Annotated in this window: 50 protein-coding genes and 1 pseudogene; 36 read left to right on the top strand and 15 right to left on the bottom strand. The window is 61.0% G+C overall.

Annotated features, from left to right (window positions below):
* The 4 genes from pepQ to rph all read right to left on the bottom strand — a co-directional run.
* Positions 1-890: Xaa-Pro dipeptidase (gene pepQ, locus OUZ52_RS05885; RefSeq protein ID WP_266157420.1), on the bottom strand; the 890-nt coding region annotated here is incomplete at its 3' end.
* Positions 891-992: 102 nt separating this feature from the next.
* The gene (hemW, locus tag OUZ52_RS05880; RefSeq protein ID WP_266157418.1) at positions 993-2,159 is read right to left on the bottom strand and encodes a radical SAM family heme chaperone HemW; all 1,167 of its coding nucleotides are present in this window, start codon (positions 2,157-2,159) and stop codon (positions 993-995) included.
* On the bottom strand, positions 2,156-2,755 hold the full coding sequence (gene rdgB, locus OUZ52_RS05875) for an RdgB/HAM1 family non-canonical purine NTP pyrophosphatase (RefSeq protein ID WP_266157417.1): 600 nt from the start codon (positions 2,753-2,755) through the stop codon (positions 2,156-2,158). Before rdgB ends, hemW begins: the two co-directional genes overlap by 4 nt.
* A 3-nt stretch (positions 2,756-2,758) precedes the next feature.
* Positions 2,759-3,490, bottom strand: coding sequence for a ribonuclease PH (gene rph, locus OUZ52_RS05870; protein WP_266157416.1), 732 nt, complete (start codon positions 3,488-3,490; stop codon positions 2,759-2,761).
* A gap of 157 nt (positions 3,491-3,647) precedes the next feature.
* On the opposite strand from rph, the gene OUZ52_RS05865 reads away from it, so the two are divergent.
* Together OUZ52_RS05865 and gmk are read left to right on the top strand one after the other, a co-directional pair.
* Positions 3,648-4,511: a YicC/YloC family endoribonuclease gene (locus OUZ52_RS05865; RefSeq protein WP_266157415.1), complete on the top strand. Its 864-nt coding sequence runs from the start codon at positions 3,648-3,650 to the stop codon at positions 4,509-4,511.
* Positions 4,508-5,143 (top strand): guanylate kinase, encoded by a 636-nt coding sequence (gmk, locus tag OUZ52_RS05860; RefSeq protein ID WP_266157414.1) that lies wholly within the window; start codon positions 4,508-4,510, stop codon positions 5,141-5,143. Before OUZ52_RS05865 ends, gmk begins: the two co-directional genes overlap by 4 nt.
* A gap of 62 nt (positions 5,144-5,205) precedes the next feature.
* On the opposite strand, the gene OUZ52_RS05855 is transcribed toward gmk, so the two are convergent.
* Positions 5,206-5,958 (bottom strand): AAA family ATPase, encoded by a 753-nt coding sequence (locus OUZ52_RS05855; RefSeq protein ID WP_266157413.1) that lies wholly within the window; start codon positions 5,956-5,958, stop codon positions 5,206-5,208.
* 122 nt (positions 5,959-6,080) lie between these two features.
* Between OUZ52_RS05855 and OUZ52_RS05850 the strand changes: the two genes are divergently transcribed.
* The 5 genes from OUZ52_RS05850 to OUZ52_RS05830 all read left to right on the top strand — a co-directional run bounded on the left by OUZ52_RS05850 (position 6,081) and on the right by OUZ52_RS05830 (position 9,704).
* Positions 6,081-6,917, top strand: coding sequence for an ABC transporter ATP-binding protein (locus OUZ52_RS05850; protein ID WP_266157412.1), 837 nt, complete (start codon positions 6,081-6,083; stop codon positions 6,915-6,917).
* Entirely contained in the window at positions 6,914-7,687 is a 774-nt protein-coding gene (gene mlaE / locus OUZ52_RS05845; protein ID WP_266157411.1) for a lipid asymmetry maintenance ABC transporter permease subunit MlaE, read from the top strand. The genes OUZ52_RS05850 and mlaE overlap by 4 nt, the downstream gene beginning before the upstream one ends.
* 100 nt (positions 7,688-7,787) lie before the next feature.
* Positions 7,788-8,660, top strand: coding sequence for an outer membrane lipid asymmetry maintenance protein MlaD (gene mlaD, locus OUZ52_RS05840; protein ID WP_266157410.1), 873 nt, complete (start codon positions 7,788-7,790; stop codon positions 8,658-8,660).
* Positions 8,661-8,733: 73 nt separating this feature from the next.
* Complete coding sequence (locus OUZ52_RS05835; protein WP_266157409.1) at positions 8,734-9,408, top strand: MlaC/ttg2D family ABC transporter substrate-binding protein; 675 nt, start codon at positions 8,734-8,736, stop codon at positions 9,406-9,408.
* A 5-nt stretch (positions 9,409-9,413) separates the two neighbouring features.
* The gene (locus OUZ52_RS05830) at positions 9,414-9,704 is read left to right on the top strand and encodes an STAS domain-containing protein (protein WP_266157408.1); all 291 of its coding nucleotides are present in this window, start codon (positions 9,414-9,416) and stop codon (positions 9,702-9,704) included.
* Between the two features lie 67 nt (positions 9,705-9,771).
* On the opposite strand, the gene OUZ52_RS05825 is transcribed toward OUZ52_RS05830, so the two are convergent.
* On the bottom strand, positions 9,772-10,560 hold the full coding sequence (locus OUZ52_RS05825) for an MlaA family lipoprotein (protein WP_266157423.1): 789 nt from the start codon (positions 10,558-10,560) through the stop codon (positions 9,772-9,774).
* A 276-nt stretch (positions 10,561-10,836) separates the two neighbouring features.
* Here OUZ52_RS05825 and rpoZ point away from each other — a divergent pair, with 276 nt between their 5' ends.
* The 7 genes and pseudogenes from rpoZ (at position 10,837) to OUZ52_RS05790 (ending at position 19,209) form a co-directional block, all read left to right on the top strand.
* The gene (gene rpoZ / locus OUZ52_RS05820) at positions 10,837-11,127 is read left to right on the top strand and encodes a DNA-directed RNA polymerase subunit omega (protein ID WP_266157407.1); all 291 of its coding nucleotides are present in this window, start codon (positions 10,837-10,839) and stop codon (positions 11,125-11,127) included.
* A gap of 157 nt (positions 11,128-11,284) precedes the next feature.
* Complete coding sequence (locus OUZ52_RS05815; protein ID WP_266157405.1) at positions 11,285-13,450, top strand: RelA/SpoT family protein; 2,166 nt, start codon at positions 11,285-11,287, stop codon at positions 13,448-13,450.
* A 201-nt stretch (positions 13,451-13,651) separates the two neighbouring features.
* Positions 13,652-14,035: a RidA family protein gene (locus OUZ52_RS05810; protein ID WP_266157404.1), complete on the top strand. Its 384-nt coding sequence runs from the start codon at positions 13,652-13,654 to the stop codon at positions 14,033-14,035.
* 97 nt (positions 14,036-14,132) lie between these two features.
* Positions 14,133-16,188 (top strand): annotated as a pseudogene (gene recG, locus OUZ52_RS05805) (ATP-dependent DNA helicase RecG).
* 97 nt (positions 16,189-16,285) lie between these two features.
* Complete coding sequence (locus tag OUZ52_RS05800; RefSeq protein ID WP_266157403.1) at positions 16,286-17,221, top strand: nucleoside hydrolase; 936 nt, start codon at positions 16,286-16,288, stop codon at positions 17,219-17,221.
* A gap of 163 nt (positions 17,222-17,384) precedes the next feature.
* Positions 17,385-17,636 carry a type B 50S ribosomal protein L31 gene (locus OUZ52_RS05795; RefSeq protein ID WP_114845150.1) on the top strand — a complete coding sequence of 84 codons (252 nt, stop codon included), beginning with the start codon at positions 17,385-17,387 and terminating at the stop codon, positions 17,634-17,636.
* A 277-nt stretch (positions 17,637-17,913) separates the two neighbouring features.
* Positions 17,914-19,209, top strand: coding sequence for a citrate synthase (locus OUZ52_RS05790; protein ID WP_266157401.1), 1,296 nt, complete (start codon positions 17,914-17,916; stop codon positions 19,207-19,209).
* A 62-nt stretch (positions 19,210-19,271) separates the two neighbouring features.
* Here OUZ52_RS05790 and OUZ52_RS05785 read toward each other — a convergent pair whose 3' ends face one another.
* Together OUZ52_RS05785 and OUZ52_RS05780 are read right to left on the bottom strand one after the other, a co-directional pair.
* Positions 19,272-19,958 carry a hypothetical protein gene (locus tag OUZ52_RS05785; RefSeq protein WP_266157400.1) on the bottom strand — a complete coding sequence of 229 codons (687 nt, stop codon included), beginning with the start codon at positions 19,956-19,958 and terminating at the stop codon, positions 19,272-19,274.
* Between the two features lie 238 nt (positions 19,959-20,196).
* Positions 20,197-22,719: a penicillin-binding protein 1A gene (locus tag OUZ52_RS05780; RefSeq protein WP_266157398.1), complete on the bottom strand. Its 2,523-nt coding sequence runs from the start codon at positions 22,717-22,719 to the stop codon at positions 20,197-20,199.
* Positions 22,720-23,038: 319 nt separating this feature from the next.
* Here OUZ52_RS05780 and OUZ52_RS05775 point away from each other — a divergent pair, with 319 nt between their 5' ends.
* The 11 genes from OUZ52_RS05775 (at position 23,039) to OUZ52_RS05725 (ending at position 35,613) form a co-directional block, all read left to right on the top strand.
* On the top strand, positions 23,039-24,097 hold the full coding sequence (locus OUZ52_RS05775) for a pilus assembly protein PilM (RefSeq protein WP_266157397.1): 1,059 nt from the start codon (positions 23,039-23,041) through the stop codon (positions 24,095-24,097).
* Positions 24,097-24,804: a PilN domain-containing protein gene (locus OUZ52_RS05770; RefSeq protein ID WP_266157396.1), complete on the top strand. Its 708-nt coding sequence runs from the start codon at positions 24,097-24,099 to the stop codon at positions 24,802-24,804. Before OUZ52_RS05775 ends, OUZ52_RS05770 begins: the two co-directional genes overlap by 1 nt.
* Positions 24,798-25,499, top strand: a complete 702-nt coding sequence (locus OUZ52_RS05765) for a type IV pilus inner membrane component PilO (RefSeq protein WP_425493798.1) — start codon at positions 24,798-24,800, stop codon at positions 25,497-25,499. The genes OUZ52_RS05770 and OUZ52_RS05765 overlap by 7 nt, the downstream gene beginning before the upstream one ends.
* Positions 25,496-26,050 (top strand): pilus assembly protein PilP, encoded by a 555-nt coding sequence (locus OUZ52_RS05760; RefSeq protein WP_266157393.1) that lies wholly within the window; start codon positions 25,496-25,498, stop codon positions 26,048-26,050. Before OUZ52_RS05765 ends, OUZ52_RS05760 begins: the two co-directional genes overlap by 4 nt.
* A 55-nt stretch (positions 26,051-26,105) precedes the next feature.
* Positions 26,106-28,280 carry a type IV pilus secretin PilQ gene (locus OUZ52_RS05755; RefSeq protein ID WP_266157392.1) on the top strand — a complete coding sequence of 725 codons (2,175 nt, stop codon included), beginning with the start codon at positions 26,106-26,108 and terminating at the stop codon, positions 28,278-28,280.
* Positions 28,281-28,425: 145 nt separating this feature from the next.
* Positions 28,426-29,421, top strand: coding sequence for an AAA family ATPase (locus tag OUZ52_RS05750; protein WP_266157391.1), 996 nt, complete (start codon positions 28,426-28,428; stop codon positions 29,419-29,421).
* Between the two features lie 38 nt (positions 29,422-29,459).
* Positions 29,460-30,386, top strand: coding sequence for a DUF58 domain-containing protein (locus OUZ52_RS05745; RefSeq protein WP_266157390.1), 927 nt, complete (start codon positions 29,460-29,462; stop codon positions 30,384-30,386).
* Positions 30,383-30,940, top strand: coding sequence for a DUF4381 domain-containing protein (locus OUZ52_RS05740; protein WP_266157389.1), 558 nt, complete (start codon positions 30,383-30,385; stop codon positions 30,938-30,940). Before OUZ52_RS05745 ends, OUZ52_RS05740 begins: the two co-directional genes overlap by 4 nt.
* A complete protein-coding gene (locus OUZ52_RS05735) occupies positions 30,933-31,958 on the top strand; it encodes a VWA domain-containing protein (RefSeq protein ID WP_266157388.1) in 1,026 nt (341 codons plus the stop codon). Before OUZ52_RS05740 ends, OUZ52_RS05735 begins: the two co-directional genes overlap by 8 nt.
* Positions 31,955-33,907 (top strand): VWA domain-containing protein, encoded by a 1,953-nt coding sequence (locus OUZ52_RS05730; RefSeq protein WP_266157387.1) that lies wholly within the window; start codon positions 31,955-31,957, stop codon positions 33,905-33,907. The genes OUZ52_RS05735 and OUZ52_RS05730 overlap by 4 nt, the downstream gene beginning before the upstream one ends.
* On the top strand, positions 33,907-35,613 hold the full coding sequence (locus tag OUZ52_RS05725; RefSeq protein WP_266157422.1) for a BatD family protein: 1,707 nt from the start codon (positions 33,907-33,909) through the stop codon (positions 35,611-35,613). The genes OUZ52_RS05730 and OUZ52_RS05725 overlap by 1 nt, the downstream gene beginning before the upstream one ends.
* Positions 35,614-35,669: 56 nt before the next feature.
* Here OUZ52_RS05725 and OUZ52_RS05720 read toward each other — a convergent pair whose 3' ends face one another.
* Positions 35,670-36,200 carry an O-acetyl-ADP-ribose deacetylase gene (locus OUZ52_RS05720; protein WP_266157385.1) on the bottom strand — a complete coding sequence of 177 codons (531 nt, stop codon included), beginning with the start codon at positions 36,198-36,200 and terminating at the stop codon, positions 35,670-35,672.
* Positions 36,201-36,462: 262 nt separating this feature from the next.
* Between OUZ52_RS05720 and OUZ52_RS05715 the strand changes: the two genes are divergently transcribed.
* The 3 genes from OUZ52_RS05715 (at position 36,463) to OUZ52_RS05705 (ending at position 41,646) form a co-directional block, all read left to right on the top strand.
* Entirely contained in the window at positions 36,463-36,921 is a 459-nt protein-coding gene (locus OUZ52_RS05715) for a MarR family winged helix-turn-helix transcriptional regulator (RefSeq protein WP_266157384.1), read from the top strand.
* A 376-nt stretch (positions 36,922-37,297) separates the two neighbouring features.
* Positions 37,298-38,431, top strand: a complete 1,134-nt coding sequence (locus OUZ52_RS05710; RefSeq protein ID WP_323135318.1) for an efflux RND transporter periplasmic adaptor subunit — start codon at positions 37,298-37,300, stop codon at positions 38,429-38,431.
* 113 nt (positions 38,432-38,544) lie between these two features.
* Positions 38,545-41,646, top strand: coding sequence for an efflux RND transporter permease subunit (locus tag OUZ52_RS05705; RefSeq protein WP_266157383.1), 3,102 nt, complete (start codon positions 38,545-38,547; stop codon positions 41,644-41,646).
* A 125-nt stretch (positions 41,647-41,771) separates the two neighbouring features.
* On the opposite strand, the gene OUZ52_RS05700 is transcribed toward OUZ52_RS05705, so the two are convergent.
* The 4 genes from OUZ52_RS05700 to OUZ52_RS05685 all read right to left on the bottom strand — a co-directional run bounded on the left by OUZ52_RS05700 (position 41,772) and on the right by OUZ52_RS05685 (position 45,255).
* Entirely contained in the window at positions 41,772-43,223 is a 1,452-nt protein-coding gene (locus OUZ52_RS05700; protein WP_266157381.1) for a M20/M25/M40 family metallo-hydrolase, read from the bottom strand.
* 205 nt (positions 43,224-43,428) lie between these two features.
* Entirely contained in the window at positions 43,429-43,839 is a 411-nt protein-coding gene (gene mscL / locus OUZ52_RS05695; RefSeq protein ID WP_266157380.1) for a large-conductance mechanosensitive channel protein MscL, read from the bottom strand.
* Between the two features lie 120 nt (positions 43,840-43,959).
* On the bottom strand, positions 43,960-44,646 hold the full coding sequence (locus tag OUZ52_RS05690) for a fumarylacetoacetate hydrolase family protein (RefSeq protein WP_266157379.1): 687 nt from the start codon (positions 44,644-44,646) through the stop codon (positions 43,960-43,962).
* 75 nt (positions 44,647-44,721) lie between these two features.
* On the bottom strand, positions 44,722-45,255 hold the full coding sequence (locus tag OUZ52_RS05685) for a hypothetical protein (protein ID WP_266157378.1): 534 nt from the start codon (positions 45,253-45,255) through the stop codon (positions 44,722-44,724).
* Between the two features lie 293 nt (positions 45,256-45,548).
* On the opposite strand from OUZ52_RS05685, the gene OUZ52_RS05680 reads away from it, so the two are divergent.
* The 6 genes from OUZ52_RS05680 (at position 45,549) to OUZ52_RS05655 (ending at position 51,175) form a co-directional block, all read left to right on the top strand.
* The gene (locus OUZ52_RS05680; RefSeq protein WP_266157377.1) at positions 45,549-46,787 is read left to right on the top strand and encodes an efflux RND transporter periplasmic adaptor subunit; all 1,239 of its coding nucleotides are present in this window, start codon (positions 45,549-45,551) and stop codon (positions 46,785-46,787) included.
* Positions 46,788-46,872: 85 nt separating this feature from the next.
* Positions 46,873-47,559 carry an ABC transporter ATP-binding protein gene (locus OUZ52_RS05675; protein ID WP_266157375.1) on the top strand — a complete coding sequence of 229 codons (687 nt, stop codon included), beginning with the start codon at positions 46,873-46,875 and terminating at the stop codon, positions 47,557-47,559.
* Between the two features lie 28 nt (positions 47,560-47,587).
* Positions 47,588-48,748, top strand: a complete 1,161-nt coding sequence (locus OUZ52_RS05670; RefSeq protein ID WP_266157374.1) for an ABC transporter permease — start codon at positions 47,588-47,590, stop codon at positions 48,746-48,748.
* A 12-nt stretch (positions 48,749-48,760) separates the two neighbouring features.
* A complete protein-coding gene (locus tag OUZ52_RS05665; RefSeq protein ID WP_266157373.1) occupies positions 48,761-50,077 on the top strand; it encodes an ABC transporter permease in 1,317 nt (438 codons plus the stop codon).
* A gap of 74 nt (positions 50,078-50,151) precedes the next feature.
* Complete coding sequence (locus tag OUZ52_RS05660) at positions 50,152-50,847, top strand: MarR family winged helix-turn-helix transcriptional regulator (RefSeq protein ID WP_266157372.1); 696 nt, start codon at positions 50,152-50,154, stop codon at positions 50,845-50,847.
* Positions 50,848-50,923: 76 nt separating this feature from the next.
* On the top strand, positions 50,924-51,175 hold the full coding sequence (locus OUZ52_RS05655) for a hypothetical protein (RefSeq protein WP_266157371.1): 252 nt from the start codon (positions 50,924-50,926) through the stop codon (positions 51,173-51,175).
* Between the two features lie 57 nt (positions 51,176-51,232).
* Here OUZ52_RS05655 and OUZ52_RS05650 read toward each other — a convergent pair whose 3' ends face one another.
* Positions 51,233-52,660 carry a short-chain fatty acid transporter gene (locus OUZ52_RS05650; RefSeq protein WP_266157370.1) on the bottom strand — a complete coding sequence of 476 codons (1,428 nt, stop codon included), beginning with the start codon at positions 52,658-52,660 and terminating at the stop codon, positions 51,233-51,235.
* A 135-nt stretch (positions 52,661-52,795) separates the two neighbouring features.
* Here OUZ52_RS05650 and OUZ52_RS05645 point away from each other — a divergent pair, with 135 nt between their 5' ends.
* Positions 52,796-52,975 carry a hypothetical protein gene (locus tag OUZ52_RS05645; RefSeq protein ID WP_266157368.1) on the top strand — a complete coding sequence of 60 codons (180 nt, stop codon included), beginning with the start codon at positions 52,796-52,798 and terminating at the stop codon, positions 52,973-52,975.
* Between the two features lie 308 nt (positions 52,976-53,283).
* Here OUZ52_RS05645 and OUZ52_RS05640 read toward each other — a convergent pair whose 3' ends face one another.
* Positions 53,284-54,081: a universal stress protein gene (locus OUZ52_RS05640; RefSeq protein WP_266157366.1), complete on the bottom strand. Its 798-nt coding sequence runs from the start codon at positions 54,079-54,081 to the stop codon at positions 53,284-53,286.
* Positions 54,082-54,502: 421 nt separating this feature from the next.
* Between OUZ52_RS05640 and trhA the strand changes: the two genes are divergently transcribed.
* Positions 54,503-55,171 carry a PAQR family membrane homeostasis protein TrhA gene (gene trhA / locus OUZ52_RS05635; protein WP_266157365.1) on the top strand — a complete coding sequence of 223 codons (669 nt, stop codon included), beginning with the start codon at positions 54,503-54,505 and terminating at the stop codon, positions 55,169-55,171.
* The last annotated feature ends 140 nt before the right edge of the window (positions 55,172-55,311 follow it).

Below are 55,311 nucleotides of genomic sequence, written 5' to 3'. Positions count from 1 at the left end.
TGAATGTGCAATGCGGGGTAGCTCTGGCCGGGGCGAACCATCGCCACGAAATCCTGCTGCGCCGAATCGACGCTGTCGATCAGCGCCTGGAATTCGCCGTGCCCGGCAGCAGCATAGGTACGCGTGATGTCACTGGCATAGCCCGCGGCATTGGCGCCGGCATCGATCAGGAACGAGCGGCTTTGCGCTGGCGGCTTGCGATCGAAATTCGTGTAGTGCAGCACCGCACCGTGCTCGTTGAGGCCGACGATGCTTGCATAAGGCAGCTCGGCGTCGATAGCGCCAGCAGCGGCCAGGTAAGCCTGATGAATGCCCAGCTCGCTCGCCCCGGCGCGGAAGGTCTGCTCGGCCGCATGGTGCGCGCGGGTGCCAATGCGGCTGGCTTCACGCATCAACTCCAACTCGTAAGGCGTCTTGTATGAGCGATGCCAGTGCAGGTAATCGAGTACGGGCTGTGGATTATTGGCCTCGGCGCCTGCCAGCGAGGGCTGCTCAGGGGCGATCACTGCCCGTCGGCTCGTCGCGGCAGGCAGGTGAGCGACAGCATCGGCCGCGTTGCGCACGATAGTGATGTCGAAATGCTCCACCCAGTAGCCATGCGGTGCTTCGGGCACCACATGCCAGTAATCGCGTGGCTGCAGAAAGATCAGCTTGGGTTTCGCGCCGGGCGAATAGACGATCCAGCTGCCGGGGGTATCGGTCAACGGCAGCCAGTGACGAAAGTGCGGGCTGGCCACAAAGGGGTAGTCTTGATCATCGAGAAATTTACGCAGCGGCATGCCGGCTGCGATCACCAGATAATCGTAACCGCCAAGCGCGAGAGCCTTGTCTGCGCGCTCGCGCAAGGTGGCCAGATGCTGGGGATAGAGCGGGGCAAGCCGAACGGTCATGGCATTTCCTGATGGTGCGCGAAGCCGCACATGATCGCGCGGCGCGCGTGCCGCTGCCAGTGCGCGGGCACAGGTGAGTCCTCTGGCAGTCGGTGGCGAGTATTAGTCGAGGAAGCTGGAGATCACATCGTTGAGAAAGCGCTGCCCCAGCGTGGTGGTGCGCAGTTGCTGTACCTCATCGGTCAGCCAGCCGCGCTGGCGGGCGCTGGCAAGCCCGCTGGCAATACGTTCGATGGGCAGCCCGGTGCGTTCGCTGAAGTCGCTCATTGGCACCCCGTCGACCAGGCGCAAGGCATTGAGCATGTATTCAAAGGGCAATTCGTCTGCCGTTACCAGGTTATCGCCGCCGATCCGGCCAGGGCCGCTGGACGCTTCCAGGTAGGCGCGTGGATGGCGGGTTTTCCAGCGACGATGTATGGCGCCAAGCGCTGTGTCGGTGACTTTGCCATGGGCTCCGGCGCCAATGCCGAGATAGTCGCCAAAACGCCAGTAATTGAGGTTGTGAACGCAGCGTCGATCTGGTCGCGCGTAGGCCGAGATTTCGTACTGGCCATAACCTGCCGCCGCCAGCCGCTCTTCGCAGCGCTCCTGCATCGCCCATGCATGGTCGTCGTCAGGCAACGGCGGTGGATTGGCGGCAAAAGCGGTGTTCGGCTCCAGCGTGAGCTGATAGTGCGAGATATGCGTTGGCTGTAAGGCCACCGCGCGCTCGACGTCGTGCAGGGCGCCATCCAATGATTGCCGGGGCAGGGCATACATCAAATCGAGGTTGATGTTGGTGTAGCCGGCATCTTGTGCCGATTTGACCGCCGCTTCAGCCTCGCTGGCCGAATGAATGCGGCCCAGGCGCTTGAGCTTATCGTCATCGAAGCTCTGGATGCCAAAGGACAACCGGTTAACTCCGGCGGCGAGATAGCCGTCAAAGCGGCCGTGTTCGACGGTGCCGGGGTTGGTCTCCAGGGTGACTTCGGCATCGTCGGCCAGAGGCAGGCGGTTGCGTACGCCATCGAGGAAGCGATCGATCAGTTCCGGCGCAAACAAGCTAGGCGTGCCGCCGCCAAAGAAAATGCTCAGCACCGGGCGCGCACTGAGCGCGGGGCCGAAGTCGGCAAGATCGGCATCCAGATCGGCCAGCAAGTGATCGATATAGGCGGCGTACGGCGGTGGTTCGCTACGCAAGCCATGCGAATTGAAATCGCAGTAAGGGCACTTTTTCACGCACCACGGCATGTGCACGTAAAGCGACAGCGGTGGCGCGAACAGGCTCATCCGCGCACTTCGGCAATGCGTTCGTGTAGCAAGGCCAGCGCCTGCCCGCGATGGCTTAGCCGATTCTTCAGTTGCGGATCGAGTTCGGCGGCACTGCCGGTTTGGCCTTGCGGGAGAAACAGCGGATCGTAGCCGAAGCCGCCGTGACCGCGTGCCTCATCGAGGACATGACCGTACCAGCGGCCTTCGGCAATCACCGGGGCGGGGTCGTTCGCATGCCGTAGCAGCACCAGCGCGCAGATAAAGAACGCGCCGCGTTGTTCGGCCGGTACGCCGCTCAGTTCGCGCAACAGCTTGGCGTTATTCGCGGCGCTGTCGCCGTGGCCGCCGCTATAACGCGCGGAGTACAGGCCGGGGGCGCCGTGCAGATGGTCGACGCACAGGCCGGAGTCGTCGGCGAGTGCGGGCAAGCCGGTGACCTGCGCTGCATGACGCGCCTTGAGCAGCGCGTTCTCGACAAAGGTAAGGCCGGTTTCCTCGATGTCCTCCACCCCCAGGCTGGCCTGGGTGATGACGTCGAAGCCACTGTCGGCAAACAGCGTATTGAATTCTGCGAGTTTGCCTGGGTTGCTACTGGCTAGAACAATACGTGACATAGATCAACTCATGCCCAGCGCTGCGTGCTGTGCGGCGACCAGCTCGCTGATGCCTTTTTCGGCGAGACCGAGCAAGGCGTTCATTTCATCGCGGCGGAACGGGTGGCCCTCGGCGGTGCCCTGTACTTCGATAAAGCCGCCACCGTCGTTCATGACGACATTCATGTCGGTATCGCAGTTGGCGTCTTCGGCATAGTCGAGGTCAAGCACCGGCACGCCTTGGTAAATACCGACCGAAACCGCTGCGATAGCCCCGAAAATCGGGTTGCGCTTGAGATTCTCGCGCTTCATCAGCAGGCTGACCGCGTCGACCAGGGCCACATAGGCGCCGGTGATCGCGGCAGTACGGGTGCCGCCATCGGCCTGGATGACGTCGCAATCGAGGGTGATAACGCGCTCGCCCAGCGCCTGGCGGTCCACGCAGGCGCGCAGGCTGCGGCCGATCAGACGCTGGATTTCCATGGTGCGGCCACCCTGGCCGCCGCGGGCGGCTTCGCGCTGGGTGCGGCTGCTGGTGGCGCGCGGCAACATGCCGTATTCGGCGGTGACCCAGCCCTCGCCTTTGCCGCGCAGCCACGGTGGCACGCGGTCTTCGATGCTGGCCGTGCAGAGCACGCGGGTGTCACCAAAGCTGACCAGGACCGAGCCTTCGGCGTGGCGGGTGTAGTGACGTTCAATCGTGACAGGGCGCAGTTGGTCGCAGGCGCGACCGCTGGGGCGGGTAACGGAATTCATGATGGGTGCGGCCTGGATTGGGCAAGGCGGGTCGGAGAGTTTACCATTGCTGACTTTTCCGCCGGTCGTTAGTTGGTCCGGCGACTACCCGTTCGAGCGTTATCGGTTCAGCCGTTACCGATCTAGCAATCACTGATCACTTGCAAGCAGGCCCCCCATGATCCGCAGCATGACTGCCTATGCCTCCGCCGAGCTCCTCGGCCCCGCCGGTACGCTGAGTTGCGAGTTGCGCACGGTCAATCACCGCTACCTGGAGCTGAGCCCGCGGTTGCCGGACGATTTGCGTAATTTTGAATCGGCCTTGCGTGAGCGCATTGCGGCCAAGCTGTCCCGGGGCAAGCTGGACCTGACCGTGCGCTTGCGGGCCAACGAATCACGCAGCGAGTCACTGCAAATCAATCAAGCATTGCTGTCGCGGTTGGCGGAGCTGAATCTCGATATGAGTGCGCGCTTTTCCGGGCTCCAGGTCGAATTCACCGATTTGCTGCGTTTCCCTGGTGTGATGCAGCAAGCCGAAGTGGATCAGGATGAGCTGCAGGCTGCGCTGTTCGACGTGCTCGACCGCGCACTCGATGCCTTGACCGCCACCCGTGAGCGTGAGGGTGCCAAGCTCGCCGACCTGCTCAAGGAACGGCTGGACGGTATCGAGCGGGTGGTTACCGAGGTGCGTGGCTGGATGCCGGAAATTCGCGCCGCGTTGCGTGCCCGACTGGAAGGGCGGCTGGCCGACCTTAAGCAGCCCGCCGATCCGGGCCGCCTGGAGCAGGAGCTGGTGCTGCAGATCACCCGCACCGATGTCGACGAAGAGCTGGACCGGCTCAGCACGCATATTGCCGAGGCGCGTCGCGTACTCGGTCTGAAAGAGCCGGTAGGCCGCCGTCTCGACTTCTTGATGCAAGAATTCAATCGAGAAGCGAATACGCTGGGCTCCAAATCGGTCGATGCACGCAGCACCAATGCGGCGGTGGAGCTGAAAGTGCTGATTGAGCAGATGCGCGAACAGGTGCAAAACATCGAATGAGTGCGCCGCGCTTACCAGCCCAAGAGGGCACCCTGTTTATCGTTGCCGCCCCTTCGGGTGCCGGCAAGTCGACCTTGGTCAATGCCTTGCTCGAATGCGAGCCGGCGATTTCGCTGTCGGTATCGCACACCACGCGGCCACCGCGGCCGGGTGAGGAGTACGGCCGGCACTATTATTTTGTCGAGCGTGTCGAGTTCGAGCGGGAAATCGCCGAAGGCATCTTTCTTGAACATGCCGAGGTGCATAGCAATCTCTACGGCACCTCGCGTACGACGGTGGCCGGTTTGCTGGCCGAAGGCCGCGATGTGCTGCTGGAAATCGACTGGCAAGGCGCGCGGCAGATCCGCCAGACCAAGCCTGATTGCGTAAGTGTGTTCATCTTGCCGCCGTCGCGGCCGGAGCTGGAACGCCGCCTGCGGGGACGCGGCTCGGATAGCGCTGAAGTCATCGAGCGGCGTCTGCATAACTCGCGCGAAGAAATCAGCCACGCGCACGAATTTGACTACATCATCGTCAATGATCGTTTTGAGGATGCGCTGGGCGATTTGCGCTCGATCGTACATGCGGTGCGTTTGCGCGCGGCGTGGCAATGCCGTCGGCACGAAGCCTTGATTGCCGAGTTGCTTGGCTGAGCCACGGCTTGAGTCGCTGGAGTTTTGGTCTGGGCGGTGTTACGTCCAATCTGCTTATTTGTTTAGCCCAGCACATTGTGCAAATAGCTTTGTGGATTATTGAGGAAGCTGCGAGTCAGCTGGTAATGCTCGGTGTCTTCGTAGCGGACCCGCTCGAGGCCTTGAACGCCGATCTGGTAAATCCATGCTTCCGGATAGCTGAGCAATATCGGCGAATGGGTTGCAATGATGAATTGCGAGCGCTGCTGCACTAGTTCATGCAATCGACGCAGCATAGCCAGTTGCCGTGCCGGCGATAGCGCTGCTTCGGGCTCGTCCAGCACATAGAAGCCCTCGCCGCGAAAGCGATGCGTCATCAGCGAAAAGAACGACTCGCCATGCGATTGCTCGTGTAGCGATATGCCGCCGTAAGAGTCGATGATGGGTGGTCCGCCAGGGCCCTGATCCAACTGCTCGATTTCGGTGGCGACGTTGAAAAAGCTCTCTGCGCGCAAGAAGAAGCCATCTTTGGGGCGGCGGAAAGTTCTGCATAACCGCAGATATTCATGCAGCGCAGAATGTGAGCTTCGCGTGCTGAAGCGAAAGTTTTTGCCGCCTCCTTCCGGATTGAAGCCCCAGGCCGTAGCGACAGCTTCCAGCAAGGTTGATTTGCCGCTGCCATTTTCGCCGACCAGGAAGGTCACCGAAGGATGCAGTTCCAGGCACTGAAACTGCTGCAGAACCGGCAGAACGAATGGGTAGGCACCGAAGCATGCGACCCGCTCGCGACGTAAGCGAACTTCCATCAGGTAATGTTCAACATCGAAACTGCCCACCGATTTCTCCTCAGGCTTTCTGAGCCCCAATGAAACATGTCGGTGTCTCATCCATTGATTCAGGATGGCGCGCGCGGGGGGCTTCCGGTAAGTTGTACGACTTTGATGCCGACTGCCGCCCTATGACCGACTCCGTAAGTGCACAGCCCAACGACAGCGCCCTGGTGCGCGTGCGTGGTCTGACCACGGTGCTCAACGGCAAGGTCATCTTTGACGCCCTGGATTTAGACATCCCGCGCGGCAAGATCACCGCCATCATGGGGCCCAGCGGTACCGGCAAAACAACCTTGCTCAAGCACATCACCGGCCAGATGCGCGGCGATGCGGGCGAGGTATGGGTCGACGGCCAGAACGTGCCGGCGCTGTCGCGCGAGAAATTGTTCAAGTTGCGTGAGCAGATCGGCTATCTGTTTCAGAACTCGGCGCTGCTGACCGATTTCGATGTCTTCGAAAACGTCGCCTTTCCCTTGCGCCAGCACACCGATTTGCCGGAGGTGTTGATTCGCAACCTGGTGCTGACCAAGTTGCAGGCCGTGGGCCTGCGCGGGGCGGCCAAGTTGCTGCCGACCGAATTATCTGGCGGTATGGCCCGGCGCGTGGCGTTGGCACGGGCAATCGTGTTCGACCCGATGTTGATTCTGTACGACGAACCCTTTGTCGGCCTCGACCCGATTGCCTTGAATCAGGTCTTGAAACTGATCCGCACACTTAATGAAACACTCGGCATTACCAGTGTGTTGGTGGCGCATGAGCTGGAGGCGATCAAGCAGGTGGCTGATCACATTTACCTGATCGCCAACGGCAAGGTGGTTGCCCATGGCGACCCCAAGACCATTGCCGAAGACGGCTCACCGTGGACGCGGCAGTTCTTTGGCGGTGAGGCTGATGGCCCGGTGCCATTCCAGTACCCGGCGGGCGATTACGCGACGTCGCTTGGCTTTACAGGGAACGGGGCATGAGTGCACAACCGGCACGTGAAAATGTAGTGATTCGCTCGCTGACCCAGATCGGTGCCTGCGGCCTGTTCTTGCTGACCATACTCGCGGCGGTTCCGCGCAGTTTCCGGCATGGTCGCGAGACCGTGCGGCAGCTTTGGTTTGTCGGCGCCATGAGCCTGACCATCATCATGGTCTGCGGCCTGTTCGTCGGCATGGTGCTGGGCTTGCAGCTTTATTACGTGTTGTCGATCTTCGGTGGTACGGCAGCTAGTGGCACGGTGGTGGCGATTGCCATTTATCGTGAATTGGGCCCGGTGGTCACGGCCTTGTTGTTTGCCGGCCGCGCGGGTACGTCGATTACCGCCGAGATCGGCCTGATGCGCGCTACCGACCAGATCGCGGCAATGGAAATGATGGCGGTCGACCCGATTGCCTATGTCGCTGCGCCACGCTTTCTCGCGGGGGTGATCGCGATGCCCTTGCTGTGTTGCGTGTTCTGCATGTTGGGCATTTTTGGCGGTCATCTGGTGGGTGTGAGCTGGCTCGGCATCGATAACGGTACGTTCTGGTCGAACATGACCGCCACCGTCGATGTCTGGAAGGACGTGGTCAACGGGGTGTTGTACAAAAGCGTGGCTTTTGGCGCGGTGGTCTCGTTGATCGCCGTCTACCAGGGCTACACCACCGCACCGACCAGCGAAGGGGTGGCCTATGCCACGACTCGCACGGTGGTGGCTTCATCGATTGCCATTCTGGCGATCGACTTTGTGCTTACCGCGTTTCTGATGTGATTGCGCCGATGCGATCGAGCCGAGTGAGCACTGCGATGATCCAAAAGAACCGATTCAACAAAAACCGATTCAATAAAATTCTTTTACTGAGGAACGTGCCGTGAGCCAGAGACCATCGTATGCCGTCGGCACCGGCCTGTTCATTGTGCTTGGTTTTGCCGCACTGGCTTATCTCGCCACCCAAACCACCTCGGTAGCCAATGTCCATCAGGGCAGCAGCTATACCGTCGACGCGCACTTCGCCAACATCGGCCAGCTGAAGGAGCGCGCACCGGTGAAGATCGCTGGCGTGCGAGTTGGTCAGGTGCAGTCCATCGTGCTTGATCCGGCCAGCGAGGTGGCCGACGTCAAGCTGTCGATCGATCAGCGCTACAGCAAGATTCCGGACGACTCGGTTGCCACCATTTTTACCAGCGGCCTGCTCGGTGATCAGTACGTTGGTATTCAATACGGCAGCTCCAAGAACATAGTCGCCCCAGGCGGCACCCTGGCCTTGACCAAGCCGGCCCAACAGTTGGAAGAAATGCTGGGCAAGTTCTTTGGCGCCGGCGGCTCGGCGGATAACCTCAATGGCAGCTACACGGTCAATGCGCACTTTACTAATGTCGGCGCTCTTTCGGCGGGTGCGCCGGTGAAAATGGCCGGTGTGGCCATTGGCAGCGTGCTATCGGTCAAGGCTGACCCGGTCAAGCTGGACGCCCACGTGGTTATGGCCATTGACAAGAAGTACAGCCAGATCCCCGATGATTCGGCGGCCGCAGTGTTCACTAGCGGTTTGATCGGCACACAGTATGTTGCGATTCAGCCTGGTGGCTCGCCCGATCCATTGAAGAATGGCGACGAATTGGTACTGACCCAGTCGGCGCTGCAGTTGGAAGACCTCATCGGCAAGTTCCTGGTTAGCGGTACGCCTGGCGATAAAAAGCCGGCTGACGATGCCAAGGCGGCCGATAAGCATGACAGCAAGCATTGATCCGCTAAGCGCCGCCGCTTGAATCTTGTTTCCTTAGATTGCCCCCGCCCAAAGATTGACCCAGGAGTTCCCCATGTTGCGCCGTCTCGCCTTAGCCTCTGCCATCGCGTTTAGCGGCTTGCTTGCCGCTCCAGTCATTGCCCAGGATGCCTCCGCCGCGGCCGCTGCTACCCAGCAGACGCCGGTGCAGGTGGTGCAGGACATCACCAACAAACTCGATACCGCCATCGCAGGTCAGCGCGATAAGTTGAAGAACGACAAGGAAAAGCTGATCGGGGTGATCGACGGCGTGTTCCTGCCGCACTTCGATATCGACTATGCGTCGATCCTGGTGCTTGGCCAGCATGCGCGCGAAGCCTCGCCCGAGCAGCGCAGCCGTTTCGCCAAGGCGTTCTACAACTCGATTACCCACCGTTATGCCGAAGGTCTACTCAACTACACCCGTGGCCGGGTCAAGGTGCTGCCGTTCAGTGGCGACCTTAACGACAAGCGCTCCATCGTGCGCACCCAGGTGGCCATGGACGATGGCAAGCTGGTTTCGGTCGACTACGCTTTCCGCAAGAGCAGCAATGGTGACTGGAAGGCTTACGATGTGGTCATCGAAGGCATTTCCTACATAACCAATTACCGCAACCAGGTCGACGCCGAGATCAAGAAAGACGGTATCGACAAGCTCATCAATACGCTGGAGACCCAGGGCGCCAAGGCCATGGATACTCTGGAGAGGGATGGCAAGGCAGCCCAGTGACAAGCATGAGCGAGCCGGCTTTTCAGCTTTCCGACGGCGCCGCGGATACCGTATGCGTATCCGGGGCGTTAACCTTTGCCAGCGCCACCGCGGCGTTTAGCGCCATCCATGCCTCGCTTGCGCGGGATGGTCGCCGGTTGCTGGATCTGGCCGGTGTAAAGCACAGCGACAGCGCCGGTTTGGCCTGCGTACTGGCCGTGCTGGCGCAAACCCAGGGGCGTGTACGCGTGCGTAATGTTCCGGCCGGCATGCAGGTGCTGGCGAAGGTGTGCGAGGTCGACCAGCTGCTTGGCTAAGCCGTCCGGGTTGTTCAGGTAATAAAAAAGGGGCCTCGCGGCCCCTTTTTGTATCCCGTGCCCGTGCTCAGAGCTTGCTGGGCGGTTGCGAGTTCTTCTTTTCCCACTTCTGCTGCTCATCAAGCAGTTCATCGGGGTCGAAGTTCTTGTCTTTAAGCCCCTGCATCTGCTCGATTACATCGGCCGGCGGGTTGCCGTCGTAAATCATGTACAGGCGCTGTTGGCGGTAGGCATCACGCAAGAAGGCGTAAGGGTCGTAGGCCGATTGCAGGAAGCTTTCCGCGTCGATGGCGCGGGCGCGCAGGGTCACCAGATACACCACCTGCGGCAGGTAGTACTGGCCGTAGTGGAAATGGTGGTTGCGCGAGACATAGCTCAGCGGATCAAAGAAATAGCTGTCGATCGGCAGGCGCCACACGTCTCGTACCGTCGTCGGGCCGACAAAGGGCAGCACCAGATAGTCGCCTTCTGGCACGCCCCAGCGCGCCAGAGTCACGCCAAAGTCGTTTTCCTGTAGCGGAATACCGAGCTGGCTGGCTGGGTCGAAGAAGCCGCCGATACCCAGGGTGAGATTGACCAGAAAGCGCCCGCTGCCCTGGACCGCCTGCTTGGGCCGGGCTTGTAGCAGGCTGTTGGCAATGGTGATGGGCATGCGGATATTGGTGAAGAAGTCACTGACCGCACGGCGAACCGGCGGATTGGTGACCTTGCGGTAACCCACCGCGACCGGGCGTACCACCGCCTTGTCCAGGCTATCGTTGAAGGCGTAGGCCTTGCGGTTGTACTTCTCCAGCGGGTCATCGGTGCGTGGCTTGGCGATGGTGCAGCCGGCCAGCAGGGCGATCGCGATCAGCATCGCGGCGTGGCGCAGGCGCGCCGATCGCAAGAAGGCAACAAGGGAGGGCGGTAGCATCGACGTGGGGATCCGCTGCGGAAGGGACTGCGGCAAAAGTGTACTGCGTGGTTTTTTATTATGCACGGCTGACGATCTCCTTTCGTAAGAGAGCCCAGTTGTCGAGACACCCCCAGCGGCTGAACCGCGTATCATACGGGGTTGCTGCATTGCCAGCCAAGCGGCCTCTGGCTACACTGGCTGCAATCTTAAGTCTCTTTATTCCCTAAGGATTTACACATGGCACGTATTACCGTCGAGGACTGCCTAGAGGTGGTCGACAACCGTTTTGACCTCGTGCAGATGGCGGCTAAGCGCGCCCGTCAGCTCGCCAATGGCGCCGAGCCGGCGGTCAATCCGGACCATGACAAGCCGACCGTGCTTGCCCTGCGCGAAATCGCCGCCCGCCGCATCGACCAGGCCACCATCGATGAAATCGACCGTGCCGAGAAAGAGCGCGCCGAGCGTGAGGCTCAGGAATGGGCTGCCGCTGAGGTTGATGACGATCTCTCCAAAGGCGGAGACGACTGATGGATGGCGGCGGCTGTTCTCAGCGCTTGCGCCGCGCCGGCTCTGCCGGGGTGTGGCGCTGGCGCGTGCAGACTCCCGCCACCCCTCATCACGACCAGGCCAGCCTTTGTTCTAGCCAGCATCACGGGGCGGCTGCCTGAGCCGGCGCCGAACTCCTATGCCGACGGCCACGCATCTTTCCACCGTGGATACGTCAACGTTGCCGCCTTATGTATTGGCTTTGAAAGAACGCGTCTCCTACCTGCCCGAAGCGCAGGTGGAGCGTGTGCTGCGTGCCTACGAAATCGGCGCGCAGGCGCAGGAGGGGCAAGAGCGCAAGAGCGGTGAGCCCTATATCACTCACCCGGTCGCGGTAGCGGGCATTCTTGCCGAGCTAGGTTTGGACGCCGAGACTATTATCGCGGCGATCCTGCACGACACCCTGGAAGACACCGAGCTTAGCCGTACCGAGCTGGCCGGCGAATTCGGCGAGGTGGTGGCCGAGCTGGTCGACGGTGTGACCAAGCTGGACAAAATGCGCTTCAGCAGCCGCCAAGAGGCGGATGCCGAGAGTTTTCGCAAGATGCTTTTGGCGATGGCACGCGATCTGCGCGTGATCCTGATCAAACTGTCTGATCGCTTGCACAATATGCGCACCCTAGGCGCCAAAGATGCGCCGTCACGCCGGCGTATTGCGCGCGAAACGCTGGAAATCTACGCACCCATCGCGCAGCGCCTGGGCATGAACAAGTTCAAGGCCGAGTTGCAGGATCTTGGCTTTCGAGCTCTGTATCCGGATCGTTATCGGGTGATCAGCGAGCGCATTCGCGCCGCTATCGGTAATCGCCGTGAAGCCATGGGCAAGATCGAGATGGCCTTGTCGGCACGTCTTGCAGTGGAGCATTTGCAGGTTCGCGTGGTTGGCCGGATCAAGTCGCCGTGGAGCATCTACTCCAAGATGCGCAACGAGCACAAAAGTTTTGCGCAATTGATGGATGTGTATGGGTTTCGCGTTGTCGTAGATAACGCGATGAGCTGTTACATGGCCTTGGGTGCGGTGCATTCGCTGTACAAGCCGGTGGACCGGCGTTTCAAGGATTTCATCGCGATCCCCAAAGCCAACGGTTACCAATCCCTGCATACCGTCCTGCTGGGACCATTCGGCGCGCCGATTGAGGTGCAGATCCGCACTGCCGAAATGGATTCGGTCGCTGAGCGCGGCGTCGCTGCGCATTGGGCTTACAAAACCGATAGTGGCCCGGCGAACAGCGCGCAGGCGCGTGCCCGCGAGTGGTTGTCTTCGTTGGCCGATAGCCAGGCAAACACCGCCTCGTCGGCGGAATTTATCGAGAACGTCAAGATCGACCTCTTTCCGGACGAGGTTTATCTGTTCACGCCGCGGGGTGACATTCTGTCGTTGCCGCGCAATGCCACCGCGCTCGATTTCGCCTACGCCGTGCATACCGACGTCGGTGACCATGCGGTGGCGGCGCGCGTCGACAAAAAACTATTGCCGCTGCGCACGCGGTTGGAGTCAGGCCAGCTGGTCGAGGTGATTACCGCGCCATCGGCCGTGCCCAACCCAGCGTGGCTGGAATCAGTGGTGACCGGCAAGGCGCGCACGGCGATTCGTCAGTATTTAAAGCATTTGCAGCACGAGGATGCAGTCGATTTCGGTCATCGCATGCTCGATCGTGCGCTGGATGCCCTGGGCAGCAGTCTGGATGCGATTCCACCGGCGGTGCTGGATCGCTTTCTCGATGCGGCCAAATTCAAGCGACTGGAAGAATTGCTGTCCGAGATCGGGCTGGGCAACCGAATGCCGCACATGGTGGCCAACCAGCTGCTTGCCTCGCGCGGCAAGCAAAAAGGCCAGGCACTGTCGCCGACGCTGGCTTCCGAAAAAATCACGATCACCGGTGCCGAGCGTGGCGTGCTGAGTTTTGCCGCATGCTGTCACCCCTTGCCGGGCGACGAAATCATCGGTTATCTGTCGTCCGGCAAAGGCGTTGTCGTGCACCGCGTCGAATGCCCCAATGTGATGGAGCTGCGCAAGTCGCCGGAGCGCTGTGTGGCGATTGAGTGGGCCCGCGATGTGCAGGGCGATTACCACGCCGAATTGCGCATCGAAGTCATGAACCGGCCGGGCGTGCTGGCGACCATTGCTGCCGCCATCGCGGCGGCCAATTCGAATATCTCGAATGTGGAATACGTGGAGCGCGATGCCGCCGCCGCTACCTTGCTGTTCGCGCTTGAAGTGAAGAGCCGCAAGCATCTTGCCGATGTGATTCGACGCGTACGGCGCACTGGGGTGGTGAGCGGGGCGTATCGGTATCCGCTTTAGTAGAAAAGCGGGAGCAGGAATAGGGAGCCGGGAGCATCGCGCCAGAGGGCTGTGGACTTTGCGTTCATTTTTGATCTTTGCTGATTTTTGCGCTTGCTTTTCCGCTCCCGCCTCTTAGGCTTTTCCCCGTTCCCCGTTCCCCGTTCCCCGTTCCCCGTTCCCCGTTCCCCGTTCCCCGTTCCCCGTTCCTGAGGAAAATCCATGTCTCGCAGCATCATCAGCACCGATCAAGCCCCTGCCGCGATTGGCCCGTATTCACAAGCTGTGCGTGCAGGTAATACGGTGTATTTCTCGGGTCAGATTCCATTGGATCCGGCGACGGGTGCGTTGGTCGATGGCGACATCGCGGCGCAGACACGCCGTGTCTTCGAGAATCTCATGGCGGTGGCGCAGGCTGCCGGAGGCTCGCTGGGGCAGATAGTGCGCGTTGGCATTTACGTGACCGACCTCGCGCACTTCGCGACAGTGAACGCGGTGATGGCCGAGTATTTCCATGCACCTTTTCCGGCGCGCTCCACCATCGAGGTTTCGGCGTTGCCCAAGGCGGCGCAGGTCGAAGTCGACGCGGTGATGGTGCTGGATTGAGTCAGGTTCGGCTGATCGGGCTGATCGCGTTTGACTGACAGGGGCTGCGGGTTATGCGGACTACGCGAGCGCATCGTGCTCCGGTAGGCTTCCCCTTATGTCTGCTCGGCCCACCCAGTCCATGATCAATCACGATGCCGGTGCGACGCCGGTGTCGGCGCTGGCTGGCGTCGGTCCGGCGCTGGCGGAGTCCTTGAAGCGGCTGGGCCTGGAGCGGGTGCAGGATTTATGGTTTCACCTGCCTTTGCGCTACGAAGACAAAACCCATGTCACCGCCTTGGCCGATCTGCGGCCGGGCGAGCGGGTTCAGGTGGAGGGTGTGGTCGAGGCGGTCGAGAGCGGTTTTCGATATCGACCGCAATTGAAGGTGGCGATTGGCGATAACGTGGGGCACACGTTGTTGCTGCGCTTCTTTCATTTTCGCCGGGCTCAGACTGAACAACTGCGACCCGGTACGCGGCTGCTTTGCTATGGCGAGGTGCGGATGGGGGCGCAAGGCCTCGAGATGGTGCATCCGCAATATCAGCGGGTCACTGAGGATGCGCCGATTACCGTCGAGGAGCGGCTTAGCCCGATCTATCCCACCACTGATGGACTGGGGCAGAAGCGTCTGGCCGGGGTTATCGGCAAGGCGCTGGCCTTATTGCCGCCGAGCGCGGAGTTGGAGCTGATTCCGCCTGAGCTGTGCGCGGAGCATGGGCTGAGTTCCTTGCGAGAAGCACTGCTGTACGTGCATCGGCCGCCGGCAGATGCCCACCTGGGTCAACTCACGCTTGGCCGTCATCCCACCCAGCAGCGATTGGCTTTTGAAGAGTTGCTGACCCAGCACCTCAGCCTCAAGCGCATGCGCGCGGCGGTACGGCGTCGACATGCTCCGGTGTTGGGCGGTGATGGTCAATTGCGCCAACGCCTGCGCGATGGTCTGCCGTTTCAATTGACGGCAGCGCAGCAAAAGGTCTCGGGCGAGGTTGCGGCGGATCTGGTCCAGCCCAAGCCGATGTTGCGCCTGGTGCAGGGCGATGTGGGCTCGGGCAAGACCGTCGTTGCAGCGCTAGCCGCCTTGGCCGCCTTGGAGGCGGGTCGTCAGGTGGCCTTGATGGCGCCCACGGAGCTTCTGGCCGAACAGCATTTGCGCAACTTCCGTCACTGGTTTGAGCCATTGGGCATTGAAGTCGAGTGGCTGGCGGGCAAGGTGCAGGGCAAGGCGCGGCAAAAGGCTTTGCAGCGCGTAGCCGATGGTGCGCCTATCGTCATTGGCACGCACGCCTTGATGCAGGAGGGTGTGAGCTTCACTCGGCTCGGCTTGGTCATCGTCGATGAACAGCACCGGTTTGGCGTGCATCAGCGTCTTGCCCTGCGTGACAAGGGGCTCGAGGGCGAGCAGGTGCCGCATCAGCTGGTGCTTACCGCGACGCCTATTCCGCGCACACTGGCGATGAGTGCGTATGCCGATTTAGACGTCTCTTCGATTGACGAGCTGCCACCTGGCCGCACACCGGTGCAGACCATTGCTATCTCCAATGGTCGCCGTCACGAAGTGATCGAGCGCATTCATGTCGCGTGCCGCGAAGGCCGTCAGGTGTATTGGGTTTGCACCCTGATCGAAGAGTCGGAGCAATTGCGCGCTCAGGCGGCCGAAGTGGCGCACGCCGAGTTGTCCGCGGCCTTGGCCGGCTTTCGCGTTGGCTTGATTCATGGGCGCATGAAGCCGAAGGAAAAGCAGGCAGTCATGGATGCGTTCAAGGCGGGGGAGCTGGCCGTGCTGGTCGCGACCACGGTGATCGAGGTCGGCGTGGACGTGCCTAATGCCAGCCTGATGGTCATCGAGAACAGCGAGCGGCTAGGTCTGGCGCAGCTGCATCAATTGCGCGGGCGGGTCGGGCGTGGCGCCATCGCTTCCAATTGCGTGCTGCTATATCAGCCGCCGTTGGGCCAGCTGGCACGCGAGCGATTGCAGGTGATGCGAGAGACCAATGACGGGTTTCGCATAGCTGAAAAGGACCTGGAACTGCGCGGTCCCGGCGAAGTCTTGGGTACGCGGCAAACCGGACAGCTGAGTTTTCGCATTGCCGATCTTGAAGCAGCACGCGAAACATGCGGAGCAATTGATCGAGCGCTGGGTCGGTGGCGCCGCCCGTTATGTGCACGCCTAGGTGCTCGATACAGATGGCTGCTACGCGAGGGGTTGCCTTGTTCCATGCTCACCAGTCGCTCTAAGCTAGCTGGCTTGTTACCAAAGAGCCGTATCTTATGAGCAAGCCGCAACTCCTGATCGACACCGATCCTGGCGTAGACGATGCGCTGGCTATCCTGATGGCGCACGCGCACGCCGATGTCGCAGGGCTAAGTGTTGCCGCTGGCAATGTCGGGCTGGGTCATACCGTGCGCAACGCGCTTACCCTGGTGGATTTGCTGGCTGCTCCCACCCCGGTATTCGCTGGCTGTCCAACGCCATTGGTGCGCTTGCCAGAAGAAGACGCCGCGTTTGTGCACGGCAAGGATGGTCTCGGTGATGTTGGCTACCCGGAGCCGAAAGCGCTGGCCAGCGACGAACAGGCAGCGCTGGCTTTATTGCGGCTAACCCGTGAGCGCCCGGGTGAGCTGACCCTGGTCGCGCTGGCGCCGTTGACCAATCTTGCGCTGGCGTTGCGCCTGGACCCTAGCTTGCCCGGGCGCGTTGCGCGGCTGGTGGTGATGGGCGGGGCGGTCACAGGCCTTGGCAATACCGGCAAGGTGCCGGCTGAGTTCAATGTCGGCTTTGATCCTGAGGCGGCGCAGGTGGTGTTCGAGGCCTTCCCACAGTTCGACCTGGTCGATTGGGAGGCGACATTGCGGCATGCCTTCGACGAAAGCGAGTTCGATGACTGGCTGGCGCGGGGGGATCACCGCGCGAGGTTTTTCGGCAAGGTGTTTCAGACGGCGCGGTCTTTCAATGCGAAAAACGAGCGTCGTGGCGTGATCGCCGCCGATGCGCTGGCGATGGCCGTGGCGATCGACCCGGATATCATCACGCGCAGTGAAAATCGTCACGTCGCGGTCGAGCTGGATGGCCGTTTGACCCGCGGTGCCACCGTGGTGGATTGGGCGGGTCGTCTGGGCCGGCCGGCCAATGCGCGAATCGTGCTCGAAGTGGACCAGCCCCGGTTCGCGGCCATGGTGCGGAAGGCGTTGGGGGCTGAGAAATGAGGCCCAGCCTCGATGCGGTAGGCACTCTGAAGCTCGCCACCCGCCCCGGATCAGCGTTCGGGGCATGGCCGGGCTCAGGCTTTTAAGGCTGCCTCAGGTTGACTATGTCCTTGAGTGGTTTATATAATGCCGCTCTTGTCACCTACCGCTTTAGAGTCAGCTTATGAAGCCCGATATCCATCCGAATTACCGGCCGGTGGTGTTCCAGGACCTGTCGTCTGAGTTCGCGTTCCTTACGCGCTCGACGATTGCCGCCAAGGACACCGTGAAGTGGGAAGACGGCAACGAGTACCCGCTGATCAAGGTGGATATCTCCAGCCATTCCCATCCTTTCTACACCGGCAAGCAGAAGACGCTTGACGTGGGTGGCCGCGTCGACAAGTTCCGTCGTCGTTACGCAGGTGCCGCGAAGTAATTACTGTCGTTGCCCTTGCCGTCATTCGGTAACGCAATGAGTTCAGTTTAAGCACGGGGTGAGTGCAAACTCACCCCGTGCTTTTTCGTGTCCGCTATGGGCATACACTCGACCATCCGCGGTCGAATGTATGCCGAAGTGATGTGCGATAATGCGCGCCGTCGTATTGCCGCTGCGTGTTTGCCAAGCACCTTGTCGAGCGCGACGCCCACATTCCCTCGTCAACAGGCGCCGTCCCCAAGGTTGCCTCGTCGATGACTACGTGAAGGAGGTTTCTGTGTCTGATTCCAAGATCGTCAAGCTGGTGGATGAGTCAAGCCAACGCAGCAGCGAATTACCCCTGCTCAGCGGTACGCTCGGACCGGCGTGTATCGACATCGGTACGTTGTACAAAGACACCGGACACTTTACCTACGACCCAGGTTACGGCAGCACCGCCAGCACCAAGAGTGCGATCACCTATATCGATGGTGACGAGGGCGTGCTGCTGTACCGCGGTTACCCGATCGAGCAGCTGGCCGAGAAGTCCAGTTTCCTCGAGGTGGCCTACCTGCTGCTCCATGGTGAGTTGCCGAACCAGATCCAGTTCAGCAGCTTCGACCACCAGATCACGCATCACACGATGATGCATGAGTCGCAGAAGAATTTTTTCCAGGGCTTCCATCACGATGCGCATCCGATGGCGATGTTGGCCGCCTCGGTCGCCTCGCTTTCGGCGTTCTATCACGATGATTTGAATGTCGACGACCCGGAAGACCGCAAGCTGGCGGCTATTCGCCTGATCGCCAAGATGCCGACGATCGCCGCGGCTTGCTATCGCTATTCGATCGGCTGGCCGTTGCGTTATCCGCGCAACAATCTTGAGTACGTGGATCGCTTCCTGCACATGATGTTCGAAGTGCCGAGCGAGCCGCTGACGTTGAGCCCGGTGGCTGCCAAGGCGCTGGATTTGCTGTTCATCCTGCACGCCGATCACGAGCAGAATGCATCGACCTCTACGGTACGTCTGGTGGGTTCCACCGGCGCCAACCCGTACGCTTCGATCGCTGCCGGTATCACCGCGCTTTGGGGTCCGGCACATGGTGGCGCCAATGAAGCGGTGCTCAAGCAGTTGCAGGAAATCGGTACGGCCGACAAGGTTGAAACCGCCGTCAATCGCGCCAAAGACAAGAATGACAGCTTCCGCCTGATGGGCTTTGGTCATCGCGTCTACAAGAACTTCGACCCGCGCGCGAAGATCATTCGCGAGATGTGCCACAAGGTGCTGAGCGAGCTGGGCGTTAACGACCCCTTGCTCGAGGTGGCGATGAAGCTGGAAGAGGCGGCGTTGAAGGATGACTACTTCGTCGAGCGCAAGCTATATCCGAACGTCGATTTTTACTCCGGCATCATCTACAAGGCGCTGGGCATCCCGACCGAAATGTTTACCGTGATGTTTGCCATCGCGCGTACCGCCGGCTGGATCGCACACTGGATCGAGCAGCACGAAACCCCGGGTGCCCGTATTGGCCGTCCGCGGCAGATCTATACCGGTTCCGACGTGCGCAATTACATCCCGACCGACAAGCGCTAAGCGCTTGCGCCTGTCGTGAGAAACGCCCCGGCCTGAGGTCGGGGCGTTTTTGTTTGGGCGGCTCAGCGCAAGGCGGTCGCCAGTTTGCGTTCGAAGTCGCTGATCTCGTTGGCGGCAAGCTCGTCTTCGGCCAGCAGGATCTCGACCATGGGAAGCGAGGCGCGCCGCATCGGCTTCTCATCGATGCGGTCCAGTGGCGCTTGGCGCAAGGCGTCGCGCGGTAGCACGGTAAGGTCGAAGGGCAGTGCGTCGGCCGCAAACAGCAGTACCGGGTACTCGGTCTGTTCGTCGCGGCCGGTGCGCAGGCGACGTGTCTGGGTTTCTACCGGGACACCATGCTCTTGCAGGAACAGTGTGGGGGCATCCGGGTCGTCGCTGAAGACATGCAGGCAGACGGCAGAGTGGGCGTCGGCGGTGCCATCGAGTACGGTGCCGACCAGGCGGGGTTCGAAGGCGCGTAGAAAGCGCATGGCCTCGATGGCGGCCTCGCGTCGTTCACGTAGCAATTGCGGCTGGCTGTCAGGGTGAAACAGGCGTTGATGCTCACGTAGTGCCTGTTCGATTTCATCATTGCGCGGCAGTGCTTGAGCGTCTTGTATGCCTAGCCGTTCGGCGGCTTTGAGCTTGGCGTGGTGGAAGTCGCGGATACCGTGTTCGCTCATCAGGCGGGCGGCTTCTTGAGCGACGCGCAAACGATTGCGTTGAACACGGTCCTGCGCGTGGATGCGGTGGTGTTCACCTCGAGTCATGACTAGATCCCCCTCAAAGAGTGAGCCCGTGCGTCATTGTAAATACCGTCTCTTCCTTTCTTGCGCAAGAGTGTCGCAGACAAGAGTGACGTAAGTTGGGGTGAGCGCAGCGACCCCCAACCCGGTGAAGCGACAACGTTGTGGTAATGCGATAACACGGTGACGTGGAAAGGGTGCGATAAGCCGTCAGTGCGTGGTGTTGGGGCTCGCTGCGCTCACCCCAGCCTGCATTGTTGGTTTAGAAAATATCGTAAGCATGTTGCTGTTCTGGGTCATCCTTTTGCTGGGTGGCTTGCTCACGCAGGCGATCTACGTCTTCTACCTTGAACATTTCGGGCATGCTGTTGGGGTCGCCGGTGCCGGAGGGCAGGCCGCTGGCGCGGTTGATCTGCACGGTGCTGATACCGGGGGGCATGGGCAGGGCGGACAGCGGGGCGCCTTTCAGCGCGGTACCCATGTAATCCATCCAGATCGGCAGCGCCGCCTTGGCGCCGAACTCGCCATGTCCCAGTGACGAGAAATCATCGAAGCCCACCCAGACGGCGGTGGCCAGATCACCGTTGAAGCCGACAAACCAGGCGTCGCGGTGGTCGTTGGTGGAGCCGGTCTTGCCGGCCAGGTCATCGCGACCCAGTGCTCTTGCCGCTGCGCCGGTGCCGCGCTTGATGACGTCTTGCATCAGCGAGGTGATCAGGTAGTCGTTGCGCACATCGATCACTAGCGGGGCGAGCACTGGCGCATGGGCGCCTGCATCATGCGCATCGGCCGGCAGCACCGTGTCGCCGATGGCCGCGCTACCACTCGCTGCCGGCTGGGCACTGCTGCCGGCTGCGGCCACGCTGGCCGTGGACGACGCGCCGGCTGGCGGTCCTGCGGGGCGGCTGTCAAGCAAGCGCTCCTGGCAGGTACGGCAAGCCCGTGCGGGGTTGGCGAGATAGACCGGTTTGCCGCTGCGATCGGTGATCTCACTGATGAAGTAAGGGGTCACCAGATAGCCGCCGTTGGCGAAAACGGCATAGCCGCGCGCCATGCTCATGGGCGAAACGGATGCCGTGCCCAAAGCCATCGACAAATTGCCCGGCAAAGAGTCGAGCGTGAAACCGAAGCGGGTGATGTAGTCGCGGGCATAGCGCACGCCAATGGCGTCCAGCAGGCGCACGGAAACCAGGTTCTTCGATTTCACCAACGCCTCGCGCAAACGGATCGGGCCGTCGAACTTGTCGTCGTCGTTGGATGGGGTCCACAGGCCGCCTGGACGCGACGGATCAGGTAACGCGATCGGCGCATCGTTGACGATCGATGCAGGCGTGAAACCGCGTTCGAAGGCTGCTGAATAGACAAACGGCTTGAAGCTGGAGCCGGGTTGGCGCGCGGCCATCACGGCACGGTTGAACTTGCTGCGCACGAAGTTAAAGCCGCCCGCCAATGCCTGGATCGAACCGTCTTCAGGGTTGACCGAGGCAATGGCACCTTGCACCGCGGGAATCTGCGTCAGCTGCCACTCGCCTTTCTCGTTGCGCGACAGCCGCACGATATCGCCGCGCTTGAGTAGGCTGGCGACGTTCTTGGGTGCGGCACCTACGCGGGTATCGTTGACGTAGGGGCGTGCCCAGCTGACGGCATCCAGGTTAAGCCGCGCGCTTTCGCGGTTACTCAGGTAAACCGTGGCGTCATCGCCCGATACCGCGGTAACGATGCCGGGCTGCATCCCTGAAATATCGGTATAGCTCGACAGCACGCGGTCATAGTCTTCCTTGCCGGCGCTGTCAGCGAGCTCTTGATGGGCTTCCGGGCCGCGCCAGCCATGGCGGTGGTCGTAGTCGATCAAGCCGGCGCGAAGCGCTTCGACCGAGGCCTGCTGGCGGCCGCTCTGCACGGTAGTTTTGACGATATAGCCTTCAGTGAGCGCGTCATTGCCGAGCCGGTCCAGTGCCTGCAGCCGCACCATTTCAGCTAAATAAGGCGCATCCACCTCGATCTGCGGCTCGTGCGGAAACGCATCATTGGGCTCGGCAACGGCCTGATCGTGCTCGGCCTTGCTGATATAGCGTTTTTCCAGCATCTGGCCCAGTACCCAGTTGCGGCGCCCGATAGCGCGTGACGGGTTATTCAGCGGATTGACCGCCGAGGGCAGCTGAAAGGTCGAGGCGAGCATCGCGCATTCGGCAATGCTCAGCTGATCCAGCGTCTTGCCATAGTAATAAGCCGCCGCCGCCGCTACACCGTAGGAGCGGTGGCCGAGAAACATCTTGTTGAGATAAAGCTCAAGGATCTGATCCTTGCTCAACTCATTCTCCATGCGTAGCGCAATGAAGATTTCGGTGAGTTTGCGCGAATAAAGCTTTTCCGGGCTAAGGAAGAAATTGCGCGCCACCTGCTGGGTAATCGTCGATCCGCCGGGGCCTTTGTCGCCGCCGGAACGGACCACGTGGATGCCCGCACGGGCGATACCGTGCCAATCCACCCCGGGGTGGTTGTAGAAATCAGCGTCCTCGGCCGACAGCACGGCGTGTTTAAGCCGCTCCGGCACGTCGGCGATAGCCACCGGAATACGTCGGGTTTCGCCAAAGCTGGCAATCAGCTTGCCGTCCGCGCTGAGTACGCGCAGCGGTACCTGCATGTGGTAGTCCTTGAGGACGGCTACCGAGGGGAGGCGGGGTGAGATCAACCAGTAAGCCACACCGACCGCGGCGATACACAGCAGCAGACCGGTAAAAGCCAGGATCAGCACCCAGCGCAACAAACGCGTCAAAATTCGCATGATGTGGTTTTTGCGAGACCTGAGTCAAAACACGACAGAGTATAGATGTTGCAGTATCTACAACATCAGCGAAGGCTGGCAGCTTACCGAGCCTGGCCTATGTCTCCGAAGCTACTTGGGGGCATAGGGCAGGCTCTTGACTTAGGTAGGGCCGCAAAAAAAGCTGTTACCGATCTGATTGATACAAGTGTGCATGCCGTCACGTGATTGAGTCGAGAAAGTTCTTGTAGGCCGTTGCCAATACGTTAATTTTTGGATCTAATGCCACGGCGTACTCACCAGACAAGGTGCAGGCGTCAAGGGGTAAGGGGGAAAAATCGTGGGGCTTTTTACACCCAAGAGGCCGGCGCTTATTGGGGTCGATATCAGTTCGACCGCAGTTAAGCTGCTGCAGCTCAGTCAGTCCGGTGGACGCTATCGCGTAGAGCATTACGCGGTGGAGCCTCTACCCCCCAATGCTGTGGTCGAAAAGAACATCGTCGAGGTCGAGGCGGTGGGCGAGGCGATCCGGCGGGCATTGGCGCGGTCCGGTTCCAAATACAAACATGCCGCCGCGGCGGTGGCGGGTTCGGCCGTTATCACCCGCATCATTCCGATGTCGAGTGAGCTGGGCGAGGACGATCTCGAAGGCCAGATCCAGGTCGAGGCGAATCAGTACATTCCTTATCCGATTGATGAGGTAAGTCTCGATTTCGCGGTGCTCGGCCCGGTGCGCGACAACCCCGAAATGAACAATGTGCTGCTGGCCGCATCGCGTACCGAAAACGTCGATATGCGCGTTGCCGCGCTCGACCTCGGCGGACTCAGCGCCAAGGTGATCGATGTCGAGGCCTTCGCGATGGAAAACGCCTTTGCGATGATTGCCGACCAGCTCAATGTGAGCCGCGATGCGCTGGTGGCGGTCGTGGATATCGGCGCCACCATGACCACGCTGTCGGTGCTGCGCAATCAGCGCACGATTTATTCGCGCGAGCAGATTTTCGGCGGCAAACAGCTGACCGATGAAATCATGCGTCGCTATGGTCTTTCCTATGAAGAAGCCGGCCGCGCGAAGCGCAAGGGCGGCCTGCCTGATTCGTACGAAAGCGAAGCGCTGGAGCCGTTCAAGGAATCGCTGGTTCAGCAGATCAGCCGTTTGCTGCAGTTTTTCTATGCCGGCAGCGAATACAGCAAGGTCGATCAAGTGGTGTTGGCCGGTGGCTGCGCTTCGATCGAAGGTCTTGCGCCGATGCTTGAATCTCAGCTCGGTGTGCCTTGCATGGTGGCCAATCCCCTGGCGCGCATGACGCTATCTCCGCGAGTGCAGGCACAGTCGCTGGCTCAGGACGCACCGTCACTGATGATTGCCGTCGGCCTCGCGCTGAGGAGCTTCGACTGATGGCACAAATCAATCTACTTCCCTGGCGCAATGAGCGGCGCAAGCAGCGTGAGCGCGAGTTCTACATGCAGTTGCTGGCGGCGTTTGTGGCAGCGCTGGGGTTCCTGTTGGTATGGGCACTGTGGATGGGTGAGCGCATCGACACCCAGAACAGCCGCAACCAGTATCTGCAGACCGAAATCAAGCTGCTGGACGATCGCATCACCAAGATCAAAGATCTGGAAAAGGTGCGCGAGCGTCTGCTGGCACGCAAGCAAATCATTGAGCAGTTGCAGGCGAATCGCTCGCAGATGGTGCATCTGTTTGACGAATTGGTGAAAACCATTCCGGCGAGCGGACGTCTGGCCGGGCTTAAGCAAAGCGGTGATTCGATGACGCTGGATGGTGTGGCGCAGTCCAACGCCAGCGTGGCCGAATACATGCATGGCGATTCGCGCATGCCGTATGTCTTCGGTCTGGATGTGGCACTGAGCCGGCCGAAGTCGGACGACGCCCTGGATCCCGACCACCCTGACCATGCGCCGATCATGCCGGCCGCCGGTAACCCGGCAGCGGCCGGTTCTGCTGCGGCACATCCCGCGCTGCCGACGCCGGCTCGCGGGGCCATTCCGTCGGCGCAGCCAACACCTGCACCGGCTAAGCCAGCGACGGCGACTACGGTGGTCAAACCAACGCCTGCCACGACGACAGGAGGGGCCAAATCATGAAATTTTTCGATGATCTGCGCAGCCTCGATCGCAACAATATTGGTGGTTGGCCACAATCGATCAAGATCTTCTTCACCGTACTGGTGTTCGGTGTCATCGCTTTTCTCGGCTGGTATCTGTATGTCAGCGATCAGCAGGACACCTTGCAACAGGCCGCCGGCAAAGAAGAACAACTGAAGCAAGAGTTTTCGCAAAAGCAGGCCAAGGCGGTCAATCTCGAAGCCTTGCAGCAACAGCTCGACGAGATGCAGGACATGCTGCGCCAGCTACTGCGCCAGCTGCCCAGCAAAACCGAGATGCCGGAGCTGCTGGTCGACGTCTCGCAGACGGCATTGTCGGCGGGCCTGGAAACCGAGTTGTTCCAGCCGGGTCCCGAAGTGCCGAAGGACTTCTACGCAGAAAAGCCGATTACCTTGCGCAGGGTCGGTACCTACCACCAGTTCGGTACCTTCATCAGCGGTGTGGCCTCGTTGCCGCGGGTGGTGATTCTGACCTTGCACGATGTGTCGCTGACACCGAAGAACGCGACTCCCGGCAAAGCTGAAGCGGCTAGCGGTGGCCAGCTGGTGCTGCAGGGCACGGTAAAAACCTATCGCTATCTGGAAGATGACGAAAGCAGCGACGGCAAGTCGGCGGCTGCTGCCGCTGCAGGAAACAAGACACCGGCTGCAGCGAAGGCGGGAGGGCAGAAATGAGTAAGCCCATCGCCATCTCATCCCTTCTTCAGCCGAGAGCCTATGCCGTGCGCGCTTTGTTGGTATTGAGTGCCGTCGTGATGCTGGGCGGTTGCAGCGGCCAGGCCGATTTGCACGACTGGGTTGCGCAGGAGAAAGCCAAGAAAGGCGTGCCGATCCAACCGCTGCCGGTGATCAAGACCTTCGAAACCTTCCAGTACAACGATCAGGGGCGACGCGACCCGTTCAGCCCCAGCACGGCCGAGCTGCAGCCCAGTGGCAGTAACGCCGGGCCGCGGCCCGATGAAAATCGGGCCAAGCAGCCGCTGGAAATGTTCGCCTTGGACAGCCTGCGAATGGTCGGCACCGTTGGTGCCGGCGCCTCCACCGAGGTGCTGATCAAGGATCCGGGTGGGGTGATTCACCGCGTCCACCGCAATGAATTCATGGGCCAGAACTACGGTCGCGTCACCGCTATCAGCGATGACCATATCGACGTGGCGGAACTGGTTTCCAACGGTAATGGTGGCTGGATGGAACGTTCGGCCAGCATCGCGCTTGGCGAGAAATAGAGATTCAGGGGCTGATGCAATGACCAAACAAATCAAACCTGTCCAGGATTGTGTGATGCGCCGAGCGAGTCGTTGTCTGGCCGTGGGCCTGCTGCTTGTCGGCACTGCCTGGGCAAGTACCGCAGCCGCGGCTGCCAATACATTGAAAGAAATCAGCTATGACGCGCTGCCTGGTGGCCGGGTCGAGCTGCATATGAATTTCACCGGCCCAGTGCCGGAGCCGAAAATCTTCAGCACCGGCAACCCGCCGCGCATTGCGGTCGATTTCGCCGATACCGACAACGCGGTTGCGCGCCATATCGGCATTAGCCAAGGTGCGACCACGGGCGTATCGACAATATCCGCGGCTGGCCGCACGCGTGTCGTGGTGGAGTTGATGCGTGAGTCGTCCTATCGCTCGCGCGTCGACGGAAATAGCCTGGTCCTGACGGTTAGCAATGGTTCCGAGTCGCAGGCGACAACCACGGCGTCGGCCGTCGATCCCTCCAAGGCCCTGCCTTCCATGGCTAACGGCCCGGCGATATCGGGCGTGGATTTCCGTCGTGGCCCGAATGGCGAAGGCCGAATCTTGATCGGCTTTAGCGGTGCCGGCGCAAATGCCGACATGCATCGTGACGGCGACAAGCTGATTGTCAGCGTCACCCACGCCAACCTGCCGACGAATCTTGCGCAGCGGCTGGACGTATTGGACTTCGCTACCCCGGTGCAGTCGATCAGCACCAAGGCGGCCGCCGGTGGCGGTGCGCGCATGGAGATTGCGATCAAGGGTAATGTCGATACGTCGGCCTACCAGACGGCCGATCAGTACGTGGTTGAAGTCGCACCGAAAAAGAAAGATGCCAAAGGTGGGGAAATCGACGGCAAGCTGAGCAAGGGGCAGGACCCGGTCTACAACGGCAGCCGCGTCACCTTCAACTTCCAGGACATTCCCGTACGTTCGGCGCTGCAGTTGCTTGCCGATATTTCCGGGCTCAACCTGGTTGCTTCGGACACGGTTGGCGGCAGCGTGACCCTGCGCCTGGTCAATGTGCCGTGGGATCAGGCACTCGACGTGGTGCTGCGTGCGAAAAGCCTGGACAAGCGCCGTAACGGCAATGTGATCTGGATTGCGCCGCAGGAAGAACTGGCCAAGTACGAAGAGAACATTGCCACCGCACGCATGAAGGCTGAGGACAATGCCGAGCTGGTGACGGACTATGTGCCGATCAATTACGGCAAGGCCAAAGATATCGCCAAGCTGTTGACCCAGGGTGCGCAGGGTTCATCCGGTGGTGGCGGTGGTGGTGGCGCTGGTGGTGCTGCTAACTCCAGCCGAGGATTCCTCTCGTCACGTGGCAGTGTCTCCTTCGATGAACGCACCAATACACTGCTGATTAATGACAACCCGCAGAAGTTGAAAGAACTGCGCGATCTGATTGCAGTGCTGGATAAGCCGGTGCAGCAGGTCTTGATCGAATCGCGTATCGTTATCGCTACCGATCAATTTACACGGGCTCTTGGTGCAAAATTTGGCGTGCAGGGCAAGATCCACAATCCGAATACCGGCAGTGCGCCGCCGAATGGCAATGGCAGCGGTAACGTGATTTCGACAGGCGGTACGGATAATGGCGACGGCAAGGGCGCCAATGGGCTCAACGTCAATCTGCCAGTCACCAGCCCGGCAGGCAGCTTCGGTCTGGCCATTCTGGGCGCCAACTACTCGCTGGACCTGGAGCTGTCGGCCGCGCAGACCGAAGGCCGTGGTGAGGTGATCTCCAGCCCACGAGTGATTACTGCCAATCAGCAAGAAGCGGTGATCCGTCAAGGTCAGGAAATCGGCTATGTGACCTTCCAGAGCGGTGCCGCGGGCGCCGCGCCTACGGCCTCGGTGCAGTTCAAGGATGCGGTGCTGGAGCTGAAGGTGACGCCAACGATTACGGCCGATAACCGCGTCTATCTGATGATTAACGTCAAGAAAGATGCGCTGAACAAGCTGGTTTCCACGCCGAATGGTCAGGTGCCGCTGATCGATACTCGGGAGATCAATACGTCGGTGCTGGTGGATAACGGACAGACCGTCGTACTTGGTGGCATCTATGAAATCACCAAGCAGAATACGGTAACCAAGGTGCCTGGCCTCGGCGATATCCCTGGCATTGGTGTGCTGTTCCGCAACACCTCAAGGCAGAATGATAAGGCTGAGTTGCTGATCTTCGTGACGCCACGCATTCTCAGCGACACCTTGCAATAAACTGAGCACGGGCATGATTGAAAAGGCGGCTTTGGCCGCCTTTTCTTTGCCTGCGATACGATTCGGCTGGGGATGGCGGGCGGAACCGCTAAACTTCCATACAGAGCTGCGGTCTGACGCCGCAAGCCACGCTATGGAACTACTGATGGATATGCCCGAGGTCCAGTCACCGAGCCGCCTGCAACAGGCGTTCGCCCAGCTGCGCGATGACATGCAGCGCAGCATCATCGGCCAGCCGCATTTAATCGAGTGCCTGCTGGTGGCGTTGCTGGCCGACGGGCATTTATTGGTCGAAGGGGCGCCGGGATTAGCCAAAACCACCGCGGTCAAGGCGCTTGCCGCCTGCATCGAGGCGGATTTTCACCGGGTGCAGTTCACCCCGGATCTATTGCCTGCCGATCTCACCGGCACCGATATATTTCGCCCGCAGACCGGTAGTTTCGAATTCGAGCGGGGGCCACTGTTTCATAGCATCGTGCTGGCGGACGAGATCAATCGGGCGCCGGCCAAGGTCCAGTCGGCCCTGCTGGAGGCCATGGGCGAGCGGCAGATCACGGTGGGGCGTAGTACATGGAAGCTACCCGAACTGTTCATGGTGATGGCGACGCAAAACCCGATCGAGCAAGAGGGTACCTTTGCCTTGCCCGAGGCCCAGCTTGACCGCTTTATCATGCATGTCACCATCGGCTACCCCGATGCCGCCTCCGAATTGGCGATTCTTCGATTGGCGCGCGAGCAGGCGCGCCGCAGTCTGCATCCGCAAGCTCCGCTGCGGGCGACGCTGAGCCAGGCGGATGTCTTCGCAGCGCGTGAAGCCGCCTTGTCGGTGCATATGGCACCGGCGCTGGAGGAGTATCTGACCCAGCTGGTCTTGGCCTCTCGCGACGCAGCTCATTACGGGCCTCAATTGAAGCGCTGGATTGCCTGGGGCGCTAGCCCGCGCGCCACTATTGCGCTGGATCGCTGCGCACGTGCGCGGGCCTGGCTGGCGGGGCGTGACTTCGTGCTGCCGGAGGACATTCACGCCATTGCGCATGAAGTGCTGCGTCATCGTGTCTTGCTTAGTTATGAGGCAGAGGCCGAGGGTGTGCGCAGCGATCAAGTGATCGCCCGGTTGCTGGATCTCGTGCCGCTGCCGTGAGCATGCTTGGATCGCCTCAAGTGAAGCCGCCTCAACACATGGGTGACGGACGAGTGTCGGTGTCGCTGGCCGAGTTGATGGCGCAACGCGCGCGCGTGGTGAAGGCCGCCATGCCCACTATCGAAAGCCATGCGCTACGGCATGGTCAGCAGGCCAGCCGTCTATACGGCCGCGGCATGGACTATGCCGAGTCGCGTGCTTATCAGCCTGGCGATGACGTGCGCCGTCTTGATTGGCGGCTGACGGCACGCAGCGGAAAGCTGCACACCAAGTTGTTTCAAGAAGAGCGCGAAGGACGTTTGCTTATTCTGCTGGACACCCATGCCAGCATGCGTTTCGGCACCCGCGTGCGGTTCAAATCGGTGCAGGCGGCGCGAGCCGCGGCGATAGCCGCGTGGTATGCCGTGCGTGCGGGCGAGCGCGTCGGTGTGATGGCCTTTGGTGAAGGTGAGCGACTGTTACGGCCCAAAGCAGGCCCTCGCGGCGCGCTGGCAGTTTGCGGGGCTTTGGCCGAATGGGATGCCATACCCCTGCAAGGGCGTGACGAAGCGCTGTCCGAAGCGCTGATGCGAGCCAATCGCTTGTTACATGGCGCAAGCCGGGTGTTGCTTATCAGCGATGGCCTGAGTTGCGACGAGCCGGCCGCGAAAGGACGCTTGCTCGATCTGGCCCGGCGTGCGCGTGTCAGTGTGCTGATCGTGGCCGACGCGCTGGAGCTGGCGTTGGCGCCTGCGGGTAGCTATCCGTTGGAGCATGATGGTGAGCGGCGGGAGGTCGTCTTGCAGGCTGAGCGCCAGCGCAGTGAATTTCAACGCAGTCTCGGCGCGGGGCAGGTCCGTTTGAGCGCTATGGCGCAGGGGTTGGGTCTAGCCTGCCGTAGCATCGATACGGTGGCCGACCCCCTGGATGCGATCACGGCACTGCTGGGTGCGAACAAGTCCGCTCTCAGCAGGGCGGCGCGATGAAGGGGGCCAGCGCAAACCCGCCGTTGGCGCCGGCCCATGTGGGGCCTGTCCTGCGCGATATCCATTTGCCGCCGGAACCCTCCTGGTGGCCGCCTGCGCCGGGCTGGTGGATGCTGGCGGTATTGCTGTTGCTGCTGTTGGGTCTTGCCGCATGGCAAATGCGCAAGCGACGTCAATGGCAGGCGCAGCTCGCTTCGGTGCTGGCTGAGGTCGATGCACTGGTGCTTCATGCGGCCGATGATGCCGCCGCACTTGCCGCAGGTTTGCATCAGCTGCTTCGGCGCGTGGCGCGTCAGTACGATCCAGGCGCAACGCAGAAACATGGCGAGGCATGGCGCCAGGCGCTGGCAGTCATACCGGTGCCAGCGGCGACGCTGGATCGGTTGATGGTGCTGGAAAGCGTCATGTATCGGCCACAGGCATCATTCGATCAGGATGCGGTCATCGCCGCGAGCCGGCAGTGGCTGACTCGCGCGTTGCGTCGTCCGCGCCAGTCGGTGCGCGCCGCAGCACCGGCCGGTCGGTTGGCGCAGACGGAGTCGGATCATGCTTGAGTACTTCCGATCCGCCTTTGTCTGGCCTGAATTTGCCTGGCCGTGGATGGCTTTCTTGTTGCCCCTGCCATGGCTGCTCTGGCGCTGGGTACGTCCAGCATCGCCGGGGCAGGCGTTGCATCTGCCGCACCCCGGGCTGCGCTTAGCCGCGGTGGCGGCCAAGACGTCGAGCCCTACGGCGCTGATCTTGATCCTGGCATGGCTTTGTCTATTGCTTGCAGCGACCCGTCCGCAATGGGTCGGCCCACCGCAGGCACAGCAGCGCAGCGGGCGTGCCTTGATGCTGGCGGTCGATTTGTCGGGCAGCATGGAAACCGATGACATGCAGCTGGCCGGGCGCTCGATCAGCCGGTTTGGTGCGGTCGAGACGATTGCCGGCGACTTCATTACGCGCCGTAGCGGTGACGAACTTGGCTTAATCCTTTTTGGCAGCCGTGCTTTTCTGGTGACGCCGTTGACCTACGATTTGTCTGCGGTGCAAGCGCAGCTCAAAGGCGCAGCGGTAGGGCTGGCCGGTACCGAGACGGCGATTGGCGACGCCATCGCGGTTGCGGTCAAACGCTTGTCGGCGCTGCCGCAACAGGCGCGGGTGCTGGTGTTGTTGACCGATGGCGTCAACAACGCCGGCAATATTTCACCGCTGGATGCTGCGCGTGCGGCCAAGGCCGCTGGGGTGCGCATTTATACGATTGGTATTGGCGCTACCGCCATGCGTGTGGCCGACCTGTTCGGTAGCGAAATAGTCAATCCATCGGCCGATCTGGATGAAGGCATGCTGCGCTCGCTTGCCGAACAGACCGGCGGCCACTATTTCCGTGCCACCGATACCAATGAATTAGCCGGCGCCTATCGGGCCGTCGACGCCCTTGAGCCCATCGTGCAGCAAGGGCCCATGTTGCGGCCACGGCATGAGTTGTTCCGCTGGCCCTTGCTGGCTGCGGTGGTGCTTTTGTTGTTGCCGATGCTGCGCCGGGTGTTGCCACAGGTCATCAACCGTGGCGCGAGGGTGGCCGAATGAGCCCGGCCTGGAGTGAGGCTTTGCAGCAATTTCATTTTCTGCAGCCAGGATGGTTGCTGGGGCTGCTGATACTGCCTTTGTTGCTGCTGCTGGCAGTGAAACGCAGTCCGGCGCAGCAGGCCTTATCGCGTCTGGTCGATGCCGAGCTGCTGCCGTATTTGCTGCAAGGGCGGGCCAGTCGCCGCTCGGTACCGCTGACCTTGTTTGCCCTGAGTTGGTGCCTGTGTGTGCTGGCGCTAGCCGGGCCGACCTGGAGCCGCAGCATGCAGCCCATGTATGCCAGCCGGGCAGCGCAGGTGGTGGCGCTCTCGCTATCGCAGCATATGTTGGCGCGCGATATCACACCGAGCAGGCTGGATCGGGCGCGCTACAAAGTGCGCGACCTGTTTGCCGCCAATCACGACGGTCTCAATGCGCTGGTCGCCTATGCCGACGAGGCCTTTGTGGTCGCGCCATTGACCAGCGATGCCAACAGCTTGAGTGATTTGCTCAACGCGTTGGCGCCGGACACCATGCCGGTCGATGGCAATAACGCCGCGCAAGCGATCGAGCGCGGCATGGCATTGATCGATCACGCCAAGACGGGCGGCGGCTCTATTGTGCTGGTGGCCGATCAGGTGGGCGATGACGCTCAGGCAGCGGCACGCAAGGCGCGAGCCGCCGGCATCCGTGTTTCCGTGCTTGGCGTAGGCACGACTCAGGGTGGCCAGATAGCGTTGGGGGATGACCAGTTTTTGCACGCGGCAAATGGTGGCCTGGAGATGGCCAAACGCGATGACGGCGCACTCGCCGCGCTGGCTGAAGCCGGTGGTGGTCGTTATGTCTTGATGAGCGACGATCGTCGCGACATCGATGCATTGCAGGCCGAGTTACGGGTGCAGCAAGCACCTATCCAGGCAAGCGCGCAGCGTGGTGACGAGTGGCAGGATCGCGGGCCCTGGTTGCTGTTGCCGTTGTTGCCGCTGGCAGCGTTGGCGTTCCGCCGCGGCTGGTTGTTGCTGGTGCCGTTGCTGTTGTTGCCGTTGGCGCCGAATCAGGCATTCGCAAGCAGCTGGTCCGATCTGTGGCGGCGCCCGGATCAACAAGCGGCGCGTGCACTACGCGATGGCAAGCCACAGCAAGCGGAGCAACTGGCCAGCGATCCTGCACTGCGCGGCGCGGCAGCTTATCGGGCGGGTGATTACGCCGCCGCCGCGGCGGCGCTCAAGCAGGCGACGAGTGCCGACGCGGAGTACAACCTGGGCAATACGTTGGCCAAGCAAGGCGAGTACGACAAGGCGCTTAAGGCCTACGATGAAGCCTTGAAGCGCAACCCCGCCGATGCCGATGCCAAGGCCAATCGACAGGCCGTCGCCGATTGGTTGCGCAAGCAACAAGAGCAGCAGAAGCAAGACCAGCAAAAGCAGGACAAACCAGAATCGAAGTCATCGTCAGGCGATAACAAGGGTGCATCGTCATCGGCGAAATCCGGTTCGTCATCCGAATCAAAATCGGGTGAGCCGCCGAGTACGTCGCAGGATGGTCAGGGCAACGCGTCCAGCGATGCAGATCAATCGGAGCAGGACAAAGAGCGCAAGCAAAGTCAGTCACTCGACGGTAGTGCGGGAGTCAAGCCGCCTACCGCTCAGGAGCAGGCCGAGCAGCAGGCACGTGCCGAGCAAGCGCGGCAAGCCTTGCAGCAGCAGATGGATCAAAAGCTGGCGGAGCAAGCCGCGAAGAGTGCGGTAAGCACCCAGAAAGGCGCCGCGCCAAGCGGGCCGAAACAGGCCAAGCAGCCAGCCGGTCATGAATTGAGCACCGTCGACGCCGATGACCCGCAAGCCAAGCTTCCGGCCGACGTACGCCAGGCATTGCAGCGTGTGCCCGACGATCCCGGTGCGCTATTGCGGCGCAAATTCATACTCGAATACCGGCAGCGTCATGCGGCTGCGGAGGGTGAGCAACCGTGATGTGGCGTCGCTTGCTTATGTTGCTTTGCTTGCTGCTGTTGTCGCCGTTGTCGGCCAGAGCCATCGAGGTCCAGGCCACGCTGGATCGCAGCCGCGTGTCCCTGGGTGAAACGGTCACGCTCAATCTACGCTTGCAGGGCAGCAACAGCATTAGCCGCCCTGATCTAAGCGCCCTGGCGCAAGACTTCTTCGTGCTGGGGAGTTCTTCGAGCAGCAGCCTGCGCATCGTCAACGGCAGCAGCAGCGCAGAGTTTACCTTCGATGTGGCCCTGCGGCCCAAGCGTGTCGGCACCTTGCAGATTCCCGCGCTGAGCTTTGCCGGGAGCATGACCCAGCCGTTGCAGCTTGAAGTCATTCCCGCCGGTGCCGGCACAGCGTCGAATAGCCCGAATGCCAAGGGAAATGAAGACGTCTTTCTGGAAGCATCCGCTGAGCCTGCCAGTGGCTATGTCGGGCAGCAGCTGCAATACATCGTACGGATGTATTACGCGGTAAATTTGAATGCGGGGTCGCTGATCGAGCCCAGGCTCGATGGCGTGAGTTTGTATCGCATCGGCGACGAGGTCGATTACCAGGCCGAGCGCAACGGCCGCCGCTATAACGTGGTCGAGCAACACTATGCGCTGATCCCGCAAAAGCCAGGACATATCGAGATCCCTCCGATAGCGTTTCAGGGAGAGACGATGGATATGTCCGATCCCAATGCCTTCTTTGCCAGCTCCAAACCGCTGTCGGCGGCATCGTCGCCGGTGTCGATCGAGGTGCGCGCGATACCGACAGCGGCGAGCGGCATGAGCTGGTTGCCGGCGCAGCAGCTGAAACTGTCGCTGGATGGCGCGCCGGTGCAGGGCGATCTGCATGTGGGTGAGCCGCTCAATCTGACCATGAGCCTTGAAGCCACCGGCTTGCCCTACGAAGTACTGCCGGCGCTTAGCCTGCCGACGTTGGACGGCGCCACGGTTTATCCAGGCAAGAAAGTCACCGGCACTCGGCGCGATGCTCCGTTGATTGTGGGCCAGTATCAGCAGAGTTTCGCGGTGGTGCCCAATCGGCCCGGCACCTTGACGATTCCCGAGACCACCCTGACCTGGTGGAACCTGCATAACGATCATCTCGAAGTGGCGCGGTTGCCCGCGCGCAGCTTTACGGTGCTGCCAGCGGCAGGCGCGCCGGCACAGGTCGCGCCGGCCACTTCGGTTGCTGCCGCAAGCAGCAGCGTAGCTACACCGGTGACCGCGACAGCTGCGCCAGCCTTGGGTTTGCCATGGCACTGGATAGCGTTGGGCAGCCTCGGTCTATCGCTGTTGAGCTTGCTGGCTTGGTGGGCATGGCGCCGGGGCCAGGGCGCCGTCGAGGTTGGCGATGTCGGGGCGGTGGACGGCGCGGGTCGCCTGCGCGCTGGCTTTCTGCTGGCAGCCCGGGCTGAGGATTCGGCCGAGCAAGTGCGCAGCTTGTTGGCATGGGCCCGTGCTGAGCGGCCCGCTTTGCAGAATCTTGGCGAGCTGGCATCGATGCTGGCGCCCGAGGCGCAGCGTGCGGCCATCGCCAGTCTGCAGCGCAAGCACTACGGGAACCAGGGCGAGGCTCCGTTGGGGGACATGCTGGCGGCGGCATTCCGGCATGGCTTTGTTTGGCGCGACGCGAGTGAAACGATGGTGACCTCCGCCTTGCCGCCGCTGTATCCGTTCAATACCAAGAAAACCTGAGCGTGGCCCGGGCTGCTCTCGACGGCATGCAGGGTAGGGCCTCTCCCTGGCGGCGTTTAGAGCGACTCGATCAGCCTTCTCTGAGCGTGCCAGACAGCCGTCATCGCCGCATCGAAGCAGCAGATTTGCAGTTGCATGTCGAGGCCGTGGCGCCGTGCATCGAGCAAGTAGTTCAAGGCCACCGAAGCGGCGCGCTCGGGCGGATAGCCGTAAACGCCGCAACTGATCGCCGGAAAGGCCATCGAGCGGATGCCGTGGGCCAGGGCAAGCTCGATGCAATGGCGATAACAGCGGGCCAGCAACATGGCTTCATCGTGTTCGCCACCTCGCCAGATCGGGCCTACGGTATGAATCACCCAATCCGCTGGCAGGCCGAAGCCGGCGGTCAAGCGCGCTTCACCGGTGGGGCAGCGCACGCCGATAGCGACTTCGGGCAGGGCGCGGCAAGCCTTGAGCAAGGCCGGCCCGGCCGCGCGGTGGATGGCTGCATCGACGCCGCCACCGCCCAGCAGGCTGGGGTTGGCCGCGTTGACGATGGCGTCGACGGCTAGCCGTGTGATATCGCCGGTGATGATCTCGAGGGGCAAGTGTCGGTCCTTATGGTCCGCGTGGCCGGTATGGACTGCGCGCCAGCTGGTTTGCGCGGTGCTGCATGGCGATGCACGAGATGCCTGTCGAACTCCACTCCAGTTATGCAGTCACAGTCAACACGTACCTGGTTGCGCTTGCGCCCGCGCAAGCCATACCGCACTCTCAAGGCTTAGAAATCATACGAACTCCAGCTGACGCGTGATAACGCAGCGATCACCACCGACGTATCACCGCCATGATGGAGAGGGACGGACAGTAATGAAAAAAACGGAAGATATCTCCTTCGGCTACCTGCTTAGCGATGTCACCATGTTGTTTCGCAAGCACTTTGATCGGCGCGCCGTGAAGTTTGGCTTGACCCGCGCACAGTGGCGCGCCACCAAGATGCTTTGCTATCGCGAAGGCTTGCGGCAAACCGAGCTTGCCGAGTTTCTGGAAATGGAAGCGATCGCTGTCGGGCGAGTGATCGACCGCCTGCAAGCCTCGGGTTTTGTCGAGCGTCGCCCCGATCCCAAAGATCGTCGTGCCTGGCGCTTGTACGTCACCGACCAGGCGCGCGACGTCGTTGCCGATATGGAAGTCATTGCGAACGGCCTGCGTAAAGATGCCACTCGCGGTATTGAATATGCCGAGCTGGAGCAGGCTCTGGGTGTTATCAGCCGGATGAAGGAAAACCTGCAGGCTTTGGAGCAACTCGGTCCTGATCAGACGGCTTGATCGGCGAGTCATCCAGCGCCGCGGCGATCGGTCCGGCGTTTTTTTAGCTGCCGCAGATCATCTGCGTCGCGGCATGCATTAAGCGCCAAAACATTAAATCGAGTTAATGAAGATGCGCTAACGGCGCATGCCGAATTCGTTACCGATGAATGCAATTTGTAACATCCAACGACGGCTTATCGTTATAAGCTTCACATCGCCATTTTTGCCCAATGCCGTTAGTCATAGCAGCATCGCGTTCGTCAGCGGGCACAATATGCAGCGATAGCCGACACGCGGCAGCGCGCCTGCATCGCGCGCTCGCGGTGTCTGGACATTTACCACATCAAGCACGTACCTGGCGCCGCTGCGCCTGCTACTCATAGCCGGAGATCTCATGCAGCGCATGTCCTGGAAAAAGCCCGTCGTCATCATCGTCGTGCTCGCAGCATTGGCTTTAGGCGTGCAGTATTACCGCGCCGGAAAAAATGCCGCGGCCAACAATCACGCGGCAGCGGTGCCATCCGTGCCGGTCAAAGTCGCCAATGCAAAGCGTGGCGACCTGGATCTTTCATTGAAAGTCATCGGCCGCGCCGAGGCCTTCTCGACCGTCAACGTGCAAGCGCGAGTAGATGGCCAATTGCAATCGCTGCTGTTTACTCCTGGCGGCCATGTCAACCAGGGCTCGACCATTATTCGCATCGATCCAAGCTTGTTGCAGGCGCAGTTGAATGGCGCGCTGGGCAATCTGGCCAAAGACCAGGCACAGCTGACCAATGCGCAAGCCGTGTTGAAACGTTATGTACCGTTGTTGCCCAAAGGCTATGTCTCACAGGCGGACTACGACACCTATAAAGCCAACGTGGGCATCTACGAGGCTTCTGTGAAGGCTGACAAGGCGTCAGTGGACCTGGCCCGTACGCAGTTGAGCTACACGCAGATCCAGGCGCCGTTCGAGAGCATTGCAGGTGCGCCGCTGGTTTATCCGGGTGCGCAAGTCGTGGCAAACAACACGACGATGGTCGTGCTCAATCAGATACGCCCGATCCACATCACCTTTTCCATTCCGGAAAGCAGCCTGGCTGGCATCAAGGCGGCGACCGGTCGCGGCACCGTACCGGTGGCAGCGAATATCCCGGGAGCGACAACGCCGCCCTTGCAGGCAGCGGTGGACTTCATCAATAACGCGGTGGACACCACCACCGGCACCATCCAGATCAAGGCGCGCTACGACAATGGCGACGATCGGTTGACGCCAGGGCAATTCGTCGAGGTGGTGTTGCCCACGGCGCGGCTGCCCGATGTGGTGACCGTGCCGGTGGTGGCGTTGCAAAACTCGCCACTGGGCAGTTTTGTGTTTGTCGTCGATGTTGATGGCAATGTGCAGCAACGCATGGTCACGGTGGGGGCCAGTAGCGGCGATCAAATAGTTATCGCCAAAGGCTTGAATGGCGGTGAGCGGGTCGTCACCGACGGCCAGATGCTGCTGATCAATGGCAGCCATGTCCGCATCGTCACGAGCAATGGTTAAGCCATGACGATGATCGGTTTCTATCTTCCAACCCCAAGCTCTGGCGTGAGCATTCACGGCCGGGAACACGCAGTGAGTATGGGCGAGCAGGCCACGGTGGCGGGGTATAGCGCATGAATCTGCCCGCGCTATGTATTCGTCGTCCGGTCATGGCCACCCTGTTGATGGTGGCATTGCTGGTTTTCGGCGTCGTCGCTTATCCCAAGCTGCCGGTGAACGAGTTACCGAATGTCGACTTTCCCACCATTACGATAAGTGCCAGCTTGCCGGGTGCCGCGCCGGAGACCATGGCGACCGCGGTGGCCACGCCGCTGGAAGGTCAGTTGTCGACCATTGCCGGTATCCAGGCGATGACCTCGACCAGCGCGCTGGGCTCGACCTCGATCACCCTGACCTTTGAGCTGGATCGCAGCATCGATGGTGCCGCCCAAGATGTGCAGGCGGCTATCTCGGCCGCCTTGCGGCAGCTGCCGACGACCATGCCGACGCCGCCGACCTTTCGCAAGGTCAACCCGGCGGACGCGCCCATCATCTACCTCACCATGCGCTCGCAAACGCAGCCGTTGTCGACGGTGGACGACTACGCCGAGACCCAGCTCGCTCAGCGCCTGTCGACGATTGACGGCGTGGCGCAGGTGAATGTGTACGGCTCGCAGAAGTACGCGGTGCGCATCAGTGTCGATCCGCAAAAACTGGCTGCCAGCGGCATAGGCTTTGATGTATTGCAGTCAGCGATCGCGAAAGCCAATGTCAACCTGGCCACCGGTTCGCTCAATGGCAATCGCCAGTTGCTGTCGATTCGTTCGGATGGCCAATTGCAACGCGCCAATCTGTATAACGATGTGATCGTGGCCTATCGCAATGGGGCACCGATTCGTCTGGCTGATCTAGGTGTGGCGCAAGACAGCGTGCAGAACGACCAAGTAGCGAGCTGGTACAACAGCGACCGCGCCATTGTGCTGGCGATTCAACGCCAGCCCGGCTCCAATACCGTGGCCACCATCGATCGGATTCGTGCGGTACTGCCGCAGTTCGAGGCATCGTTGCCGCCGTCGATCAAGCTGGCGGTGCTATACGACCGCTCGGAATCGATTCGCGCCTCGGTGGACGACGTACAGTTCACCCTGCTGCTGGCCGGTGTGCTGGTGGTGCTGGTGATTTATCTGTTTCTCGGCAATGCCTCGGCCACCTTGATTCCGGCGCTGGCCTTGCCGGTGTCCATCGTGGGTACCTTTGGCGCGATGTTTGCGTTGGGCTACAGCCTGGATAACCTGTCCTTGTTGGCGCTGACCCTGGTTGTCGGCTTTGTCGTCGACGATGCCATCGTGATGCTGGAGAACATCGTTCGCCATATCGAGGATGGCATGGACCCGTTCGAGGCATCGCTTAAAGGTGCTACCGAAATCGGCTTCACTATTTTCTCGATGACCTTGTCGCTGGTGGCGGTATTTTTACCGGTGATGTTCATGGGCGGCATCGTGGGGCGGCTGTTCCACGAATTCGCGGTCACCTTGAGCGTGGCGATCCTGATTTCGGGCTTTGTCTCGATCACCCTGACCCCCATGCTGTGCAGCCGTTTTCTGCGGCATGCCGAGCATGAGAAAAAGACTCGTATCGTGTTGCTGTTCGATCGTGGCTTTGAGCATGTGAGGCAAGGCTATGCCCGCTCGCTGGATTGGGCAGTCAGGCATTCGCGTTTCACCCTGGGGGTGTTTTTTGTCAGCTTGCTGGTGACCGCTTTGCTGTTCGTTGTGGTCGCCAAGGATTTCATCCCCGCCGGTGATAGCGGCCAGCTCAATGTCAACGTGGAAGGCCCGGACGATATTTCGGTCACCGGCATGGCCGCGCGGCAGCAGCAGCTGGCGGCTATCGTCGCCAAGGATCCCAACATCCAGGCCTTCATGTCGTCGGTAGGCAGTGGCGGCGCGCGTACCACCACCAACAACGGCTCGATTCTATTGCGTCTGAAGCCGGCCAGTGAACGCGCACTCGACCCTAACGGCATCATCCAGGAGCTGCGAAAAAAGTTTGCCCAGATACCGGGTATTCGTACCTATATTCAAAACCCGCCATCGATCCAGGTGGGTGGCCGGCAATCCAAGGCGCAGTATCAATACACCTTGCAATCGATTGATCTGAATTCGCTTTACGCCTGGTCGGGCAAGGTGATCGACGCCTTCGCCAAGTTGCCGGGCTTCCAGGACGTTACCAGCGACCTCAATCTCAATGGGCCGTCCATTGTGATCAGTGTCGATCGCGACAAGCTGGCACCGCTCGGCTTGACCATGGATCAAGTGCAGACGGCGCTGGGTTCGGCCTTTGGCGCCAATCAGATCTCGACCATCTACGGAGCGTCCACCCAGTACTGGGTCATTCTGCAAGTGGGGTACGCCTTGCAGAACGATCCCGATGTGCTGGCGCAGCTTTACGTCACCTCGGGCACTGGCGCCTTGGTGCCGCTCAATGCGGTAGCCAGTTTCCAGCGACGGCCGCAGGCATTGACGGTGAATCATCAGGGTCAGCTGCCGGCGGTGACGATCTCGTTCAACCTGGCCCCGGGCGTCAGCCTTAGCCAGGCGGTGACCAGTATCGGCGGCGCGATGAAGCAGCTGAATCTGCCGGTGTCGATTACCGGCAGCGTGCAAGGCACGGCACAGGCCTTCCAGGACTCGATGCAAGGCATGGGTTTGCTGCTGGTCATGGCACTGTTCGTGATTTACCTGGTGCTGGGCATTCTCTACGAGAGCTTTATTCATCCACTGACGATTCTGTCCGGCTTGCCGGCAGCGGGCGTGGGTGCGTTGCTGACATTGATGATTTTCCACGCGCCACTGGATTTGTTCTCTTTCGTCGGCATCGTCATGTTGATCGGCATCGTGAAAAAGAACGCGATCATGATGATCGACTTCGCCCTCGAACGTCAGCGCAATGCGCAGCTGACCCCGGCACAGGCCATTCTCGAAGCCTGCCATGTGCGTTTTCGCCCGATCATGATGACCACGATGGCGGCCTTTGCCGGTACCTTGCCGATCGCGCTGGGTATTGGCGCCGGCGCGGAGACGCGCCGGCCGCTGGGCCTGGCGGTGGTGGGCGGCTTGTTGGTGTCGCAGGTGTTGACGCTGTATTTGACGCCGGTGATCTATCTTTACCTGGACCGCATACAACAACGCTTTTCACGCAAATCCAAGCGGGTCGATACAGCGCACGCGGGGTGATTCAGTGCCGGCATAGGCCGGTTTGATGGCCAATAAAAAGGCGACCTCAAGGGTCGCCTTTTTATTTTCCTAAGCTTATTTGCTCAAGCTTATTTCGCTGAGCTTATTTCCTTGGGCGGGTCGCTTCAGTCGTTGGCGCCGTCGTTCTTGAAGGCGTCCGGGGCAGAGCCGAAATCGCCCTCGGCTTGTGCCGCCATATACGAGAAGGCCGCATAGACGGCTACATTCTGGGCCAGCTCGTTCGGCTTGATCTTATCCAGCGTGTCGTTGGCGGTGTGGTGGTAATCAAAGTAATCGGTGCCGTCCTGGGTCAGCGTCAATGCGGCCATGCCCTTGCCATGCATTTGCGACAAGTCAGAGCCACCGCCGCCGGGGCGCTTGGTGTCATAGGCCACGCCGATCGGCGTCAACACCTTGGCGATCTGGTCGATGGCGCCGCGTGCCGACGGTTTGACACTGGCCGTCATGCGCCAGACCTTGCCGGCGCCGAAGTCGGACTCGGTGCCCAGCTGATGCTTGCCAACATCCGCAGCATGCTTCTCGGCATAGGCGCGGCCGCCCCATAGGCCCATTTCCTCATTGGCAAAGGCGATCACGCGGATGGTGCGGTCGGGGCGTTGCGGCAGGTCGCCGATCAGCTTGCCTGCGGCCATGGCAATCGCCACGCCGGCGCCGTCGTCGATCGCGCCGGTGCCGGGATCCCATGAATCCAGATGACCACCGATGGCGACAACCTGGTCGGGATACTTCTTGCCGGTGATTTCGCCGATGACATTGGCGCCGGTGTAGCTGCCGTTGAAGCCGCAGTCCAGATCCAGCTTCACGCTGACCGGCTTGCCGTAGCCCAGTACGCGTTCGAGCTGGTCGGCGTCAGGGTTGGATAGTGCCGCTGCAGGGATGGCGTCTTTGGGGTCGCGGAAGCCGGTTACGCCGGTATGCGGCGTGCGGCTGTTGGCATCGGTGCCCGCCGAGCGCAGCAGAAAACCCGCGGCGCCCTTGGCTGCGGCGATCACCGGGCCCTGCGTGCGCGCGGGCGAGCCGATGGCGTAGTCATGGCCATCTTTCGCACGCTGCATATGAAAGGTGATATAGACGATCTTGCCCTTTACCGACGCCGGGTCGGCTGCTTTGAGGGCGGCGAGGCCGTCGAATTTCACCACTTCGGCGGTGAGGCCACCCTTGGGCGTACCGGCCGAATAGCCAAGCGCCAGCAGGGTCAGCGGCTGCGGGAACGGGGCGACGATTTCGGCGTGCTCACTGCGGCGCTCCCATAGGGGGTAGGTCACCGGCTCGAGGTAGACCTTGTCAAAGCCCAGTGCCTTGAACTTGGCGACAGCCCAGTCGCGGGCACGCTGGTCGTTCGGGCCGCCGGCGATGCGCGCGCCGATTTCGGTGGTCAGTGACTCGACAATCTTGTAGCCGGTGTTATCGGTCATCGCTTTGTCGCGCAGCTGCTCCGCGGTCTGCACGGCTTGCTGGGGAATGACGGTGCCTTTATCGGCAGCGGTAGCGGCACTGGCGATGCCGGAAGCCAATAGCAGGCTGGCGGCAAGCAGGTTCAAGCGGAGATGGCGCATCGGGGACCCCTCGGTGGAAACCCCGATTATCGCGCGGTGTTGCGCCGCCGCTTAGGCCATAAGTCATGTTTGGATAACGTGAAGCGCAAACGGCGTCCGGCAACAGCGCCGCGGCTTGTTCGGGGACAATCTGTTCGACCTGCGCGTGCGCGTGTCGCAGGAAGCTGCGGCAGGGCTGGCTCGCCCCGCCGCGCTGGCGTGGCGATTACTTGTTCTGCTTCAGCAAATCGCGGATTTCGGTCAACAGCACGACATCGGCAGGCGTCGGCGCGGGCGCGGCGGCCTCTGGGCGGTTGATCTTGTTGATCGCCTTGACCACCAGAAAGATCGCGAAGGCGATGATGACGAACTGGATCAGCGTATTGATGAACGAGCCGTACTGGATCGCCACCTCGGCAATTTTATGTGCCGGATTGCTGTTGTCCGCTGGCTTGAGCACCCATTTCATTTCGGAAAAATCGACGCCGCCAGTGAGCACACCGATCGGCGGCATGATGATTTGATCGACCAAGGACGTGACGATTTTGCCGAATGCGCCGCCGATGACGACGCCCACGGCCAGATCGACCACATTGCCGCGCATGGCGAAGGTTTTGAATTCTTGAAGCATACCCATGCTGCTCTCCACGGATTGGCTGATGACGCATGGACTGTAGCGCAGGCTGGCGAGACGGGAAACCGGGACTTAGTGAAGGCGTTTCAGCGCTCTAGCCGGGTTGCCGCGCCCGGCGCCGCTTTAAACGATCGTGCCCTCAAGGCTGGCCACGCCAACCAGCTCGGCATGAAAGCGGTCGCCACGTTGCAACGCGGCCACCCCGGCAGGCGTGCCGGTAAAGATCAGGTCGCCGGCCTGGAGTTCGAACAAGGTGGAGAGTGCTGCGATGATCTCCGGCACGCTATGCACCATGTCGCTCAAATGCGCTTGCTGGCGCAGTGCGCCGTTGACGCTTAGCCGCAGCACGGTATCGCCCTGCGGCATGCCAGCGCTTACTGGACGCAGCGCGGATACCGGTGCCGAATGGTCGAAGCCCTTGGCGATATCCCAGGGATGGCCTTTGGCCTTGACCGCGGCTTGCAGGTCGCGCCGGGTCAGGTCCAGGCCGACCCCGCAGCCCCAGACCAGGGCTTGTGCATGGGCCACGGCAATATCGCGGCCACCGGAACCCAGCGCGATCACCCATTCCACCTCATGGTGTAGCTCGGTGGTAGCCTGCGGATAAGGCACATCGGCACCGTCGGTAACTACCGCATCGGCTGGTTTACAGAAGAACATCGGGGTGTCTTTGTCTACCGTGGCACCCATCTCTTTGGCGTGGTCGGCGTAGTTGCGGCCGACGCAGAACACCCGCCGAACGGGAAAGCGTTGCTCACTACCGATGATCGGCAGACTCGGTATCGAAGGCGGTGCGATGGCGTATGACATAGGGCAAAAGAGTAGCAGCTCAAGCGTGGCTGGGCCGAATGTTGTGGTAGCAACACCGGGGCTGCCACGGTGTTATCAACCATGCTTGCGAAACATGATGTCGAATTCGGGTGCCCATGTTTTGCCGCCATCGCTTGAGGCGGTGGCGGTTTCACGAACACCTTCGGCGGTCGGCTCCCAACTCACCTTATGCAACGTTTCGCCTTTGGCGTCGTAGGTACTGCCGGTCAGGACGATCTGCTTGCCTTGCTGGGTGCCTTCGGCCACCAGCAGCTCGCCTTCATTGGTCACCCAGCTTTGATGCCAGCGCTTTCGGGCGGCGTCGTAGATGGTATAGCTCTCGCCGGTATAGCCGTCTGTACGCTGATAGACCTCATGCAGTACGCAACCGCCGAGAATGGCGGTGACCCGGTTTCGCGCGACCGAGGACGGATTGGCGGCGCCGATGCGATAGGTATCCCAGTCGCCTAGCCAGAAGTCGAATTGTCGATAGGCGCTATCCTGGCAATGCGCCGGGGCTACGGCCGGAGTGTTGGCAAGCGTGGGCAGCGATAGCGCGGCGCAGCATATGATCCATGCGCTAAAGGCAGTGCGATGCAGGGACGTCATGGCGTACTCCATGGAGGCGGTGGCGGCATCTTGGCAGGCCTATTGAGCGTGGCATAGCGCGGGCTTGCGCGAATCTTTCGTTGGTGGGAGCGACTGCACGGTTCGGCTATTCGTTGGCTTTCTTCCAGTAACGCATGCGAGTAAAAACGGCAGGTCTAAATCGGGTTGTCTCGTTCGTCTTATATATGACAGCTGTCATCGGCAATGGCTGATGGCGGCTTCTGGCTGTAGGTCGTCGAATCCATCATGTTGCTGTCCATTGTGTAACCGGTAGATACCGGCGGGGGAAGAGGGTGAATAACGCGGATTTGTTGAAGGAGCTGCGCATTGATCACAGCCAGCGGGAGGACCAGCACTCCGGTCCATCGCGTTGGCCGTGGATGGTTGCCGGGGGAGCGTTAATCGTGTTGCTGCTCGCTGGCGCGGGCTGGTTTTTGTTGGGTCGGCAGGTGCTCGAAGTGCAAGCAGTCGCGGCGATATCGCCGACCTCCCATGGCAGCAGCGGTGCCGTGCTGCAGGCGACCGGCTATGTCACGGCACGGCGCCGGGCGACGGTGTCGGCGCAGATTACCGGCACCTTGACCGAGGTGTTGATCGAGGAGGGCGATCGTGTAGAGAAAGACCAGGTCCTGGCCAGGCTCGATGACAGCGGCTACAAGGCCAGCCTGGATGCGGCCAAGGCACAAGCGGCAGCGGCGCACGCGCTGGTGACCCAGTTGAATGTACAGCTGGATCAAGACCTGCGCGACGCCACGCGCCAGGAAGGCCTGGCGACCCGCGGGCTGGTGTCGACGCAATCGGCCGAGCAGGCGCGTACGCTGGCGAATAATTTCCGGGCGCAACTGGTTTCGCAACAGCGACAGGCGCTCGCGGCGGATGCCGGGGTCGAGGTCGCCAGGGTCAATTTCGACTACACCGTGGTGCACGCTCCGTTCAGCGGTGTGATTACGACGAAAGACGCCCAGGTCGGCGAAATCATCTCGCCGCTGTCGGCGGGCGGCGGCTTTACCCGCACCGGCGTGGGCACCATCGTCGATATGAACTCGCTGGAAATCGATGTGGACGTCAACGAGGCCTATATCGGACGAGTAAAGCCGGAGATGCACGCCGAGGCCGTGTTGGATGCCTACCCGGACTGGAAAATTCCCGCGCATGTGATTGCCATCGTGCCGTCTGCCGATCGCGGCAAGGCCACGGTGAAAGTGCGCGTCGCGATGGAACAGAAGGACGGGCGCATCGTGCCGGATATGGGCGTGCGTGTGTCCTTTCTGGAGGAGGCGCCGAAGGCTGTCGCGCAAGGGCCGCAAGGCGTCTTGGTGCCGGCAACGGCGATTACCCAGCGTGACGGACATAGCGTGGTGTTTGCGCTCGTCGGCGACACCGTGCAGCAGCGGGTCGTGACACCGGCCGCACAAAGTTACGGCGATCTGCGTTTGTTACCCGCGGCCGTACAGGCGGGTGAAAGCGTGGTGTTGTCGCCTGCCGCCGAGCTGAAAGACGGCATGCGGGTAAAGCAAGCCGGCAAACCATAGACATGTACGCAGCGGCGCGACGATATGTACCGCTGCGTAGTCATCACATCGTGACCAAGTTAAGCAACGTATCAGGAGCAATCGTATGAGCACGCTGATCGAAATTCGCGACCTTTCCAAAGTGTATGTGCGCGGCAAACAGAAAGTTGAAGTACTGCATCACATCAATCTGAATATCGCCGAGGGCGATTTCCTTGCGCTGATGGGGCCGTCCGGTTCCGGCAAAACCACCTTGTTGAATCTGATCGGTGGCCTGGATGCCGCCAGCGGTGGCAGCATCAGTGTGGGCGGTCAGCGCATTGACCAGTTCGGTGCCGGTGCCTTGGCCAAATGGCGCGCGTCCAACGTCGGTTTTGTGTTCCAGTTTTATAACCTGATGCCGATGCTTTCCGCGCAGCGCAATGTCGAACTGCCGCTGCTGTTGACCAAGCTGTCCGCGGCACAGCGGCGCAAGAATGCGGCGATTGCCTTGAAGCTGGTCGGCCTGGAAGATCGCGGTTCGCACAAACCCAATGAGTTGTCGGGCGGTCAGCAGCAACGCGTGGCGATTGCCCGCGCCATTGTGTCCGATCCGAACCTGCTGGTTTGCGATGAGCCGACCGGCGATCTTGACCGGCAATCGGCCGAGGACGTACTCGGCCTGCTACGTCAGCTCAATCGCGAACACGGCAAGACCATTGTGATGGTGACCCACGATCCCAAGGCGGCCGAGTACGCCAACCAGACCCTGCATCTGGATAAGGGCACCCTGGTCGAGCAGGCGCTGGCGTGATGAACGTGACCATAGCGGAGTGCTTCACATGAAATATCTCCATCTCATCTGGGCAGCGCTGTTTCGGCGCAAGACCCGGACCATTTTGACCTTGGTATCGATCGTCACGGCCTTTCTGTTGTTTGGCATGCTCGATGCCGTGCGCAGCGGTTTCGACGACGCAGGCAAGAGTGCCAATGGCGCGCAGCGGCTGCAGACCGGATCGAAGCTGTCGTTTATCGATACCTTGCCGCAAGGCCTGGGGGCCCAGCTGGAGCAGGTGCCAGGGGTGAAGTCGGTGGCTTATGTCAACTGGTTCGGCGGTGCGTATCAAGACCCGCACAATCAGATCTTCAGTTTTGCGGTCAGCGATAACTACCTCGATCAGTATCCAGAAATCGAAGTCAGCCCTGAAGCTCGCCAAGCTTTTAATAGCACGCGTACCGGGGTGATCGTCGGTGCCGAGCTGGCGAAAAAATATAACTGGAAGGTGGGCGATAAAATTCCTTTCCAGTCGACTATTTTTGCGCAGCGCGACGGCAGTAAAAACTGGAGCTTCGATATCGTTGGCGTGATGCGCGCCAAAGAGAAAAGCGCCAGCTGGTACGACCAGATGGTGCTGCTGCACTGGAAATATTTCGACGAAAGCACGACCTATAACCGCGGCATGGTGGGCTGGTATGTCAGCCGGGTCAACGACATAAGCCAGTCCGATCGCGTGGCCAAGGCGATCGATGCGATATCGGCCAATTCCGATCACGAGACCCGCACGCAGACCGAGCAAGCGGCGTCGGCATCGTGGATGAAACAACTGGCGGATATCGGCCTCATCGTCGGCTCGATCATGGGTGCGGTGTTCTTCACCCTGCTCTTGCTGTCGGGTAACACCATGATGCAGGCCGTGCGCGAGCGCACCAGCGAACTCGCCGTGTTGAAGACGCTTGGTTTTTCAAGTCGCGCAGTCATGGCCATGGTGCTGGCCGAGTCGGTGCTACTGCTGTTGATCGGCGGTGTGCTGGGTTTGTTGCTTGCGATGTTTATGGTCGGCGGTATGCGCGCGCAGATGGGCAATATGCCGATATCGTCGGTCGATGGCGGTATCTGGATGCGCGGATTGTTACTGATGTTGGTCGTCGGATTGTTGGTGGGTGCCTTGCCCGCCCTACGTGCGATGCGCTTGAACATCGTCGATGCACTGGCTGGCCGTTGAGGAGACGATGATATGAATTTTCTACGAAACTTAGGCTGGTGCGTCGGCCTGGCCATCATCTTGTACATCTGGATCCAGCTGCCATGGTGGGGCCTGCTGGTGTTGCTTGGGGTGTTCGCGTTGTGGATGCTGTTGACCCGGCGCGGACAGCAAGCGGCCTCGATCACCGCGGTCGGCATCAGTACGTTGAAACAACGCCTGGGCTCGTCGGCGGTGGTGGTGATCGGCATCGCCGGCGTGGTCGGCGTGCTGGTGGCCTTGCTGGCCATGAGCGAGGGCTATGCGGATACCTTGCGCAGAACCGGCAGCGATGACACTGCCATCGTGATGCGTGGCGGCTCTGCCAGCGAGGTGATGTCGGTACTCGATCACGACAGCACCGTGGTGATTCCACAAGCGGCTGGGATTGCTCGCGATGCCCAGGGCAAGCCGCTGGCTTCGCCAGAAATTGTGGTGGCAGCGAACTTGCCGGTTCGCGGCGGCGGCCCGGATGAAGAGGGCAGTGTGCAAGTGCGTGGCGTCGGCGAGCAGGCGTGGGGCGTGCGGCCGGAATTGAAGATTGTCGCCGGGCGCAAGTTTCAGCCGGGTATGCGCGAGTTGGTGGTCGGTACCGGTGCGCAGCGGCAATTTGCCAATCTGCAGCCGGGGCGTCAGGTCAAGCTCGGTAGCCAGGTCTGGACGGTCGTGGGGGTATTCGCCGCCGGCAACGCCTTCGACTCCGAGGTATGGGGTGACGCCGATACCGTGGCCGATACGTATCGCCATGGCGGCAGCCGCTCGGCAGTAACGGTGAAGCTGAGCGATCCAAAAGCGTTCAGCAGTTTCAATGCGGCGCTGGCGGCCGACCCGCGCCTGGCGGTCGAGGCCGATACCACGGGCAATTACTTCAGCAAGCAATCCGAAGGCACCAGCAAAATCATTCGGGTGATAGGTATCTCGGTGGGTTTGATCATGGCGATCGGGGCCATGTTCGGTGCGCTCAACACCATGTTCGCCGCGGTGGCCGCGCGTGCCCGCGAAATCGCTACCTTGCGTGCGATCGGGTTCCGTGGCTTGCCTGTGGTTGTGGCGATTCTGTTGGAAACCATGTTGCTGGCCTTGTTAGGCGGCCTGCTCGGCGGCTTGCTGGCGTGGCTGATCTTCAATGGCTACACCGCATCGACGATGGCGGCGGGCTCGGTCGGGCAATTGAGCTTTGCCTTCAAGGTATCGCCCGAGCTGCTGCTCAGCGGGCTGAAGTGGGCGTTGGCGATTGGCTTTGTCGGTGGCTTTTTTCCGGCCATTCGCGCGGCACAATTGCCGGTGACGACAGCGTTGCGCGAGTCGTAAACGCCCGCGCTGTTGACGTGTCTCGGCGCCTGGCATATGGTTAGGATTCCTAACTAAATGTCAGGCGCCTTGCTTTGTCCGTTCCCGCTGTCCCCGAACGCATTACACACGGTCTGCACAAGATCGGTATCGCCATGCGTGCACAGGAATGGAGCGCGGCCACGCCCCAGGGACTGACGCCGACGCAGGCACAAATCATGGTTCTGCTGGCGCGGCGTGGCGAGGGCTTGCGCGTGCAGGAAGTCGCCGAGCAGCTGGCGGTCACCGTGGCAACGGTGAGCGACGCGGTATCCACCTTGGTCAGCAAAAAGCTGGCACGCAAGATCGCTGATCCTGAGGATGGCAGGGCACGACGAATTCAGCTCAGCAAAGCGGGTTCGCTGCTGGCAGGCTCGCTGAGCGATTGGCCGCGCGCCTTCACCGAGGTAGCCGCCACGTTGCCGATGGAAGAGCAGCAAATACTGCTGCGCTCGCTGATTAGCATGATTGCGCTGCTGCAGCGTAAAGGCGCGGTGCCGACCGCGCGGATGTGCGTCAACTGTCAGTACTTTCGTGCCTGGCGGCATGACAGTGCGACTGCGCCGCATCATTGCGCTTATATCGATGCGCCATTGGCCGAGACTGAGTTGCGGCTGGATTGCGCCGAGCATGCAGCGGCATCCAACGAGCAAGAAACCGAACTTTGGCTGCATGGGCCGCTGAGCCCTGCCAACCCGATCGATGATCACGCCCTAGCACCGGCGCGATCAGCACCGTCAGGTCGACGGTAACGAAAGCGGCTCGCTGGTGACAGCCAGCGAGCCGCAAGGTGCGCCTTCCCAAACCTAAGAAAAGGAGCAATTCATCATGACACAGAACGTCCCGCTCAATAAGGCAACCTTCTATCACGCAGGCTGCCCGGTCTGCCTTGATGCCGAGCGCGAGCTGGCATTTTCGCTGGACCCCCAGCGCTTTGAGGTGGAAGTTGTCCACTTGGGCGAGCAGAAAGATCGCCTCGCTGAAGCGCAGCGCGCAGGTGTCGTCTCAGTACCTGCCTTAGTGATCGGTAGCCAGCCTTATCACATCAATTTCGGCGCTGCATTGGCTGATCTGAAGTAATGAGCTGATCGCCGGGGCATGACATGTTCATGCCCCTTGCCATGTCGATATAGACGGCTAAGGCAGCACCGGCGGTACATATGCCAAGGTCAGCCCAAGCAGCCAGAGCAAGCCCAGGACCAGCGGGGTGTGTACGACCAGCTGGATAAAGGTAAAGCCGACTATATCGCGCGCTTTCAGGCCGAGCACGCCAAGCAAGGGCAGCATCCAGAAAGGGTTGATCAGATTCGGCAACGCTTCGGCCGCGTTGTACACCTGCACCGCCCAGCCCAGATGCACATGTAGATCGTTCGCCGCCTGCATCACGTAAGGCGCCTCGACCAGCCACTTGCCGCCGCCCGAAGGCACGAAGAAGCCCAGCACCGCCGAATAGACGCCCATCACCAGAGCGAAGGTTTCGCCGGACGCGACCTGGACGAACAGGCCCGAAAGCCGGTGCGCCAGGGTTTCGCCGCCAAGGCCCGGCGCGTGAGTGAGCAATGCCGCGATGCCTCCATACAACGGAAACTGGATCAACACCCCGGCCGTACTCGGCACCGCGCGCGATACTGCGTTGAGAAAACTGCGTGGCCGCCAGTGCAGCAACAGCCCCAGCGTGAGAAACAAAAAATTGTACGTATTGAGATTGGCAATCGCTGATATGGCGGGCTTGGAGGCAAATTCATAGCCAAGCCAGCCCAGCCCGAGCAGGCCGATCAGCAGCGATAGCAGCGGGCTGTACTCCAGCCATTCGCCGGGGCGAGTGCGTGGTGGCAGCGCCGCTGTCGTGGTCTCGGTGATGCCGAAATCCTGGGCCGTGCGGGCATGCTCTTTCGATGGCGCGGTAAGCCAGCAGATCAACAACGAGACCGAGATCAGCACGCTCGTCAGCAATAGCGATTGCCATAAGAAAATGGTCTGGCTGAACGGCAATACGCCAGTGATCTTCAGCAAGCCAGGCGGCATGCTGGCCGGATTCGCCTGCAATTGCGCCGCCGACGAAGACAGCCCCATCGCCCACACCGCACCCAGGCCAAGATATGCCGCCGCACCGGCAGCGCGGTAATCCATGCGCAGCTGCTCACGACGAGCCAGCGCACGCACCAGCAGGCCGGCAAAAACCAGCGAAAACCCCCACGACAACAACGACGCCAGCATGCTGACCAGACCGATATAACAGACCGCTCCGCGTCCACTTTGCGGCACCCGCGCAAGTAACTCGATAAAACGCGCCACCACCGGTGCCGTAGCCAGCACATAGCCGCCGATGACCACGAACGTCATCTGCATGGTGAAAGGAATCAGACTCCAGAAACCATCGCCAAAAGCCGTAACCGTCGCCGTCGGCGTCGCCCCAAAACCCAGCGCGGCCAGCGCGACAAGCAACACCCCCAATGCCGCAAACACCCAGGCATCCGGAAACCACCGCTCCGCCCAGCCAGCGCTACGCAACGCAGCGCGCGCCCATAACCCTTCATCCGCTTTGCTCTGATTCGGCTTGCTCATGATGCCCCCACTCAGCGATTCCGCATGGTGGCCCGTGGCTTGACCGCGAGGCAAGACGACCAAGGTCTTGGCGCCAGGTCTTCCAGCTATCGAAAAGCCGTGCCATGCCGATGCGATCCATGCGCCTGAGTGCTGATGACTGCTGCGCAGAAAAGAACGAAAACCACTGCAAGCCAGGGAGAGACTAAAGCGGCGAAGCTGGCAATGGACGTGAACACCACAGTCCATGTCTGCTGCCGCATCAGCATCGCTGTCTTAACTCCAGCTCCAGCTCCAGCTCTTGCCTTTGATCTTGATCTTGATCTTGGCTCTTGACCTTCAAGTCCCCTGTGCGTCGGTGAGGGCTGGACGACAAGGCCCACCGGGGCATGGGCAGGGACGCCCATGCCTTTTCGCCAGGGCAGGAGCCCTGTCGAAAAGCCCGGCCAGTCCTCACGCACCCGAAGGGCGACGCACCGGGGTGGCCTTCTCTTTGGTTACTTTCTCTTGGCCACTCAAGAGAAAGTGACTCGGGCTCCGGCAGGGGCCCGAAAGCCCGCCGCAGGCGAGCCAGATCGCGCTATCACATCAAACAAGCGAGCCCGCCGCAGGCGAACCCACAATGCAGTCACCAACAAACAAACCTAATGCGCCACAAACATCGGCAAATCGCTATGCATAAACAAATGCCGAGTAGTCCCACCCAACACCATCTGCGCCAACCGCGACCGACTCCAAGCCCCCATCACAATCATATCCGCCCGATGCGCATGCGCCGGCCCCGCATCGATCGGCTTGATCCTGGCCTGAACACCGCGCCGCTGCAGCCAGTCGGCGAGACCTGGCGGCGGCAATACCGCAATGCTTTCCTGGTTCATCTCGCTACCATCAAGTACCAGCACATCCTCGCAGTGCTGCAATAAAGGCACTGCGGCGGCCAGTGCGAGGATGGATTCGCGGCTGCCATTCCATGCCACCAGAATGCGTGCGCCGATGCTGCTGATGGTCTCGATATCGCCGGGTACGACCAGTACCGGCCGACCGGTGCCAAACACGCTGCGCGATACCGTACCGAAGCCTACCGGCGCATCGCTGCGCTGCTGGCTGCGCTCCATGATCAGCAAATCGTAGCCAGAGGCGGCCTGGCATACGGTTTGGACAGTATCGCCCTGGGCCACGCGCCAGCTGCCATGGAGGCCGTGGGCGGTAAGCAGGCTTTGCCAGCTGCCGGCGTGCGCCTCGGCGTCGAGACAACGGCGGCGGGTTTCCTCCAGTTGCACGGGTACCGACTCTGGCAGGCTGAAGGCGGCCGCCGGGAGATCGGCGACGTAGAGGGCATCCAGGCGTGATCCCATCCGCCTGGCCAGGGCTAGGGCGGCGCGAGGGCCCGCGGCATCGAAGTCCAGATGATCCAGGTATAGCAACAAGTCGGTGTTGGGCATGGGGTTTCTCCATCGCTGGACTTGCACCCAGCTTAACTCGCCAACGCCAGGGATGTGCTCTAGCCGCGCCACTTGAGGCATGGTTTGACAGGCTTGCCAGGCGGTCTTGGGCTCGGGGTCTGGCCGGCTTGGCCGCCGGATTTGCCCGATTGCAGGCAAAAAAAACCCCGCACAGGGAGCGGGGCAGGAAGGTCCGGGCATCGGGGGGAGTAAAAGACGCCCGGCGCCAACAATGTGTCTGAGCCGGTGTGCAAGTGAGGTGAAGGATAGATTCACGATGGGTTCTCGCTCGCCGCTTGGTGTTTAAAACCATGGCGGCGGCTAATGTGCAGCGGAAATCCGCAAGCGGTTTGCAAGCGCTGCCGCCCCGGCTAAGGTGGCGCATTGTCAGCTCGACGTTTTTGTTTTCAAGGAACTCCTTATGTCCGCAGTATCTCGCGCAACGGTGCCGAGTTACGCCTTTGGCGATGAACTTGCCAGCAGCATTATTCATGGCATCGGCATCTTGCTCAGCATTGCCGGGCTGGTCTGGCTGGTGGCGCTTTCGTCGATGCTTGGCGATGCGCGTGCGGTGGTGGCCAGTGCGGTATTCGGCAGCACGCTGATTCTGCTTTATACGGCCTCCACGCTGTATCACTCGATTCCCGGGGTGGCGGCAAAAAAGCTGTTGCGCACGTTCGATCACATCGCCATCTTTTTGTTGATCGCAGGCACCTACACCCCCTTCACCCTGATTGCCTTGCCTGGCGTGTGGGGATGGAGTCTATTCAGTGCGGTCTGGTTGTTGGCGGTGCTCGGTAGCGCGCTAGAGCTTGGCTGGTTGAAGCGCTATCGCAAATTCGCGGTGCTTTTGTATATCGCCATGGGCTGGGTGGGTATGGTGGCATTCAAGCCGCTTAGTGCGCATTTGCAAACCGGCGGCATGGTGTTGCTGATTGCCGGTGGCCTGACTTACACCCTGGGCGTGCCGTTTTATTTGTGGCGACGCTTGCCCTATCACCACGCGGTCTGGCACTTTTTTGTGCTGGCCGGCAGCGTGCTGCACTACCTCGCGGTGCTGCTCTATGTGATTCCCGACGGCAAGGCATGAAGCCCGAATTGGCTCGCCTGCGGTCCGATTTGCAAGATGCCGCCACGCATCTGGGCCAACCGCAGGAGTTGCGCTTCAAATCGATGTTCGGCGGCCTGATGGCCTATTTCCACGAACAACCCTGCGCATGGCTTACTGTC

The organism is Dyella silvatica, from assembly GCF_026283955.1.
GTDB classification, from domain to species: domain Bacteria; phylum Pseudomonadota; class Gammaproteobacteria; order Xanthomonadales; family Rhodanobacteraceae; genus Dyella_C; species Dyella_C silvatica.
This window is presented reverse-complemented; position numbering and strand designations above follow the sequence as displayed.

Bases quoted from the DNA above. Each gene is read 5' to 3' on its own strand.
- OUZ52_RS05830 (WP_266157408.1), top strand. From the start codon at position 9,414: ATGAGCGAGCCGGCTTTTCAGCTTTCCGACGGCGCCGCGGATACCGTA.
- OUZ52_RS05650 (WP_266157370.1), bottom strand. From the start codon at position 52,660: ATGAGCAAGCCGAATCAGAGCAAAGCGGATGAAGGGTTATGGGCGCGC.
- OUZ52_RS05770 (WP_266157396.1), top strand. From the start codon at position 24,097: ATGGCACAAATCAATCTACTTCCCTGGCGCAATGAGCGGCGCAAGCAG.
- OUZ52_RS05730 (WP_266157387.1), top strand. From the start codon at position 31,955: ATGAGCCCGGCCTGGAGTGAGGCTTTGCAGCAATTTCATTTTCTGCAG.
- OUZ52_RS05725 (WP_266157422.1), top strand. From the start codon at position 33,907: ATGTGGCGTCGCTTGCTTATGTTGCTTTGCTTGCTGCTGTTGTCGCCG.
- rpoZ (WP_266157407.1), top strand. From the start codon at position 10,837: ATGGCACGTATTACCGTCGAGGACTGCCTAGAGGTGGTCGACAACCGT.
- OUZ52_RS05800 (WP_266157403.1), top strand. From the start codon at position 16,286: ATGAGCAAGCCGCAACTCCTGATCGACACCGATCCTGGCGTAGACGAT.
- OUZ52_RS05850 (WP_266157412.1), top strand. From the start codon at position 6,081: ATGACCGACTCCGTAAGTGCACAGCCCAACGACAGCGCCCTGGTGCGC.
- OUZ52_RS05865 (WP_266157415.1), top strand. From the start codon at position 3,648: ATGATCCGCAGCATGACTGCCTATGCCTCCGCCGAGCTCCTCGGCCCC.
- OUZ52_RS05710 (WP_323135318.1), top strand. From the start codon at position 37,298: ATGCAGCGCATGTCCTGGAAAAAGCCCGTCGTCATCATCGTCGTGCTC.
- OUZ52_RS05675 (WP_266157375.1), top strand. From the start codon at position 46,873: ATGAGCACGCTGATCGAAATTCGCGACCTTTCCAAAGTGTATGTGCGC.
- OUZ52_RS05760 (WP_266157393.1), top strand. From the start codon at position 25,496: ATGAGTAAGCCCATCGCCATCTCATCCCTTCTTCAGCCGAGAGCCTAT.
- OUZ52_RS05700 (WP_266157381.1), bottom strand. From the start codon at position 43,223: ATGCGCCATCTCCGCTTGAACCTGCTTGCCGCCAGCCTGCTATTGGCT.
- OUZ52_RS05755 (WP_266157392.1), top strand. From the start codon at position 26,106: ATGCGCCGAGCGAGTCGTTGTCTGGCCGTGGGCCTGCTGCTTGTCGGC.
- OUZ52_RS05750 (WP_266157391.1), top strand. From the start codon at position 28,426: ATGGATATGCCCGAGGTCCAGTCACCGAGCCGCCTGCAACAGGCGTTC.
- OUZ52_RS05715 (WP_266157384.1), top strand. From the start codon at position 36,463: ATGAAAAAAACGGAAGATATCTCCTTCGGCTACCTGCTTAGCGATGTC.
- mlaE (WP_266157411.1), top strand. From the start codon at position 6,914: ATGAGTGCACAACCGGCACGTGAAAATGTAGTGATTCGCTCGCTGACC.
- OUZ52_RS05685 (WP_266157378.1), bottom strand. From the start codon at position 45,255: ATGACGTCCCTGCATCGCACTGCCTTTAGCGCATGGATCATATGCTGC.
- OUZ52_RS05665 (WP_266157373.1), top strand. From the start codon at position 48,761: ATGAATTTTCTACGAAACTTAGGCTGGTGCGTCGGCCTGGCCATCATC.
- OUZ52_RS05745 (WP_266157390.1), top strand. From the start codon at position 29,460: ATGGGTGACGGACGAGTGTCGGTGTCGCTGGCCGAGTTGATGGCGCAA.
- OUZ52_RS05825 (WP_266157423.1), bottom strand. From the start codon at position 10,560: ATGCTGATCGCGATCGCCCTGCTGGCCGGCTGCACCATCGCCAAGCCA.
- OUZ52_RS05670 (WP_266157374.1), top strand. From the start codon at position 47,588: ATGAAATATCTCCATCTCATCTGGGCAGCGCTGTTTCGGCGCAAGACC.
- OUZ52_RS05655 (WP_266157371.1), top strand. From the start codon at position 50,924: ATGACACAGAACGTCCCGCTCAATAAGGCAACCTTCTATCACGCAGGC.
- OUZ52_RS05810 (WP_266157404.1), top strand. From the start codon at position 13,652: ATGTCTCGCAGCATCATCAGCACCGATCAAGCCCCTGCCGCGATTGGC.
- trhA (WP_266157365.1), top strand. From the start codon at position 54,503: ATGTCCGCAGTATCTCGCGCAACGGTGCCGAGTTACGCCTTTGGCGAT.
- OUZ52_RS05735 (WP_266157388.1), top strand. From the start codon at position 30,933: ATGCTTGAGTACTTCCGATCCGCCTTTGTCTGGCCTGAATTTGCCTGG.
- OUZ52_RS05645 (WP_266157368.1), top strand. From the start codon at position 52,796: ATGACTGCTGCGCAGAAAAGAACGAAAACCACTGCAAGCCAGGGAGAG.
- OUZ52_RS05785 (WP_266157400.1), bottom strand. From the start codon at position 19,958: ATGACTCGAGGTGAACACCACCGCATCCACGCGCAGGACCGTGTTCAA.
- gmk (WP_266157414.1), top strand. From the start codon at position 4,508: ATGAGTGCGCCGCGCTTACCAGCCCAAGAGGGCACCCTGTTTATCGTT.
- OUZ52_RS05835 (WP_266157409.1), top strand. From the start codon at position 8,734: ATGTTGCGCCGTCTCGCCTTAGCCTCTGCCATCGCGTTTAGCGGCTTG.
- hemW (WP_266157418.1), bottom strand. From the start codon at position 2,159: ATGAGCCTGTTCGCGCCACCGCTGTCGCTTTACGTGCACATGCCGTGG.
- rph (WP_266157416.1), bottom strand. From the start codon at position 3,490: ATGAATTCCGTTACCCGCCCCAGCGGTCGCGCCTGCGACCAACTGCGC.
- OUZ52_RS05705 (WP_266157383.1), top strand. From the start codon at position 38,545: ATGAATCTGCCCGCGCTATGTATTCGTCGTCCGGTCATGGCCACCCTG.
- OUZ52_RS05815 (WP_266157405.1), top strand. From the start codon at position 11,285: ATGCCGACGGCCACGCATCTTTCCACCGTGGATACGTCAACGTTGCCG.
- OUZ52_RS05780 (WP_266157398.1), bottom strand. From the start codon at position 22,719: ATGCGAATTTTGACGCGTTTGTTGCGCTGGGTGCTGATCCTGGCTTTT.
- OUZ52_RS05690 (WP_266157379.1), bottom strand. From the start codon at position 44,646: ATGTCATACGCCATCGCACCGCCTTCGATACCGAGTCTGCCGATCATC.
- OUZ52_RS05640 (WP_266157366.1), bottom strand. From the start codon at position 54,081: ATGCCCAACACCGACTTGTTGCTATACCTGGATCATCTGGACTTCGAT.
- rdgB (WP_266157417.1), bottom strand. From the start codon at position 2,755: ATGTCACGTATTGTTCTAGCCAGTAGCAACCCAGGCAAACTCGCAGAA.
- OUZ52_RS05795 (WP_114845150.1), top strand. From the start codon at position 17,385: ATGAAGCCCGATATCCATCCGAATTACCGGCCGGTGGTGTTCCAGGAC.
- mscL (WP_266157380.1), bottom strand. From the start codon at position 43,839: ATGGGTATGCTTCAAGAATTCAAAACCTTCGCCATGCGCGGCAATGTG.
- OUZ52_RS05740 (WP_266157389.1), top strand. From the start codon at position 30,383: ATGAAGGGGGCCAGCGCAAACCCGCCGTTGGCGCCGGCCCATGTGGGG.